Below are 42,074 nucleotides of genomic sequence, written 5' to 3'. Positions count from 1 at the left end.
GTTTGTTGAATTCGGGCGATCGTTTGTTGAATTCGGGCGATCGTTTGTTGAATTCAGGCGGTCGTTTGTTGAATTCGGGCGGTCGTTTGTTGAATTCGGACATCTATCAATAAAATCACGTAAAAATTATAATAAATTTTGTATTAAATAGTTTAAATAATACTGAAATTACAGGTATTAATTACCCCGATTTTGTTTATCCTAATGGTGTAAAGACAAGGATATAAGTCAGTTTTTATCCTAGTGCATGATTAAAAAAAGGAAGGTTATTTATGTCACGTCCAAAACGTGGATCTAAAGTACTTGATAGGGCACAGCGTCGGATTGCAGGTTTGAAATCGATTAGTCCTACCTTAGATTTAGGTAATGGAGTCACTATTGACACCTTTGCCGCCGCCATCAAAAAAACACAGGACAAGTTGGAAGCTCATAACTCCACCCTCTCGACGGTGGATCTAACTCAGGGAGCCTTTGAATTAGCCGAAAAATCGCTGATGGAACTAACAGAACATGTGTTAGTCAGCGTAGCTGCAAAGTATGGCAAGAATAGCGATGAATACAAAATGGCAGGGGGCGTTCGTCGCAGCGAACGCAAGCGTCCAGCGCGGAAGCCTAAGCAAGAGGTTGTTATTTAATAAAGACAATACATTTGGGTTTTTTGACACTCTCCCGAATTCAATTCGGGAGATTTTTGGTTATATGGTGAACCAATAGAAAAAAGATAACAGAGAGAAGCGTCACTTTTATTGTTTACGAAACTCAAAGAATCTATATTAAATATGTCCTGACTCACGCTAAATATGATAAGGATAAATGGAAAAATGACCCGTACTTTTAATCCAGAATCTTATGGTAAATTGCTAGCCGAGTATCAGCCAAAAATCATTACCACGGATGCAGAAAACGAACAAGCGATCGCACTCGCATTAACTTTAGAACATCGTCCCAATCGTACACCAGAAGAAGAAATGCTGTTGCAACTGTTGGTGACTTTAATTGAGCAGTTTGAAGAAACCCATTACCCAATTCCCCAAGGTACGCCCAATTCGATGTTAGTGCATCTGATGGACGCACGCGATACTACAACAGAAGCATTAGCTGAGGTAATTGGTTCATTGGAAATTGCCTTGCAAATTGTTAATGGCGATCACACCATTAGTAAAATTCAAGCAGAAGCGTTGGCAGACTATTTTAATGTAGATATCAGTTTATTTACCTAGCTTATCTTCTATAACAACACTCTTAAAATCAGTGCTTAGTATTGAGCCGGAAATTTAATATTTGGGTATGAGGTTAAAGGTGCATAGACCGTAGCAGCTTGTCCTTAGACATCGCTTTTCTACTCGATACAACAGCTACAAAATCTTTTGCCAGTTAGCTTCTAAAGCTTGAGTAAGCTATGTACCTGTATTCAAAATCTTATGTCCTAGCCATCCCAAACCCAAGCCTAGACTAGAAATGCTAGCTAAAATTAGAAAAGTATGAATCTTGCTAAAAGATTTTCGTAAATTCTCTCCAGCCATACCCGCAGCCACAACCACAGCCATAGACACACTCCCAGCCACAGTCCCGGCGACAACCAGAGTCACAACTACAGTCCCAACCACGGTCACACCCACAGCCTCAGCCACAGTCAAAGACCAAGACCAAGCTCCAGTCCAAGCCATAGCCTCAGCCCAAACCACAGCTACAGCCCAAACTATGTACGAAGCGTTAGACGCAGCTAATAAGTACCCTATCAATAAGGTACTTATTAATACAGCAATTAACCAGCTCCAGGGAATAGTTCTAAGTGATTTAGTACTTGATGTACCTGGAATTGCCTTTAAGTTTAGCTTGGCTTCAGGACGAACAACTTCTTTTTTATAATCTCGATCAACAGGTGGTGGAGGCGTTGCTTTTGGTGCTTCTAGCATTGTCAACCATGCCTGCATTGACTGGGGACGGTCGTTTGCCTCCAGTGCTATACCCTTGAGAATTGCTTGATTTAATTCATCGCTGATGCTTGGATTAATTTGTTTAGGTGGAGTCAGGGAAGTATTGTCTAGCTTGCGAGCCAAAGAATTTGTAGGGAATTGACCTGTCACCGCATAATAGAGTGTGGCAGCTAGAGAATAAATATCAACGGTTAGCTCCCGACTGCCTCTAACCTTCTGCTCATAGGGTGCGAAAGCCTTATGACCATCCTTGTTAATTGAGCTATCGGTTGAAGGAACTACTTGTTTGGCTATGCCAAAGTCAATCAAAACCGCTTTCCCATTACTCCGCAGCATTATGTTTTTAGGGTGAACATCTCGGTGTACTAGCCTTGCTTGATGCACCACCATTAAAGCTTCCCCAATTTGGCGGATACAGGGTACAATCTCTGCTTCTGGTAAAATCCCCCTACGCTTCACTGCCTCAAATAAATTTTCTCCCTCAACAAAGTCCATCACTAAACAGTGGGTAGCACCTTCCCGAAACAAATCAATCACTCCCACAATGTGAGGATGAGGGTCTTCTGATAAGCGTGCAAGTATCCGCCCTTCTTGGATAAATCTCTCTATGTACTTGTCATACTCTGGATCGTGGCTGAGATATTCATTAGGTGTCTTAATTACAACTGTCTGGTTTAGCTCAACATGCAAAGCCTTATAAGTAATCCCAAATCCTCCCTGTCCCAGGACTGTCTCAATTACATATTTGCCACCTTGCAATTGTTGTCCTGCTATCCAGGGCATGAATACCTCTAAGTAAAAAATTACTTTAATGCCAGCGTTTTAATGAGAGTTTAGCTAATTCTACGGTGTTTTGCTAGATGACGGACTAGGAGATACTGATGGTGGACTATTAGATGCAGGGGATTTTAATTTATCCATAACAGCACCCACCCCTGCAAGTAAGCCTCCTAAAGCTGCGATCGCTGCTATCACCACTCCCCAAAACTGGATGTTTCGCTCCCAATTTGAGTTAGTTTTAGATGGTACAATTATTGAGGGCTGCGAGTTTTCCCCAGTCAACCCTAAAGAATCGAGCCATTCTCGCATTGACTGCGATCGCTGTTTCGGGTCTAGCTTCATACCTGTTAAAATTGCTCGGTTTGTGCGATCGCTAATCTGAGGATTATGTTTTTTCGGTTCCACTAAAGGAGCATTGTCCGCTTTACGTTTGAGCGCACTGACTGGTGTTTTTCCAGTCAAAAGCACATAAAGAGTTGCCGCCAGAGAATAAATATCGCTATATGCTCCAGTTGGTTTAGTATGTTGAGCATAAAGCTCAGGCGGTGTAAATCCCTCAGAAGTTTCCTTTGTTCTACTTGTGGTTAAAATATGATCGAAATCGAGAGCTAAACCAAAATCAATTAGCACCGCTTCCGGCTGTCCTTCTCGCACTCGCAAAAAGATATTTCCTGGATGCACATCTCGATGAATCAACCGATTTTCATGTACTTTAATCAGTGCTTCTCCAATTTGTTGAATGTAGCGTAAAGCCTCTGATTCAGAAAGTATTTGTTGGCGACGGTCAGCCAAACTAACACCATCCACATACTCCATTACCAGACACCAGTGTTCTCCTTCTTTGAACGGTTCTGCAACCTGCACAATATGTTTGTGTTTACATTGAGTAAGTTTTACCGCCTCTTGCCAAAACATTGTTTCCAGTCGTCCGCGTTCCAACTGGTTCAGGGAATTTAGTAAATCGTCATTTAAGGTTTTAATGACTTGGCGATCGCTATTCTTATTTTTGACCAAATAGGTGATGCCAAAGCGTCCTCTTCCCAACTCTCTTTCAATGGTGTATTTTCCACCTTGCAAGCGATCGCCAGCTACCCAAGCCATCTTTGCAACTCCCAAAATGCTTAGATTAATTCTCACACAATAGAGCTTTAATAACTTGAGCCTAGTTTGGCACAACAGGTGCGATGTCTACGATGGTCACTGAGCTTGTCGAAGTGCGGGCTACGCCTACGCTTTTTTCTCCCTCTATTGCTAAACTAAAAACAACCTTTAGCTAGTGCAAAGGTAACTTATGACCTCTGCAATCAACCTCGATACCGATCTCACCCCATTTCCTGACCACACGCAGCTACCAGACTCTGACGGCACCTTTGTCAAAAATTGGCAAGAGCATCCCCAAAGTATCTTACTAACGGATTCAATTACACCCATTCTCCAGCAATTACATCCAGAAGGTCAATATTGTATAGGTCAGGACTTAGGTATTTACTGGCGGTTGACAGATCCTCTAGAGAAAGGAGCAGCAGCACCGGATTGGTTTTATGTAGGAAATGTCCCGCCCTTACTAGATGGATTGACGCGCCGTTCTTATGTATTTTGGCGAGAACACATCGCTCCATTAATTGTCTTAGAATTCGTCTCTAGTGATGGGAGTGAAGAACGAGATACAACCCCTTGGAAGGGCAAATTTTGGATTTATGAGCAAGTAATTCGGACTCCGTTTTATGGCATTTATGAAGTGAATAAAGCCAGTATAGAAGTGTATGAATTGATTGGTGGACAATACCAGTTATTAGCAGCAAATGAACGAGGACATTATCCTATACCTCCTTTAGGAGTGGAGTTAGGCATAAGGCTTGGAGTTTATCAAAACGTGGAATTGCCCTGGTTACGTTGGTGGGATTTGCAAGGTAATTTATTGTTGACTGGCGATGAAAGAGCAGAACTTGAACGCCAGCGCGCACAACAAGAACGCCAACGCGCACAACAAGAACACCAACGCGCAGAACTTGAACACCAACGCGCAGAACTTGAACGCCAACGAAATGAGATTCTGATTGCTCAATTGCGATCGCTTGGTGTAGAACCAGAAGCTTAAATCTATTGCTAAACTAAAAAACAACCTTTACCAGTGCAAAGGTAAGTTTATGACCTCTGCCATCAACCCCACTGACCTTACCCCTTTCCCAGACCACACGCAGCTACCAGAGTCTGATGGCACCTTTGTGAAAAACTTCCAGGAACATCCCCAAAGCATTCTACTAACAGACTCGATTCAACCGATATTGCAAAAACTTCACCCTGACGGGCAATATTGTATTGGTCAAGATTGTGGCATCTATTGGCGCTTAACTGACCCGCCAGAAAAAGGCGCAGTCGCACCGGACTGGTTTTATGTCGCCAATGTCCCGCCCTTATTCGACGGGCAAATACGCAGGTCTTATGTACTGTGGCGAGAATTTATTGCCCCATTAATTGCCTTAGAATTTGTCTCTGGAGATGGGAGTGAGGAACGAGATCAAACTCCTTGGAAAGGCAAATTTTGGATTTATGAGCAAGTAATTCGGACTCCCTTCTACGGCATTTATGAAGTGGATAAAGCCAGCACAGAAGTGTATCACTTAATTGAGGGCAAGTATCAGCCATTACCAACAAACGAACGGGGACATTATCTCATACATCCTTTAGGCGTTGAGCTAGGTATCTGGCATGGAGTTTACCAAAATATGGAATTGCCTTGGTTACGTTGGTGGGATTTGCAAGGTAATTTGTTGTTGACTGGCTCAGAAAGAGCTGAACAGGAAAGCCAGCGTGCTGAACAAGAACGCCAACGAAATGAGATTCTGATTGCTCAATTGCGATCGCTCGGCATTGAACCAGAAGCATAATATCGATCAAAAATCAACTACTTATTTACATCCATTCCGTTATGGATGGAAGAAACAAGTCAAATCCTCTTCCCTTCTGCCTCTTGCCTTGTTTCTTATATAGGACTCCTATTTGATTTTTGAAAAAACTCCGTACATCTGGAGAGTAGCGAAATCAAAGGTAGTGTGTCGGATAAACTTGTTCATTCATCCATTTTAAATGAGAAAATGTTGGAACCAAAGCACAAAAACGTCGAACCCATGTTTTAGCCTGCAACCAAATATCCTCAATGGGATTTTGTACTGGGCAATTGGGAGCAAAGCGAACGCAATGTACTTTCCATTGTTCAGATGACAACCCAAGATTTACCTTGTCCAAAAAACCTCGAACTTCTTTAGAACGGTGGTAACTAGCGCCATCCCAAAAAATTAGTAATTGCTGATCGGGAGAGTCAGCTAGCAGATATTGTAGGTAATCAATAGTATTTTTTGAATTTCCCGCGTCATAAGCTTTGAGAACTAATTTTCCTTGCAGATAGTCAATTGCCCCATAGTATGTCTGCTTATCTCGTTCGTTAACAACTGGGACTGCTATTTCTTGGTCACTTTTTCCCCATACGTAACCACTTAAATCTCCCCACATTAAATGGCATTCATCAATTAGCAGTACTCTCAACTTTCCTGTTTCGATTTCCTCTCGGTGATGTGCCAGCAATGTCTCAATCTCTTTTTTTTTGCTGCAACAGCATTCTCGTCAGCTTTGGGATTCAGCTTTGTGGTTTTCTTCCAACTGATGTCAGCGGCATCAAACAAGTCGTAGTAACTTTGTTTTGAATCATAAACTACGTCGTACTCAAAAGCTAATTTGTACTCCAGTTCACCCAGTTCCCAGCAGTTCTTGGTTTGCAGCCAACTCAACACTTCTTCTCGCTGTTCAGTACTCAGGTAGCTTTTTCTGCCTTTGTAGTTCAAGCACAGTCCATTAATTCCATCCTGCTCATAGGCTTGTTTCCAGCCTGTTATCGAGCCTAAAGATACATCTAGAATAGCTTGGATTTCTTCGTACAAGTAATCTTGGTAAATCAATTTAACTGCCAAAGCTTTTCTTGCTTCACGGGCATCACGACAAGCTGCTATGAAATCTTGTAACTCAGCGATCGCAGTTGCCACTCCTCCAGGTTGTATTGCCGATTGTAGATGCTGGTTTATCATTGTCTGCTCTTACACTTGTCAACTCATCCGTATTATCTCGTAATCTTTTTCAAAAATCAAATAGGATTCCTATAAGAGGGATTATTTGTGATTAATTACTTTCTATATGAAATTAAGAATATACGAAATAGCTGATACTGAAGAAATTATGAAATTGTTTTACGACACTATTCATGAAGTGAATATTCATGATTACACACAAGAACAAGTAGATGCTTGGGCACCAGCAAACATGGATATTGAAGTTTGGATTAAAAGTTTAGGAAGCAAGTTTACTTATGTAGCAGAAGAAGACAAAATTATTGGTTTTGGAGAATTAGAAGCTAATGGTCATATCGATCGTTTCTATTGTCATAAAGATTTTCAAAGGAAAGGTGTTGGTAAGAAAATCTTAGAACAGATTGAATTAAAAGCAAACTCTTTAGGATTGAAAAAGTTATATACAGAAGCCAGTATTACAGCTAAACCTTTTTTTGAAAGTCAAGGATTTATTGTTATCAAAAAGCAAGAAGTAGAGCGTAGAGGGCAAAAGCTGATAAATTTTGTCATGGAAAAATACTTAAAAAATTACTAAATTCAAAGGTTGTTCTAGCTTATGGTTTGTAAGCGACAGCTAGCATCACAGAAGCAGGAATTTCCACACCATTTTCTGTGACATACTTTGAGGCTCCCTCGATAATTACGTTTTCAATATTGCGCCGTTGTTCATCGGTTTGCATTGCTAACATCGACCCCAGACGCGCCGAACTTACAGTAATCTTTGGCATGACATCTTCAGGTGTAGAGAAAGTCCACTTGATGGGGAGTTCAGTGACAGACACCTGAGTGAATCCCTCGGCGCTTAAAACCATTTCGCATTCAGTGGGGTCGCCAAAGCGAAACAGGGGTGGCCCAGAAGGTAGGTTCACATCCATGCTGCCATAAGTCTGCACTGAACCCAGTATCAGAGCCATAAATGGATTGCGCGTTGGCGGTGTCCAGCAGGTGAAAGCATAGCGTCCTCCCGGTTTGAGTACGCGAAAGGATTCAGCGATCGCTTTTTCTGGGTTGGGGAAATGGAGGATACCCAAGTTACAAACCACCGCCTCAAACTGGCCCGACTCGAAAGTTAGGTTTTCAGCGTCCCCATGATGGAATGACCCTTGAGAACATCGCACTTTGGCAATGGCCACCATATTTTCTGCAAAGTCTAATCCTGTGACTATAGCCTGCCGCTTTAGTGCTGCGGCACTAAGCCATCCAGTTCCGCAAGCCACGTCTAGCAATCGAATACCAGACTTAGCTCCCACGGCATCCAATATGGCTTCATCTACTTGAGAAGTCACAACAGCGATCGCGCGATCGTATTCTTGAGCTATAAGAGAAAATTTGTCGCGCTCAAATTGCTTGAATGCCTCGTAAGTAATGATGGAATTATCCGTCATTTATTCACATCCAGCAACCGCGAAGTTTGTAACCGACTCATCCACTTTTCTAAATAAACTCGATTAACTTTTTGCTCATTTGGATCTTTAGTATCTAAAGGATGAGGCATCAGTCCCAAAATCGTTGCTGTCGTCACGCAAAACATCGATTTTTGGAAACTCATACAAATTTGAACTCGCAAATCATCTTCACCCCGAAGACTGCGACGATAAATTTCGTGCAAATATTCTGGAAGATAATGACGCATATCTTGCATCAATAAGGTAGGAGGAATACCCGCGCCACCGATGGGTAAAGGATCGGCATACAATGCACCATATTGAAATCGACTTTGATCGGGAGAGATTTGATAAGCTTGGGCGTTGTATGAAACAGTACCGTGGAAAGGAGTTCCCCGGAAAAATACTGCCTCTACATAAGGTATTGCTGTATCTGCTAAGAAAGTCAAACCAACGCTTTTGGGAATGATTTCATAGACCTTACCTCGAATTTTGACAGCGTAGGTAATTGGGTTTGATGCATTTGCCACTAATCCTGATTTAATGTGGTCTACAACTTGGGAAATCGATTTGATTTCGCCTCGGTCATAGCGGTCTGATAAGTTGAGGAACATATCAGCCATGACTCGCCAGAATTGACCTAAACCGGTGTAGTAAGCAGAGACGCGCAACTGTTCTGTTAAGAAATCTGGAAACAGTTGGTTAATACCCAGAATCAAGGGATTATTTTTAAATTTTGCGGCAATAACGGCTTGCGCTCTTTCTTGAAATTCTTGTGTATCTAAATACGTATCTAGTCCGCCGCCACCATGCCACATCATGCCTTTCATGCAATATTCGGCATATTCAAAATTGATTCGGTCATGCCACCAGTGACGGAGTAATTTCTGAAAAGAAACCTCTCCATTAAAGTATTTAAAAAATGGGAAAAATACTAAAAACTGATGCTCGGCAATATAGTTAAGATTTATTGAGTAAGCATCTAAAACTACCCCATAGCTTTTAAGAATACCAACAACTTCTAATACATTCTCTGGACTATCAGGGAGTAATGCATCTCCTTTTTGTAGGCGTTCAATATACTCAGCTAAGGGATTGTGAGGAGCTTTTTTTTTAATAGTTACCATTGGCATCTCTCCAAAAAGTTTAGGAATTGGGGTATTGGGCATTGGGCATTGGGCATTGGGCATTGGGCATTGGGCATTGGGCATTGGGCATTAGGAAAACTTTTCCCCATTCCCCAGTCCCCAGTCCCCAGTCCCCAGTCCCTAGTCCCCATTCCCCATTGCTTTATCCAAAGACACTGCTACTACGTTTTGGGTATTTATCATTGCTGTAATTGTTGGTTCAGTCCAACGCACTAACCAACTAGGTTGAATGCCAAAAATCACAATCAGCACAGCTAAAATTGCAGCTGGGATGCGATCGCTCCAATACACACGTGGTAAATTAACAACAGGTGAAGATAAACGTCCAAAAAAGGCGCGGTTAACAAGTAATAGGAAGTAAACTGCTGTTAAACCAGTACCAAGCATACATAACAAAGTTTGCACTGGAAAAACTGCAAAACTTCCCCGATAAACTACGAATTCGGAAATAAACCCTAGCATTCCCGGTATACCAGCGCTGGCCATGACTCCGACAATCATCAAACTACCAATTACTGGCATACCCCGTTCTGGGTTCAGTAATCCTTGGATGATTGCTAAATCACGGCTTCCGGCTTTTTTATACACAACCCCTACTAGCAAAAACAGCATTGCCGAAATCAAGCCGTGGCTAATCATTTGCATCACAGCACCCAATACACTTAAAGGTGTGCCCGCCGCCGCTGCTAAAAGCACGTAACCCATGTGTCCAATGGAGCTGTATGCTACCATTTTTTTCATATCGCTTTGGGCGATCGCACAGGATGAACCATAGAGTACACTCACTACTGCCCAAGTCGCCAACCAAGGAGCTACATAAGCCCAAGCTTCTGGTAACAAGTTCATCCCAAATCGCAGTAAGCCGTAAGTTCCCAACTTCAACAGCACCCCAGCCAATAGCACGGAAATCGGTGTGGAAGCTTCAACGTGAGCATCTGGCAACCAAGTATGGAAGGGAACCAAGGGAATTTTTATTCCAAAACCGATCAAAATTCCCGCTAGCAATAAAAGCTGTGTGGCTAGAGGTAGAGTTGTCGCGTTCAAGGTTGCTAGTGCAAAATTAGAGGAACCACTCAGCCAAACCATACCGAGGAAACTTGCTAAAAGCAGGATTCCCGAAACGGCTGTATAAATAAGAAATTTAGTCGCAGCATAACCCCGTTTGGCGCCACCCCAAATGGCGATCAATAAATACAGCGGAATTAGTTCCAATTCGTAAAACAGGAAAAATAATAGTAAATCCTGTGCTAGAAAGGCTCCTGTCACCCCAGCGCTTAATAATAGTACCAAAGAGTAATAAAATTTAGGACGCTGTAGCGATTCATCGCTGCTGTAGATGGCAATGGCAGTTAACAATCCATTTAAAACCAGCAACGGCAAAGATAAACCATCTATTCCAAGGTTATAGTTCAGCCCTATAGCATCTACCCAAGGGAGAGACTCAGCAAACTGTTGAGTAATTTCTCCTGGATGGAACTGACTTACTAATACGATTGTCCACAAGAAAGCGATAATGGCAAAGACTAAAGCCACCCCACGGGCAAATTTTCCACTGATGCTAGAGGGCGAGAAACCAATTAAAGCCGCGCCAATCAACGGTACTAGAATTAAAACACTAAGCATAGACTTCGGGTAAGGGGAGATGAGGCATGAATAACAGCCGCGATAAATCGCGTCTCTACGTTTTGTACAGACGCGATTTATCGCGTCTCTCTAAAAAGGCAATTTATCTAGTAAACCCAATGACCAACTGATGAAAAACCCCAAGACGCTGACAACTGCTAGGATGGTCAACATATAGCCCTGAGATTGCCCAGAAATGCTGTACTTTAAGGTTTGTCCGCCAAAAATGGTCGCAAACCCAACCAAGTTTACTAAACCGTCAACCAAGTAGCGATCGCTCCAAGCAGAAACTTTAGATAGCAGTCCTACTATACTTACCACGGTTACATAATAAACTCGGTCAATATAAAAATCATAACCTAACAGGTCTTGCAGAAATCTCCACGCCAGGATTCTGGATCTTGACCAAGCTTTGTGCAGGTAAACTGTACACCCTACACCTACCCCCACTACGGTAGAACTAAACAAGGCTAACACCACATACCAATTAATACTTTCCCAATCTGGTAGTAAGTACCATTGCTGTAACATTAGAGGTAGAAGTAGAGTCAGCACTGTTAGAAACACCATTGGGAAGGCCATCTGCCAACCAACTTCTGGGGTGCGACGGGTTTTTTGTTGCGGTTTACCCCAAAAGACTAATCTAAATACTCTTGTCAAATTCAATGCTGTCAAACCATTGACTAATATTAAAACCCCAATTACCCAAGGGCTAATATTCACGAAACCGTCAGCCCATGATAGCATTGCCCAGAAGCTTCCCAAGGGTAGCAGTGTCACCATCCCGGCTGAACCAACTACAAAGGCTGTGGTGGTGGCTGGCATCCGCGACCACAAACCGCCCATTTCTGTTAAGTCTTGGCTTTGGGTAGTTAAGATGACTGAACCAGAACTCATAAATAATAATGCTTTGGCGATCGCATGAGCTAACAGCAACATCAAGGCTACACCTCCTTGCTGCAACCCCACTGCCAAAAACACTAACCCCATGTATGCACTGGTGGAATGAGATAGCGATCGCTTAATGTCAATTTGAGCTATGGATACTAATGTCGCTCCAATCGCCGTTACTGTACCCATGATTACCAAGGCATTCAAGGCAACTGGCGACAGGGCTAATAATGGTTGAAGTTTATACAGTAAATAAGCACCACCAGCTACGACTAGAGAGTTCCGCATTACCGACGCAGGATTGGGCCCTTCCATTGCCTCATCTAACCACAGATGCAGTGGAAATTGGGCACATTTACCAGCAGGCCCAGCAATTAACGCCAACCCTAGCAACGTCGATGTCATTGGACTTAAATTAGCTGTTTGCGCCCACTCATATAAATCCGAAATGTTCAAACTCCCAGCTAAGGTAGAAAGTGTCACTACAGCCATCAGCAACAACAAGTCTCCTACCCGTTTAGTCCAAAATGCATCCCGCGCCGCCGTCACTACTAGTGGTTGAGCATACCAGAACCCCACCAGCAAGTAAGTTGAAAGCGTCAAAACTTCCAAAAGCGCATAGCTGAGAAACAAAGAATCACTGATTGCTAGACCACATAGCGCTGCTTCAAAAAATCCCAGGAGCCCAAAAAAACGCGCCAACGACCAGTCCTTTTCCATATAACCCAGAGCGTAAACTTGTGCCAGTAAGCTTAACCCTGTAATTAAAACTGTTGCCCCAATACTGACTGGGGATAGTTCCAAGGAAAAAGATAAGTCTAAATCTGCTGCTTTGAACCAATTGATTAGTAAGGTTTCTGGCTCTCTATCCCAGACATTTTTAAATACAAACAGGCTATGAACAAAAGCTAAAACGGTCGTCAACAAGTTGAAGTATGCCGCAGGTCTGGGCCCTGTTCGCCGAATTATTCCTATTCCCCACGGCAATGTCAAAATTGCGCCCGATAAGCTATACAAAGGCACAAACCAACTTGTTGAAAATAGAAATTGCTCCATTTAAATTTCCCTTGATGACTCAGCCTTGATTTTAAAAAAATTTCAACCAATTATGTTATTTAATAAAATTAATTTACCAAAATTACCAATGTTTTTTTACTATTATTTTAACTGAACTTCCAGAAGTACTTTTACTTAACGCTACCCTATTAAATATAAGTAAAATATAACTTTACATAAGCAAAAGCATTTACTTGCCTTAATATCGCTGACCTTTTTACATTTGTATTTCTACTTTAACCAAAGTAATTTATACAATATATTTAAAAAACTTATATATATTTCACTTAGTCCTTGTGCACTTAGAAATATTTGATAAAAGATAGATACAGCAAAACATACAGCCGCTGCTTACCTTTTCTCAGATAGGATTAGCCCTGGTTATGAATGTCGTTTTGTAAATGTGATAAAGAAATTATAAAGCATAAGTGCCTGCTCAAGGAATCTGTAAACTTTAATTGCTCAGAAGCCTAGATAACTTTTTGTTAAGTTTTTTAAAACTTTCTTATCATAAACTATTATAGTAATTTATATTGCCAGGAACGCCAAGCTTTCCTATGCTTAATTTGGAAGTGTTTTCTTAGCTATAAGATCAGGCTCTCCCCGTCAAAAAATTCAAACGACAGTACAGATTGCATTAATTTTGTAGGAGTTCTGCGATGCCAATTGCAGTTGGAATGATTGAAACGAAGGGCTTTCCAGCAGTGGTGGAAGCTGCTGATGCGATGGTGAAAGCCGCCCGTGTCACCTTAGTAGGGTATGAAAAAATTGGTAGCGCTCGCGTCACCGTGATAGTTCGGGGAGATGTATCGGAAGTGCAAGCTTCTGTAGCTGCTGGGGTTGAAGCGGCAAAAAGAGTCTTTGGTGGTGAAGTGTTATCCACTCATATCATTGCTCGTCCTCACGAAAACCTGGAATACGTCTTGCCGATACGTTACACAGAAGCGGTGGAACAATTCCGTACTTAAAAGCTGTTTAAACAAAGTAATTAACGCTTTTTGCCTGAAAAGAGTATCACTTTTGTCCAAGACTAAAAACTTTGAAATAGGGATTAAAACTAATGTCAATTGCAGTGGGAATGGTTGAAACGCTGGGCTTTCCAGCAGTAGTGGAAGCTGCTGATGCAATGGTGAAAGCTGCCCGCGTCACTTTAGTAGGTTATGAAAAAATCGGTAGTGGTCGGGTGACGGTAATTGTTCGGGGTGACGTTTCGGAAGTGCAAGCTTCCGTAGCTGCTGGGGTTGAATCTGTAAAGCGGGTCAACGGCGGACAAGTGTTGTCTACTCATATCATTGCTCGTCCTCACGAAAACTTGGAATACGTCCTCCCAATTCGTTATACCGAAGATGTAGAGCAGTTCCGGGAAAATGTGAATGCAATTCGTCCTTTCGGTAGAAGACCGTAATTTGTAATGCAAATTGCCAAAGTTCGCGGCACAGTAGTTAGCACCCAAAAAGAGCCAACTCTTAGAGGTGTGAAACTACTGTTGTTACAATTAGTAGATGAAAACGGCAATATCTTACCAGAGTATGAAGTAGCAGCAGATATTGTGGGAGCAGGAGTAGATGAGTGGGTACTCATCACTCGTGGTAGTGCCGCTCGTCAAGTTGTTGGCAATGAACAGCGTCCATTGGATGCAGCAGTGGTGGCGATCATAGATACTATTTACGTTGAAGATCGCCTCATTTACAGCAAAAAAGATCAATATTGATAGTCATTGGTCATTAGTCATTAGTCATTAGCTGTCGACAAATGACAACTGACAAATGACAACTGACAAATGATAATAGAGGAGGAATCTCGCGATGGCAGTCCGCAGCACGGCGGCACCCCCAACCCCGTGGTCAAGGAATTTAGCTGAACCCAAAATCCATGAAACTGCTTTTGTACATTCATTCTCCAATCTGATTGGGGATGTACGAATAGGTGCAAATGTAATCGTTGCTCCGGGGACTACGATTAGAGCGGATGAAGGCACACCTTTTTATCTGGGTGAAAACACCAATATTCAAGATGGTGTTGTCATTCATGGGTTGGAGCAAGGCCGAGTAATTGGCGATGACCAAAATAAATACTCAGTATGGATTGGTAAAAACGCTTGCATTACCCACATGGCTCTAATTCACGGGCCAGCTTATGTAGGTGATAATTCCTTCATTGGCTTTCGCTCTACGATATTTAATGCCAGGGTGGGTGCAGGTTGCATCGTAATGATGCACGCTTTGATTCAAGACGTAGAGATTCCCTCTGGGAAGTATGTACCTTCGGGAGCGATAATTACCAGCCAGCAGCAAGCCGATCGCTTGCCAGATGTGCAAGATCAAGATAAAGAATTTGCTCATCATGTGGTTGGAATTAATCAGGCATTACGAGCTGGTTATCTCTGTGCTGCGGATACTAAATGTATAGCACCCATTCGGGATGAGAACGCTAAATCTTATACAGGTAATGGTATTACTGTTTTAGAGTTGGAAAGGAGTAGTGAAGTGTCGAGCAATAGCTTGGGTGGAGAAACAATAGATCAGTTGCGGTATCTATTGGGGCAAGGGTATAAAATTGGTACGGAACATGTAGACCAAAGACGTTTCCGCACGGGTTCTTGGACTAGTTGCCAACCAATCGAACCGAGATCCCTCGGTGAAGCGATCGCAGCATTAGAAGGCTGTCTACAAGAGCATAGCGGCGAGTATGTCCGACTGTTTGGCATTGACAAAGATAGACGACGCGTGCTAGAAGCCATCATCCAACGTCCTGATGATGATGCAAAACCAGCTAGCAGCTTTAAAGCTCCAGCTAGTCATGGTAATAGCAGTTACAGAAGCTACAGCAACAGCTATGATAATGGTAATAGTAACGGTTCTAGCAGTGGCAAAGTCAGTAGCGAAACTCTAGAGCAAATCCGCCAACTCTTGGCAGGTGGTTACAAAATTGGTATGGAACACGTAGATGAGCGTCGTTTCCGTACTGGTTCCTGGACTAGTTGCACGCCAATTGATGCAACTTCCACAAATCAAGTCATCTCCGCTTTGGAAGAATGTATAGCAAGCCATCAAGGTGAGTATGTACGTTTAATCGGTATTGACACCAAAGCAAAACGGCGGGTGTTAGAAGCCATTATCCAACGTCCAAATGGTCAAGCAGTTTCCTCTGGTAGTCACAAATCATTTACTAGTACTAGCAGTAGTGCAGCATCCTATGATAGGGGAACAGCTAGCAGTAACCGTTTAAGTTCTGAAGTAGTAGACCAACTCCGGCAATTATTGGCTAGCGGCTCAAAAATTAGCATTGAACACGTAGATCAACGGCGATTCCGTACAGGTTCCTGGACTAGTACCGGTCAAATTCAAGCCTCCTCAGAAAGAGAAGCGATCGCCGCCATAGAAGGACAACTCGGCGAATACGAAGGGGAATATGTACGCTTAATTGGTGTTGACCCCAAAGCCAAACGGCGGGTATTAGAAACCATTATCCAACGTCCAAATGGTCAAGTAGCCTCCTCTGACGGTCAGAAATCATTTACTAGCAGTGCGCCCTCTGCAACAGCAACAGCAACAGCAACAGCTACCCGCTTGAGTAGTGAAGTAGTAGACCAACTCCGGCAATTATTGGCTAGCGGCTCAAAAATTAGCATTGAACACGTAGATCAACGACGGTTCCGTACAGGTTCCTGGACTAGTACTGGTCAAATTCAAGCCTCCTCAGAAAGAGAAGCGATCGCCGCCGTAGAAAGACAACTCGGCGAATACCAAGGGGAATATGTACGCTTAATTGGTGTTGACCCCAAAGCCAAGCGTCGCGTATTAGAAACGATTATTCAACGACCTTAAGGAGTTAGGAGTAGAGACGCGATTAATCGCGTCTGTACAAGAGTTGGGAGTTAGAAGTTAGGAGTTAAAAAAGATTGTTAATTGATAACTCTAAACTTCAAATTTATAACTCCCCCACTTTTAACTAACTCCTAACTCCTCACTTTTAACTCCTATCTTCTTAGGGCTTCCGAGGTTAAAATTTCCATGTCTGTGCCGCTACTGCGCCTCAGCAATAACTTTGATACTTACATTAGTGGTGAGGTGACTATTCATCCAAGCGCGGTACTTGCACCTGGGGTGATCCTCCAAGCGGCTGTAAACAGCAAGATCGTCATTGGGCCAGGGGTCTGTATTGGTATGGGAGCAATTCTCCAAGTCCATGAAGGCACTCTAGAAGTAGAAGCAGGTGCAAACCTGGGAGCCGGCTTTTTGATGATTGGCAAAGGCAAAATTGGCGCAAATGCTTGTATTGGTTCAGCAACTACAGTTTTTAACTATTCGGTTGAACCCGAACAAGTAGTACCGCCTGGTTCAATTTTAGGAGACACCAGTCGGCAGATTGAGCCAACAAAACAGCTAGAAGCATCTACAAATAACCCAACTTCTACTACAAATACACCACCGAAAGAAGAAAATAGCTCAGGTGGAGGTCAGGAAAAGGTAATTTCCTCAACTAACTTCTCAGCTTCGGCTTTTGTAGATTTCAAACAAAACAAGTCAATTTCTTATTTTAAATCTCCCGCCACTCCCGAAAGTCAGTCTCCTCCTGTGGAAGAACCGACCAATGATACTGACTCCACCTTGGGGGAATCCCAAGAGTCAACAGAACATCATTCAGATCCCAGTCAGCCTGCTGTAGAATCCCCTAATGGTTTTGGGACTCAAATTTATGGACAAGGGAGCATAAGCAGACTGTTGACTACATTGTTTCCTCACAGACAATCCTTGAACGACCCAAACCCTGACGATTAGTCAGAGTAAGTGTTAATTGTAAGTTGTCGGCTTTTTCCGTATTTTGGAGAATTCATCATGGAAACATATAATCAACGGTCGATTCGTACTATCCAGGGAGCGAGTAGTCAAGAAACCTTTCAGGATACTGCTTTGGGTTTAGTTTCTTGCCGTAGCTTTCCGGCAATCGTTGGGACGGCCGATATGATGCTGAAATCAGCGGGAGTTCACCTGGTTGGGTATGAAAAAATTGGTGGCGGTTATTGTACTGCGATCGTCCGTGGTGGAATTGCTGACGTGCGTCTGGCGGTAGAATCTGGCGTGCAAACGGCTGAACAGTTTGGTCAGTTAGTTTCTAGTTTGGTGATTCCCCGACCTTATCCCAACCTAGATATAGTACTTCCCATCACAACCCGTTTCACTAAATTGATGGAAGAGGGCAATTCCAGCCGTCTGAGTAACCAAGCAATTGGTTTGGTAGAAACGCGAGGATTTCCCGCGATGGTAGGAGCGTGTGATGCGATGCTCAAAGCTGCTGATGTTCATTTAGCAGCTTATGAAAAAATTGGTGGGGGTTTGTGTACGGCAATTATTCGTGGTTCTGTAGCAAATGTGGCGGTAGCAGTGGAAGCAGGAATGTTTGAAGCAGAACGCATTGGAGAATTGAATGCAGTGATGGTAATTCCCCGACCGCTGGACGAAATGGAGTTAACCTTGCCATTGGCAAGCTGCTGGATAGAAGAACGCGAACCGTTAAACTTACCAGTGAATATTAAAGAACAAGTTGCAGAAATCGAGGTACTAAGATTACCAGACTTAACCAAGCTACCGACAAAAGTTCAAGAAGAATTATGGAATGATGAATGATGATAGATGAATTTTGTCAAATCATCATTCAGCATTCATCGTTTAGATAGAAGGCATCTTACGCTTTAGCTATTCTGAATAATAGCTTTTTCAATCCATAAATAAATACTTTTGTTTTAATATAAGTAATAGAGTTTTGTCTATGATAAAACTCGTAACTTTCTGTGAGCATCACTATATCATTTGCCAGTGTTCAGCAATACTAGTTTTATATCTATTAATCGCTATATATAGGAGAATCACTCTTGAACCAAGCGACGCTGCACCAGTTAAAGGTGTTCGAGGCGGCGGCACGGCACAGTAGCTTTACTCGTGCTGCTGAGGAATTGTTTCTCACCCAACCTACCGTTTCTATGCAGATCAAGCAACTCACAAAATCAGTAGGTTTGCCATTATTTGAGCAAGTGGGGAAGCGATTGTATCTGACAGAGGCAGGACGGGAATTGTTTGCTACTTGTCGGCAGATTTTTCACAATATAGCCCAGTATGAAATGAAGGTAGCAGATTTAAAAGGGCTAAAACAGGGACAATTACGTTTGGCAGTGATTACAACAGCAAAATATTTTATCCCACGTTTGTTAGGGCCATTTTGCGAACTTTATCCAGGGATTGATATCTCGCTGCAAGTAACAAATCACGAACAAATTTTAGAACGGATGAGTCAAAATTTGGATGACTTATATATTATGAGTCAAATTCCAGACAATATAGATGTGACTTGTGAACCATTTCTGGAAAATCCTTTGATAGTCTTTGCACCGACTAATCATCCTTTATCTAAAGAAAAAAATATTCCTATACAACGCCTGTCTAACGAACCTTTTATTATGCGAGAACCAGGTTCAGGAACTCGTCGCGCCGTTCAAAAGCTCTTTGAAGAACAAGGGATAGTAGTAAAAGTCAAGCTAGAATTGGGAAGTAACGAAGCTATTAAACAAGCGATCGCAGGTGGTTTAGGAATTTCTGTTTTATCCCGTCATACCTTACTATCAGACGCTTCAGAGTTCAGCATTTTAGATGTGCAACACTTCCCCATTCAGCGGCATTGGTACATGGTTTATCCATCTGGCAAGCAGCTATCTATCGTCGCTCGTGCCTATTATGAGTATCTCCTAGCGGCGGCAAAGAATTTTGTTGAGCAAAAAGCTGATACCGCTCATAGCACGTTTGAACCAATTCATGGATAAGAGAATTCGTAATTCGTAGTTCGTAATTATGAATTACGAATTTTCTAAAGGGCTTGACTGTTAGACCGGTAAACATTGACAATTAACCAGCAGAATCATTAAAAATGGGGGAAAACTGGCAGTGGTTAACCCGGAAATACCATCTTGGCGCAAAACAGTACAAAGCGAGATTGTAGCTGTTACCGTGTATTCTGACAGAGCATTGGTTACACGGCGAGGTGTAGTTGATTTAACAGGAATTGAACAGGAATTAGTAATTACCCCAGTGCCAATGACTCTAGAAAGTGAGTCCGTTCGGGTTAGCGGTACAGGTACGGTAGGGGTGCGCTTGATGGGAGTTAGTAGCGATCGCCTCTACACTACTGAACCTATAGCGGAACGAGTAGCACATTTGACAAGGCAAATTCAGCAATTAGAAGCAGAAAAACGCCACCTACAAGCCCAAGTAGACGCTTTAGCATTGCAATCTAGTTTTATCGCTGGCTTACGTGAAAAAACAGAAGAACCCTTTGCACAAAGTTTGTCTCGGAAAAATCTCAGCCTCAGCGAAACTTTGGATTTTCTCAACTTTCTTGGCAGCCAGTATAGTGAATATGCGATCGCATCTGGAGAGTGCAAAACCCAACAGCAGGAATTAGACAAACAACTGCAAGCACTCCACACCTCATTGCAAATAATCCAAACACCCCATCCCAAAGAAAGTTTTAGCTTAGTTGTAGCCGTTGAAGTCGCGGGTGAAGGCGAATTTGAATTAGAGATATCCTACATTGTAAATCGCGCTAGTTGGAATCCGCTTTATGACTTACGCTTTAGCACTACTAGCGATATTGTACATTTGAGTTACCTTGCAGAAATCACTCAAAGCACTGGCGAAGATTGGATTGGTGCAAATCTCACTCTTTCTACGGCTAAACCAGGATTAGGTACGCTTCCACCCAAACTTGAACCCTGGTATATTGATGCGCCACTTCCTCAAAGAATGCGACGATCTCGGCTAGCTGCCCAGCCACCACTACTGCCTAGCATACCAGAGCCACCTGCTGCTGCCAGAGTGGATTGGCAAGAAGAACAAGACGAAGTTGCAGAGGATAGTCTGATTCCAGCAGAAACCATTACAGCAGAAGTGTCCAAAGAAGGGAGTGTAGTCACCTTTAAATTGAATGGCGGTGGTAATATTCCCAGCGATGGCGCACCTCATAAGACTACGATTTTCAACGATGATTATCCTTGTAGCTTCGATTATGTAGCAATGCCGCGCTTGGTAAGTTTTGCTTATCTGCAAGCGAATGTGAAAAATAGTCCCAATGGTGCGACTTTGTTACCAGGCAAAGCGAATATTTTCCGCAACAACGTTTTTATTGGGACAACTCAGTTAGAAAATATTGCACCAGGGCAAGAATTCAAACTGAACTTAGGAATTGACGAAGGTTTAAAAATTGAGCGCGATTTAGTTGAGCGCCTGGTAGATAAAAGATTAATTAGCAACCAGCGCCGGATTACTTATAGTTATCGGTTGATTGTTACTAACTTACTAGAGAAAAAAGTAAATCTAAAATTAACTGAACAATTGCCAGTTAGCCGCAACGAGCAAATTAAAGTACGCCTCAGTCGCAGCAATCCACAAATTCAACTTGGTGAAATGGGGATTTTAGAATGCCTGTTAACTCTTCCAGCCCAAGAGCGACGAGAGATATATTACCAGTTTAATATTGAACATCCGCCCGACTTAATGGTAGTTGGGTTAGATATTTAGATTATATAGCATTTCCTAGTCTGTTAAGGTACAAATCTCTGTGTACCTCTGCGCTTTACTTTGCGTCCCTCTGCGTTTCAAAATATTATCTGTACCTCACTTAACAGGGAATCGCTATAAATACGTTAAAGGAATTCCAAATAAAAAAATAATCAATTACTTTGGTGAGCAGAGGGAGCAGGGAAAGAAGAACTTTGATGGTCGTATTGGATGCAGGAATTGAGTAATTTAATTTTTGGAAATCCCAAATATAAAGCCTTTTTGCTGGATTTAATTCTTAACCGCTTCAGCCTGCCGATTTTGATTCTTTTTATCTGGAAGTAACCGTTCCAATCCACGGGCGATTAAGGGTAGAAATCCAATAATTAATGCCACGCCTAGCAAGTTGAATATTAACTGTGCATTGGCGATTTGGCGAGCAACATCATCCCCTGCTCCCATTAACTGAGAAATCCATTGCGCGAATCCTGCCAATTGAGTGACAAATATAATTCCTACCGCAGCAGTAGTCAGATTGAAAAGTAAATGAAAGATACCTGTCCGCACTGCTGGACGTTCGCGTCCAAAGGTAGCTACTAATGTGTCAGCACAAGTGCCAACTTCAGCACCCAGCATTAACGCCACGCCTGCCGATAATGAAATTAATCCTTGACTAGCCAAAGTCACAATAATCGCAACTGTGGCAGAGGAAGATTGAACTAAGACTGTAAATAGTGCCCCAACTCCAGCACCTAAAAGCGCGTTGTTACCCAAGGTTTCCATCAATTTGAGAAATGGCTGGTAGTCCTTGAAAGGTTCCATTGCGGTTTCAATTGTGTCAAGTCCGAAAAACAATAAGCCTATGCCAAGAATAATTAAACCGATTTGCTTCCAACGTTCTTTTTTACCCAACAAAATTAACAGTAAGCCAACGAACATTGCTATGGGCGCATAATCACTAATGTTAAAAGCAACTATTTGAGCGCCGATGGTTGTACCAATATTGGAACCCAAAACCACGCCGAGAGATTCTACAAATGACAATAAACCAGCACTAACCATTGCAATCACAATGATGATTGTTACTGAGGACGAATCTAATATTGTTGTCGCTACCGTGCCAGTTGCTATTCCAGCGTAGCGATTGGTAGTGAACTTGCTAATTAGTTCTTTGGCACGATCGCCTGCGATCGCTTCCAGTCCCTCGGCCATTCGTGTCACACCATACAAAAATAGTACCAGTCCCGCCAGCGCACCCGTGACTATTTTAAAAATATCTAATTTTCCCTGTTCTTCTCCTTTAGACTCAGCACTTTTATCCTGACTATTTTTCTTTTTTTTCTTAGGATTCTGAGATAAATTGCTGTTTTTCTGTTGTGTTTCTTCTACTCCAGTAAGAGTCTGAGCATTAACGCTAATTTCTACACTTGGTGCATCAAACCAATAAAAATTATTTCCTAATATAGAAGGAGTAACTACCAAAACTGAAACTATAATAATCAATATTAAACTGTTCAATACTCTTTTTAGGCTTTTTGATAACAACATAATACAATACTCCCTCAAAAATTTTATTTTAAGTATTACTATTAATATAATTGCCAAAAGATTTTAAGTATTACTATTAATTTAATTCTCAGTATGTCCCAAAATAAACGCTGACTTCCTATTTAAACAAATTAAAAACTGATTGAAACTTGCTCAGTAGTAGTAAGTTTATTTAGATATTATTACTTATGTTTAATTATTAATAGTATAAGTTTCTAATAAATAACTATTATAAATTTAATCTGTTTCAAACATGAATTGCTTACATCTTAAGAAAGAGATTGATGATTGTATGTCACTATTTAATTGAAATTTAAACTCAACTTAAATAAACAATAACGCTTATTTTTAAGTAAGAAACATGTTGTAATAAAAATTACATTGATTTAGAATTTACGCATTGACAAGCAAGACAAAAAGTAATTAAAAAAACGCAAAAAAAATCAGCGAGCGCTAGTTACTAGAGGCGTGAATTTACGAGACATGTATTGCGGAAGTTTAACCGACAAGTACTGAGAGGCATCTGGCTTTGGCATACTCGAACCGCTTCGCCAGAATCCGCGATCGCAGATAAGTTAGCTTTATCTCTACCATCAGTCTTTTTTTGTCAAGTCTTATTGACGCTTTGTAACGAAATTGTTATATTTAGTTACATAAGATAACAAAACAAAGAAAAGAAAAAACCATGTATACCACTACTAACGAAGACGGCATTCTCAACAACTACGCAGCAGAACCCAAGATGTACTACTCTGAGTACCCAGCAATTTGGGAACAACGTAAATACGTTTTACAGGGTCTTTTTGCAACTTTAATCGTCACCGCTTTAGTTTTGGTTGGTTTTAGCGTTAGCTAAGATTTTTTGATTTCAGTATCGCTGTATCTCATCGTCATTCAGACTTCTCTCTATAACCCCGGCTAGTTTCGCCGGGGTTTTTTGTGTTTTACGTATCCCAAACGGTAGTGGTGTGCTGATAAGTCATTTTTATATTTACTATCATTCTTTTTTTGTCAAGTCATGTTGACTATTTGTAACGAAATTGTTATATTTATTTACATAAGATAACAAAAGAAAGAAAAGAAAAAACTATGTACACCACCACCAACGAAGACGGCATTCTCAACAACTACGCAGCAGAACCCAAGATGTACTACTCTGAGTACCCAGCAATTTGGGAACAACGTAAATACGTTTTACAGGGTCTTTTTGCAACTTTAATCGTCACCGCTTTAGTTTTGGTTGGTTTTAGCGTTAGCTAAGATTTTTTGATTTCGATATCGCTGTATCTCATCGTCAATCTCACTTCTCGACTTTACCTCGGCTAATTTAGTCGGGGTTTTTTGTGTCTTATCCATCCCATTTTGTCGCCCCATCAGCAACAAACCACTGGTCAGCCATAAAATAAAGACAAATCAATAATAAAGGGGTGTTTATGGCAACCCAACTCGGTGAAGCTAAATCTTCAACAGAACTGGTAATATCTTGGGAAGCATTGCCCGCAGATTTTCACTTAGAGGATGAACCAGTGGAGAATACAGGTCAGCCACTATTGGCTGGTGCTTTGCGCGAAAGCCTTGAGATAAGTGGTTTCATTCAACCGCAGATGTTAATAGCCTCAAATTTTGGACTTTGTGCGACGATAAACGGGCAATTTATAGCTAAAGCACCCGACTGGGTTTATGTGCCATCGGTAAATCAGGTTTTAGGAGAACGCAAAAGCTATACACCCAATTTAGATGGAGATATTCCAGCAATTGTGATGGAATTTCTATCTGACACAGAAGGTGGAGAATACTCTTTTAAACGAACCTATCCACCAGGAAAATGGTTTTTTTACGAGCAGATTCTTCAAGTCCCAATTTACATAATTTTTGACCCAAATGGTGGTTTATTAGAATTTTACCAACTCGAAAACAGGCGCTACGAGTTAAAGCAACCTGATGAAAATGGTCGTCATTGGATTGATTCAATGGGTTTATTTCTGGGAACCTGGCAAGGAACAAAAGAAGCTAGAACTGGTTACTGGTTGCGCTGGTGGGATGAGGCAGGTAATTTGTTACTTTGGGCAGTGGAACAAATTGAACAGGAACGCCAGCAAAAAGAACGGCTAATTGCCTATCTACAATCTCAAGGTATCGATCCAAATAATTTGCCTTAGCATATATAGCAAGGGACTGGGGACTGGGGACTGGGTGAAAAGCCTTTTTGTGTCTAAGTTTTATCGTCTGTTGATGTCCTAACCACCTTGACTGTTGCTATACAAATAAAATTTTCAAGTATTTGAGTGACTCAGTTTAAGCAAATAAGTGCTACAACCGTTACGTCTATTAAGGAGTGGGGCATCATACAGAAATTCAAGTACAGCTGAAAAAGCTAATCGCCGGAAAAAAGGCACAAGAGGAAAAAAATAGGTTTTTGCTGAATCAAAAGCCAGAATTATTCGTCACTTAAACTATCAATTCCCTATTTATTTCTACTGGAGGATGATTTATGTCATCACAAATGCTGCGGTTGATATCTTTGGGCAGTCTTGGCTTATCTTTGTGTCTGGGCAATTCGGCAGCAATGGCGCAATATGATTCTAATGGCGATGGTGTAGTAGTACCAACAGTACCATCAGGTGGCACATCAGCACCAGTCCCAATAGACACATCGACAGGTGTACCACCTTCACCCTCTGCTGATGGTACAACTCGGTTTACCTGTCAGACTTATAATGGACAGTACACTGTCATGTACCAGCCACAAAGTCAACCAGGACAATTCTTTGCTTGGGCAGCACCTGCGGCTTTAGGTGGTGGTTGGGACGCACAAAGGCGTTGTACAGCAATTGCCAGTCGCTTGGAACTTTATCGCCCAGATGGTTTACAAGAACTTCAGACATCCGTAGAGAATAACGAAAATACTGTCTGCGTCACAACTGAAGCTAATCCAACCTGTAGAATTGTGCTGACAGTCCCCCGTGGAAAAGATCCTGTTGTTATCCGCAATAGCATTTTCCAAAACTTGACTACTGCTGACAGCGGACAACAAACGATCGCCGTTAACACTTATGGCGATCGCACTAGTGGAGGCAACGAATTATATAATTTAGGACGCACACTTCTAGGCGGTGGCAATAATCGGGTTAGTTCATCTAGAAGTGCGATTAATCTGAAACCTTTCCTCGATCGTCAAGATGGTGGTACTGGAAACAATTTGCGGAGTGGAGTAGCAATTCGTCGTCAGTCTCAACCTAACGGTGTTCGTTTAAGCCCTGGTAAATTCCGGTAAGCAAGAGTGGCTTTTAATACAAAATGACTTTCAAATAAAAAATATCCAACTACTTATTGTGGGGCGGACAAGATGTCCGCCTTTTTTTATGGGCATAAAATTGCTGTCTCCTGGACTTCTTCGAGATGTCGAGGATCTAAATCCAGCTGTATATTATTTATTCTTTTAACCTTTTGCTAGCAGTTTCTTAACGTTGCTGAGATAACTTGAGGTTGCTGAATATGAATTAATACTAGTAAAGCCTGTAGCTTTTTTGACTGCAAAATAATTTTTTTAAATAGTGATATTGCGATTGTCAATGTGACTTGATTATGGTGGCGAATTATTACTGAACATCAGCTTTTCAGGTAATTTTCAAACAATACAAAATAAATTGAAGGAGACGTTATTAATGGCTTTGACACAAGGCGATATTGCTTTTATCTCTTTCAATGCTGATAACGATATTGCAACCAACAATAACCCCAGTATTTTGCAGAAAATTGGCAGCTTCACCAGTACTAATGGAGCCGAAATATCCGCCTTTGATTCTGGAAGCGATCGCTTATTTGTGGTTGCTGGCAGCATAGTTGAAATTTATCATGTCAGCAATACAGGCACGCTAACCTCGACTGGTTCTTTGGTAACAGGATTTACGCCTCCCGTCGGGACACAAGCCATTCCCAACAGTGTTGCGGTGAAAAATGGTATTGTCGCAGTCGCTTACGCCATTCAAAACACCAGCACAAACGCCCAGCAGACAGGACAGGTGAGTTTTTACAATGCCGCCAATGGCAACTTTTTGAACTCGGTGGCGGTGGGTGCATTACCCGATATGCTCACCTTTACGCCCGATGGCACGAAGGTATTAGTAGCAAATGAGGGAGAACCCAACAGCTACGGGCAACCAAATTCGGTAGATCCTGAAGGTTCAGTCAGTATTATTAACATTGTTGATGGCGTGGCGAATGCAACCGTTACCCAAGCCTCGTTTACAAGCTTCAATAGCCAGATCGCCACACTCAAAGCCGCAGGTGTACGGATTACTGGCCCCGGTTCGACGGTGGCACAAGACTTAGAACCAGAGTATATTGCTGTATCTCCAGACAATCAAACTGCACGAATTACCTTGCAAGAAAATAATGCGATCGCCATTCTGGATATTGCCAGCGCCACCATCACCAACATTTTGCCTCTGGGTGCGAAAAATTACAATCTTCCAGGTAATGGATTAGATGCTAGCGATCGCGATGGTAAAATCAATATTCAGAATTGGCCGGTGGTTGGGTTATATCAACCCGATGCGATCGCTAGTTTCAGTGCCAACGGACAGACTTACTACATCACCGCCAATGAAGGAGATTCCCGCGACTACACTGGTTTTAGTGAGGAAATCCGCGTTGGTGCAAATGGATATGTTTTAGATCCAACAGTTTTTCCCAATGCGGCTACCCTAAAGCAAAATACCAACCTGGGACGGTTAACTGTTACAAATGCCACAGGAGACACTGACGGAGACGGAGATTTTGACCGCATCGAAGCATTTGGGGGACGTTCCTTTTCAATTTGGAATGCCAGCGGCAATCAGATATTCGACAGTGGCGACCAATTTGAACAAATTACTGCAACCAAAGTACCAACTCTGTTTAACTCAGATGGTGCGGCTGATACTTTTGACACCCGCAGCGATAACAAAGGGCCTGAACCCGAAGGCGTGGCGATCGGAGTCATCAACAACCGCACTTATGCTTTTATTGGTTTAGAACGCACTGGCGATGTCATAGTTTACGAAGTGACAAATCCCAACAAGCCAACCTTCGTTCAATATATCAACACTCCTGAAGATACTGCGATCGAAGGGCTAACCTTTGTCTCGGCGGCTGACAGTCCCACAGGCAAACCTTTGTTAGTTACTACAGCCGAAGTCAGCAAGACGGTTGCGGTATTTGAAGTAACTCCATCCGTTCGGATTAGCGACATTCAGGGAACGGGACATATCTCATCCTTTAGAAATCAGACTGTCAGCAATGTAGCGGGAATTGTCACGGTTAAAGCAAGTAACGGTTTTTACTTGCAAGACCCCACTCCAGACAGCGACAATCGCACTTCTGAAGGTATTTTCGTCTTCACCTCATCAGCACCAACCGTATCTGTCGGCGATTCGGTATTAGTCAGTGGAACAGTTACAGAGTTTCGTCCCGGCAACGATGCTAATAATTTAACCAAAACACAAATAACCGCTCCCACTATTGTTACCGTTTCTAGTGGCAACGATCTACCCACTGCTACAATCCTTGGTAATGGTGGCAGAACTATCCCGACAACGGTAATCGATAACGACACGATCGCTAATATCGAAACTGGAACAACCACCTTCGATCCTGCCCAGGATGGCATCGACTTCTATGAAAGCTTAGAAGGAATGCTGGTACAGGTGAATAACCCAATTACTACTTCACCCACTGCAAACTTTGGCACATCAGAGGAAATTTGGGTATTAGCAGACAATGGCGCAAATGCCACAGGTAGAACGGTTCGCGGTGGTAGCCTGATTAGTGCTTCAGACTTCAATTCTGAACGGATTCAGATCGACGATCTCAATAATGCCTTAGTGCTACCTGAAGTTAATGTTGGTACGCAACTTAGCAATATTGTCGGTGTAGTTGACTACAGCTTTAACAACTATGAAGTTTTAGTATCGGCTGCTCCCACAGTAGTACAGAACAGTAACATTCAAAAAGAAATCACTAGCCTAACTTCTACCACCAACCAACTGACGATCGCTACATACAACGTCGAAAACCTCGATCCAGGCGACGATCCAACCAAATTTAACAACCTGGCTAATCGCATTGTTAATAATCTCAAATCACCAGATATCATTAGTCTCGAAGAAATTCAGGACAATAACGGTGCAACAAATGATAGCGTCGTTGATGCCAGCACTACCTTCCAAAAGTTAATTGATACAATTACTGCTGCTGGTGGCCCCACGTATCAATATCGCCAATTTAACCCAGTAGACGATACGAATGGCGGTGAACCTGGTGGAAATATCCGGGTAGGTTTCTTATTTAATCCCAATCGTGTCAACTTTGTAGATCGCCCTGGTGGTAGTTCCACCACCAGCACCACAGTTACCAATGTTTCTGGTGTTCCTACAGTTTCTAATAGTCCTGGTTTAATCGACCCCACCAACTCCGCCTTTACTAGCAGTCGTAAGCCGTTAGTTGGTGAATTTACTTTCAACGGTGAAACTGTTTATGTAATTGGCAACCACTTTAATTCTAAAGGTGGCGACCAGCCATTATTTGGGCCGAATCAACCACCAACTCTCAGTAGTGAAATCCAACGCCAGCAACAAGCTACTTTGGTGAAGAACTTTGTCAGCAATATTTTAGCGATCGCCCCCAATGCCAATGTAGTAGTGGCGGGTGACTTAAATGACTTTGAATTTTCCAACCCCGTCAACACCCTAGAAAGCGCTGGACTGACTTCCTTAATTGAAACTCTGCCGCAAAATGAGCGTTACACCTACAACTTTGAAGGTAACGCCCAAACCCTTGACCACGTTTTAGTTAGTAACAACTTGCTCAACAACCTGGATGGATATGATGTTGTTCACATCAACTCAGAGTTTGCCGACCAGAATAGCGATCATGACCCTAGTGTGGCTCGGTTTAATCTCCCTAAAAACAATGCTCCCACAGTAGTACAACCGATTGACGACCAAATCATTTCTACTAATAAAGCTTTTTCTTTCAATATCAGTAACAAATTTGCTGATGTAGATCCAGGTGACACCCTGACTTACAGTGCAACAGGTTTACCCACTGGTTCTAGTATCGTTGCCAACACAGGTGTAATATCCGGCACTATCTCCCAAATCGGCATTTTCGCAGTTACAGTTACTGCTGCTGATGGTAAAGGCGGTAATGTTAGCGATACCTTTGACTTGACTGTTGCCAATAACAAGGCGACATCTGGCAACGACATCATCTTTGTCAGCGAACTTACTGGTTTGAACAAATACATAGTCAATGCTCTGGCTGGGAGCGATCGCGTCATCGGCACTAATACCAGTGAATTAATCGACGGTGGAGCAGGCAATGATTACCTGGATGGCAAGGGAGGCATAGATGTACTCCTTGGTGGCGATGGCAATGACACCATCTTAGGTGGACTTGGCAGCGACGGACTTTCTGGGGGTAATGGCAATGACCGCCTAATTGGTTGGGGCGGTGGCACAAACGAAATTGACCTCCTCAACGGCGAACAAGGTGCAGATACTTACCTTTTAGGTGATGCCACTTCAGCTTTCTATACCAGTTCTCGCAACAATGATTATGCCGATATTCTCAACTTTCAAGCAAGCGATCGAATTCAGCTTCAAGGAGTTGCTAACAATTACTCGTTAGGGTCAGTGAGATCGGCTGTAGGCATTTTCACCAACAATGGAACGGAATTAATTGCTGTTGTGGAAAACGGGTTAAACCGCAATACCAATTTGGCAACAGATACTCGTTTCATCTTTATTTAACGCAGATTTAATCGAACTCCGGTTTTTCTGTGTACTCTGCGCCTCTGCGGTTCCCTATTCCTAATTTTCAAAACAGTCTCATGTCTAGAATCTATCTGAGAATTAAACATGGTAACTACTAATACAATTCGCTTTTCTCAATTCAACGCTTCTTTGAATCGTAATGCCAAAGGTCAGTTAGTCAGCGATTTGTCTACCCCTGACAACGCTCAAGCAAAGGCAGTTGCAGAAATCATCCAGTGTAATAACCCGGATGTGTTGCTAATTAACGAGTTTGACTACTCCCCGGAGGCAGTTCAACTATTCCGGCAAAATTACCTAGCCGTCAGCCAGAATGGTACAACACCCGTTGACTACCCTTACTTCTACATCGCTCCTTCTAATACAGGTATTGCCTCTGGTTTTGACTTGAACAACAATGGCACAGCAGTTACAACCCTAGGCGAATCAGGATATGGCGATGATGCTTTCGGATTTGGGAATTTCCCTGGTCAATACGGGATATTGCTGCTATCCAAATATCCCATCGACACTGCCAACATCCGCACCTTTCAAAATTTTCTGTGGAAGGATATGCCCAATGCTTTGCTTCCTGACGATCCAACAACACCACAGCCAAATGATTGGTATTCTCAGGAGGAATTGGCAGTTCTACGCCTTTCTTCTAAAAGTCACTGGGATATACCCATCCAGGTAAACGGTGAGACAATTCACATCCTCGCCAGCCACCCCACACCGCCAACTTTTGATGGTGCGGAAGACCGCAACGGTAAGCGCAACCACGACGAGATCCGCTTTTGGGCAGACTATATTACCCCTGGTAATGGTAATTACATTTACGATGATGAGGGTAAAACTGGCGGTATTGCTGCTGGATCGAGCTTTGTGATTGTAGGCGATCAAAATGCAGATCCGTTGGATGGTGATAGTTTTGACAACGCTATTCGCCAACTATTGCAAAATCCCAGTATCAATACTAATGTTATTCCCACCAGCCTGGGTGGTCGCCAACAAGCAGGCTTACAAGCTGGTGCAAACATTAGCCAAAATGGTAATCCTAGCTTTGACACCGCAGACTTTGCTGATACGACTCCCGGAAACCTGCGGACTGACTATGTGTTACCTTCCGCTAATTTGACAATTGCCAATTCAGGAGTATTTTGGCCGCTGAATACCGATCCAACATTTTCCCCAGTTGGTACTTTCCCGTTCCCCAGTTCTGACCATCGCTTAGTATTCGCAGATGTGCAAGCTGGGCCAACTGAAGCAGGTAAAACCATTCCTAATGTAGGATTATTGGGACAAACTACCTTTGTCACTGGCTTTATTCCTACTGGTGCGGCGGGAACTGTGAATGGGGTACAAACTCCAGTGGGTGGATTATCTGGTGTCACTTATGATGCTGCGAATAACCGCTACTACGCAATCTCAGACGATCGCTCCCAAGTTGCCCCTGCCCGCTTTTATACCTTTACTGCCGCTGATTCCGGGGTGAATTTTACCAATGTCACCACCCTGAAAGATAAAAATGGCAACTTTTTTGCAACCAACAGCCTCGACACAGAAGGTATCGCTTTAACTAACAATGGTACAGTCTTTATCTCTTCCGAGGGCGAAGTTAATCCTGGTGCTGGTCGCGTTAGCAATCCCTTTATTAAAGAGTTTTCGCTAACTACAGGGCAAGAAACAGGCTCGCTATTTGTCCCCAGGAAATTCCTACCAGTAGTTGAAGATACCAACAGTAACAGTATTATCGATGCAAATGATACGCAGACATCAGGTGTTTACAATAACTTAGCCTTTGAAAGCCTCACCATTACACCCGACCAGAAAACCTTATTCACCGCCACTGAAAACGCGCTGTCCCAAGATGGATTAAAAGCTTCACTCACCAGTGGCAGCCGTTCCCGAATTCTGCAATACAATCTGGTTACTGGACAGCCAGAAAAAGAATACCTCTATATTACTGATGCAATTCCCGAACCACCCAATCCCAGCACAGGTTCTGCTGACAATGGTTTAGCGGATTTATTAGCAATAGATAATCGTGGTACATTACTAGCGTTAGAACGTTCCTTTGCCCAAGGTGTAGGTAACACGATCAAAATCTACGAAGTTTCTTTGCAAGGTGCAACTGACATTAGCTTCTACGATTCTCTCAACAATCTGAGTACTGAACAACTAGCAGCTATCCAACCCGCCCAAAAACGACTGCTGTTGAATTTAACTGACCTGAATCTGCCTACTGATGCAAACCACCCGATTACAGGAGTGGATAATATAGAAGGTCTTGCCTTCGGCCCCAAACTAGCAGATGGTCGTCAGTCCATTGTGCTGGTAAGTGATAACAACTTTAACCAAAGCCAATTTACCCAGATCCTCACTTTGAATGCAGACTTAGTTCCCACTGCTGCACCCAGATTAGAAACTCGTCCCGATTTATTTGATGATGAAGATCCAGCACTGCCTGCTGTAGATCAAAATGCTGATGCTGATGACCCTGCCATCTATGTTAATGCCACAAATGCTTCCGAAAGCCTAGTATTAACCTCAGTCAAAAATGCTGGACTGCGGGTTTATGACTTGTCTGGTAATTTATTGCAAACAGTTAATCCCGGTGGCATTCGCTACAATAACATTGACCTGCAATACGGTTTTCAATTAGGCAATCAATCTGTTGATATTGCCGTAGCTAGCGATCGCAACAATGATAAACTAGCAATCTTCAAAATCAACTCCAACCCCACCACCCCCGGAGAATACTTGGAAGATATCACCGATAGCAATATTGGTACTATCTTCCAAGCATCACCTTTTGAACCTCCCTATTCTGCATCAACTCGCAGTTCTTACGGAGTTACCTTATACCGTAGCCCCATAACTAATGATTACTATGTCTTTACCAGTCGGCGAGAAACTGGAGATATAGCTCAGTTCAAATTGATTGACAAAGGGAATGGCAAAATTGGCGCTGAACTGGTGCGGGAGTTTACCATCCCCTCGCCGATTGCAGAAGGGCGTTCTCCCCAAACAGAGGGGATGGTGGTTGACCAAGAAACCGGCTTTCTCTACATAGCCCAAGAAGATGTGGGCATCTGGAAATTCCAGGCAGAACCGGACGGTGGCACAACAGGCAAGCCGATCGATCGCGTCCGTTTTGAGGGTGGTTCTCACCTTACCGATGATGCCGAAGGGTTGACTATTTATTATGGCAAAAACGGCACAGGCTACTTGTTAGCATCCAGCCAAGGCGATAGCACCTTTGTTGCTTACACACGTGAAGGTAACAACGAATACGTGGGTAACTTTGCCATTGGTAACAATGGGTCAATTGACAGCGTGCAAGAGTCAGATGGCGCTGATGTAATTAATCTGCCACTGGGGCCTAACTTTCCATTTGGTTTATTTGTCACCCAAGACGGCTCTAATGAACCTGCCAAGACAATCGATGGCGAAAACGTCAGTTCTAACTTTAAACTGGTGCCTTGGGAAAATATTGCCAATGCCTTCCCCAATTCTCTAAATATCGATACCACTAGTTACAATCCTCGCAATCCTGTTGCCCAACCCAAGCTGACTATCTATGAATTTGAAAACCTACCGAAGTTAGGCACGACATCTAAAAATCAAGATATTTTCTTGGGTGGTTTTTCTGGGTTGTATTTCCAAGGGTTTGCAGCAAATGGCAACCTGAAATTTGTTACCAACACAGATCGTGGCCCCAATGGAGAACCCGATGGTGTCAAAAGACCATTTTTATTACCCGACTTCCAACCAGAAATAGTCAGCTTTGAACTCAACCGCACCACAGGTGAAATCAGCATTACCAACAGAACAGAACTATTTCGCCAAGATGGAACGACCCCATTAACGGGACTACCTAACTTGCAAGCTGTAGGAAACGGTTTAGCTTACACAGATGAAATTGCCGTTGACTTAAACAACAATGTTCTAGCTAACGATCCTTTGGGTGCTGATTTAGAGGGTATTGTCGTTGCCCAAAATGGAGATTACTGGCTGGTAGATGAATACCGTCCGGCAATTTACCACTTTGACACTAATGGTAAACTGATTGATCGCTTTATCCCTCAAGGAACTGCCACAGCACCCAACCCAGATCGATCGGCGGGAACTTTTGGCACTGAGGTATTGCCAGCAGTTTATGCTCAACGTCGCAATAATCGAGGATTTGAAGCAGTCGCACTAGAAGGTAATAAATTATATGCTTTTATTCAGAGTGCGATCGATAATCCAGATGTCGCCAATGATGCGACTTCCAAAGGTTCTCTCAACCTGCGAATTCTAGAGTTTGATATTGTCAGCAAGCAGGTAACAGGAGAGTATTTATATCGCCTAGAAGGTCTACCGGGAACCGATAAGATTGGCGATGCAGTTTCTTTGGGTAACGGCAAATTTGCAGTAGTTGAACGAGATGATAATGGTACATCTGCTGGCAATAAACTAATTTACCAAATTGATTTAGCTGGGGCAACTAACATCAACAACCCTGCTAACTTTAGCTTACCAGTTGGTAAAACTATTGAACAACTGACCTCTGCGGAGTTAGCTACTGCCAATATTATCCCTGTCAGCAAGAGTTTGATTGCTAATGCTGCTCAGTTAGGCTACACCGGAGTGGAAAAATTAGAAGGTCTAGCATTGGTAGCACCCAATACTCTAGCCTTGATTAACGATAACGACTTTAACATTACAGGTAATACGGCTGCTGAAAAACTTGGTATTCTCGAATTACCCAATAATCTGACAACTGTACAACCTACTTTTCCCAACGGTTTTGGTTCTAGCAACAGCGATACTGTCAATCTTGAGCCAGGACAATTCTTTAGTGCAGGTGACGGAGCAGACTTTATAGAAGGTGCTGAAGGTAACACAATTCTGGCTGGAAACGGTGATGACACAGTGCTTGCAGGGAATAACTCTTCAGTTTCCGGGGAAGATGGTAGCGATCGCATATTTATTGGTCAAAATGGCCCGGCTCAGAATACCAGTGCTGATGGTGGTGCTGGTGATGATGAAATTACGGTGGTGGAAGCCAGTGGTAGCAATAATTTGTTTGGGGCGGCAGGTGATGATAATCTCACAGTAATTGAAGGTTCTCGTCAATCATTATTCGGTGGCTCAGGTAACGACACCCTCACGAGTAACGGTAGCAATAACCGTCTCTACGGTGGTTCTGGAGATGACAAACTCTTCTCTAATGTCAATGACTCCCTGTTTGGTGGCGATGGTGATGATGTGCTATTTGCTGGTCAAGGGGGTAGTAATAGCATCACTGGTGGTACTGGTGCTGACCAATTCTGGATGACTAACGCCAGTCTGCCAACGAGCAAGAACATTGTCACTGATTTTACAGTTGGCATTGATAAAATCGGGCTAGGCGGTATTGGTGTTACTCAATTTAGTGGGCTAACACTATTGCAACACGGTAATGATACCATCGTGAAAATTGGAAATACTGAGTTAGCTTCATTGCTAGAAATTACATCAACTAAGCTCACAGCAAATGACTTTGTTTTCTCTGTCAGTGTTGTAGCTTAATTTGTTCGCCTCTTGTGATTGTTACAGCTTCATTAGACAGCAAAAGTTAATGAAGCTGTACTCAATCATTATTGCAAAAGCAATTAAAGAGAAGGGTTATAAAGCAATACAGTTGAGATAAGACCAAAACACTTGTAGAGACGGCGATTTATCGCGTCTCAAAACCCACGATTTTGTACAAGTAGCCCGAACCGTATTGGATTATAAAGAACTTATTATCTGACGAAAGTTACAAAAGAGATATCATTTCAATGTATAAAAAATAATTTTTAACATCACCAAAAATATGCAAAAAATTGTTAATTGCATATTAGGTACAAGATTGCAATACAAGGTTTCTTAACCAGTTCACAATTTATTCACAACTTTTGCTATGTATCTTAATTAATATGCAATTTACATTGTTAATTAAGATACTAAAAGCTTCTAGGGAAATGACAATTGTAGTAGTGGTTGACATTTAATAGTTCAGACTCAAAAAGCTGACAAGTTAATTACATCTTTGAAGCCTAAAACTATTAGTTTTTCTTCACCATATTACTTTTTTGATTCCACTAGAGCCAAGACCATCTCAACAATTAAGCACAGGGAGATTCTCTTTCATGGCTAAGAACGTCATCATTATGATTGGGGATGGTATGGGCTGGCAAATGGCTCGTGCTGCGTCCATCTACAAAGAGATTCAAAATGGTAAGACAGGCGCTAATCTGAGTGATTTTTATACACAAGGTAAGGGGCAAGGACTCAACTTTCAAACACTCCAAGGCTACGGTTTGGCAACCACCTATGGGACAACGATCGCTGATAGTGATGGAGTTTTTAGTACTGGTAATTCAGCCCTTGACGGGACTAATCCGATCACAGGAGAGAGCCAGGTTCGCCCTGGTTTCACCTTCGATCCAACTTTTAACCCAGGTAATACCCCAACAGGTGGTGCAAAAGTCAGTGATGGTGCTGTTGGAAACCTAGTAGGTTATGACCCTACCAAAGGTGGTGTTAATCCTTGGACTCCTGGTAACGATCCTGAATATATTAAGTACAGCTATCCTGACTCTGCAAACACCGCTACAACTCTGTACACTGGCGTTAAAAGTTACAACAACGCTGTTGGCGTTGATATTTTCGAGAATCCTCTAGAAACAATTCTCAAAACTGCAAACGAAGTTGGTAAATCTACTGGTTTGGTAACTTCAGTTCCCATTGACCACGCCACACCTGCTGCTGCTGCTGCCAACGTTAACCGTCGCAGCAAGTATGATGCTGACTATCCAGCATTAGACAACATCCTGCAACAGCAACTCCGTGTCTATCAACCGACGGTATTACTTGGTGGTGGACACCCACTCTCTGCTCCTGGAGATTTACTACCAAACGGGGTTGAGCCGAATACGAGCAATGAATTCATTCGTCAATCAACCTACACAGAACTTAGCACTAAACCAACTAATAACATTTACGATTACACCTTTTTAGAGCGGGGTGAAAATGCTGCCCAGAAACTGGCTGAAACTGCGGCGACAATCGATCCAGAAAAAGGCGATCGCCTCTTCGGTTTATACGGGGCGCGTGGTCAAAATGGTAACTTACCTGTAAGCTCTGCCAACGGCGACTACAGCACCACTGGTTTAGATATGTTCAGCGTTTTCACTAACCAAGGTGATAACACCAAAGTGGACACCACACGTCCACTGCTTCCCGGAGAGACGGATGCATCTTTCATCGCCAAAGAGGTTAACGAAAACCCAACTCTCAAAGACTTGACAAGTGCTGCATTAGATGTATTGGGTAAAGATCCTGATGGTTTCTGGTTAATGGTTGAAGGTGGCGATATCGATTGGTCTGCCCATGATAACAATATAGACAACTTGATCGGCACCACCTTGGACTTCGATAAAGCAGTTGGATCTACGATTGACTGGATTGATAACAATGGTGGTTGGGATGAAAACCTACTAATCGTTACTGCTGACCACGATCACTACCTGACTCTCGACGGTAATTTTCCGACTTTAGTAAAAAATCAAGGTGCTGAAGCATTAACCAATTTGGATACTCCAGCAGAAGTTGGACATTACTGGGGGTCAGATCCCAATGTCAAGTATGGTTGGGGAACTCACACCAACCGTCCCGTACCTGTTTACTACCAAGGTGCTGGTTCTGAAGTGTTAAATAGCTTGGTAGGTAAAGGTTATAACGCCTACGGTTCTGATATTCCAGGAATTGCGGGTTTAAACGATCAAACCCACATCTACCAAACAATGTTTGCTTCAATAGTGCCAAAAGTTGAGTTAGTAGGCTTTGCCTCTTTGCCTGCTGATACCTTTAGTGATGGGCCAACTTCTGGTGCAGACATTTCAGCCAATGGCAGAACGGGGCCTTTCCCAGGACAGCCAATTCAAGGCTTTAGCAGTGTTCAATTTGCTAACACCAACTCTTTCTACTTCCTGTCAGACAATGGTTACGGTAGCAAAGACAATAGTGCAGATTTCCTACTGCGGATCAATCGTTTAGACCCGAATTTTAAGGGAACAGAAAATGGAGATGGCAGCGTTAAAGTTTTAGACTACATTCAATTGTCTGACCCTAACAATAAAGTTCCTTTTGAAATTGTGAATGAAGGAACTACTCAAAGATTACTAACTGGCTCAGACTTTGATGTAGAGTCATTCGTCTTTGATAAAGACGGGACAATCTGGGTGGGAGACGAGTTTGGCCCTTACCTATTACATTTTGATGCCACTGGTAAGTTATTAGAAGCTCCCATCGCTACACCCGATCAATTCAAAACTTTAAATGGAGAAGCACCTAAAGTTATTGGTCACAGAGGTGCAAGCGGCTATCGTCCAGAACATACCTTAGAGTCTTATAAGCAAGCAATTGAGCGAGGCGCTGACTTTATTGAGCCTGACTTAGTAGTTACAAAAGATGGTGTGTTAATTGCTCGCCATGAGCCAGCTTTAGCAGTTTTAAACGCTGATGGTACTGTCAATTTTAACAATACAACCACAGATGTTTACAAACATCCAGAGTTTGCCGATCGCAAGAAAACGGTAAGTTTAGATGGAAACACACTTACAGGTTGGTTTGCTGAAGACTTCACCTTAGCTGAAATCAAGACTTTACGCGCAGAAGAACGTCTACCTTTCCGCGATCATTCCTTTGACGATCAATTTGAAATTCCTACCTTCACGGAAATCATCAATTTAGTTAAGGATGTAGAAGCGACAACAGGTAAAAAGATTGGCATCTACCCAGAAACTAAGCATCCAACTTATTTGGCCAATGAAGCCACTTATGTAGGCACTACAGAAAAAGTTAACAGAAACATCAGTCAGTTACTAATTGATGCGCTCAAAGCAAATAACTTCACTGACCCCAGTCGCATCTTCATCCAGTCCTTTGAAGTGGGCAACCTCAAAGAACTACATGATACCATCATGCCTGCGGCTGGAGTGGATATTCCACTAGTTCAATTGCTAGATGCAAGTGACATTGATATCAACGGCAAAATCATCGAAAGTCAGCCTTATGACCTGAAGGTAAGTGGTGACACTCGCACTTATGGCGACTTGCGAACTCCAGAAGGCTTGGCTGAAGTTGCCACCTACGCTGATGGCATTGGCCCTTGGAAGCGGATGATTGTTAGCGTCAAAGGTATTGATGCTAATGGTGATGGCAAAGCCGATGATGTGAATGGGGATGGAGCAATCAATGATGCTGATAAGACAACATTACCTCTTTCTACCTTAATTCAAGATGCTCACAACGCCGGGTTGCAGGTTCATCCTTACACCTTCCGGGCGGAAGATCAATACTTAGCGGCAGATTACAAGGGCCAGCTAGCACTAGAAATTCAGCAGTTCTATCAATTAGGTGTAGACGCGCTATTTAGTGATTTCCCAGATATCGCGGATGAAGTACGCGATCGCCTCAGAGACGATCCTCAGTACAATGTAGTGCGATCGCCACAAAACCCTGATGTGCTTTCAGGTGATGCCTTTGCTAACTTGGCTGGTTCTAAGGGTTTTGAAGGTGGAGCAATTAACGCCAGCAAAACCAAGCTTTACTTCCTCTTAGAAGGTACAGTTCAGGGCGATACCCCTGGTGCTTTGCGGATTAACGAATTTGACCTTGCTAGCCACAAGTACACTGATAAAAAGCTGTACTACAGATTGGATAATCCGTCAAATTCCATTGGAGATTTAGCAGTTATCAATGATAATGAATACCTAGTCATCGAACGGGATAACAATCAAGGGGCTGCGGCTAAATTTAAGAGGATCTACAAAATAGACTTGTCTAAAACAGATTCTAATGGCTATGTAGCGAAAGAAGAAGTTGCAGACTTGTTAAATATCCAAGACCCCAACGACCTGAATGGGGATGGTAAGACCACCTTCGACTTCCCATTCCAAACCATTGAAAATGTTCTAGTTGTTGACAAAAATACCATTTTGGTAGCTAATGACAACAATTATCCCTTCTCTACAGGTCGTCCTGGAAACGATCCTCAAAATCCAGTTATAGACAACAATGAGATTCTACAACTGAAACTGGAGAAGCCCCTTAATCTTGCTCCTGGCTTAGGTCAACCTCAAGCTGAAGAAATTAATTTTGGCTCCACTACCAGCGATGATATTACCGTTCAGCCAAATCAAACCTTATTCACAGGTGACGGAGCAGACTTTGTAGAGGGTACTAAAGGTAACACAATTCAGACTGGAAACGGTGAAGACACGGTGTTAGTCGGCAGTGACTCTTCAGTGTCCACAGGAGAGGGTAACGATCGGATATTTATTGGTCAAAACGGCCCGGTTCAAAATATTACTGCTGATGGTGGCAATGGTAATGATCTTATTACCGTAGTGGAAGCTAGTGGTAGCAATAATTTACTTGGGGCGGCAGGTGATGATACTCTCTCTGTAGTTGAAGGTTCTCGTCAATCATTATTTGGTGGCTCAGGTAACGATACCCTTAGCAGTAGCGGTAGCAATAACCGTCTCAACGGTGGTTCTGGAGATGACAAACTCTTCTCCAATTCCAATGATTCCCTGTCTGGTGGCGCTGGCGATGATGTGTTATTTGCTGGTCAACAGGGCGGTAATCGCCTCAGTGGTGGTGCTGGTGTCGATCAGTTCTGGATTGCTAACGCCAGTCTGCCAACTAGCAAAAATATTGTGACTGATTTTGCGATCGCCATTGATAAAATCGGGCTTGGCGGTGTTGGGATCGCACAATTTAGTGCTTTAACACTGTTGCAACAGGGTAGTGACACTATCGTGAAAACCGGAAATACAGAGTTGGTTTCATTGCTGGGAATTGCAGCAACTAGCCTTACAGCAAATGATTTCGTTTTTTCTGCTAGTGTGGTTTAGCCGAAAGATAATTACAGTTTAGATTCAACATTCTGTCATTTGTTCAGATCCCCGACTTCTTGAAGAAGTCGGGGATCTTTTTGTGCAAAACCTTAACTTGTTTATAACTTTCCTTAAACATTGAACAACTATCTTTTGAAACAGTAAGTAACCAAAGTTAAGTTCATTTAATTGTCTGCACTAATTTGTGTAGACACCTAGCATTTTGTAGCCAAATACTACTTAGGTTTTTGTAGCCAAGAATTTTTGCTTGAGTTGAGTGTAATTCATCACTCAATCTATAGAGACACAATTGTTGCGATTAATTAATAGTAG

30 protein-coding genes and 1 pseudogene are annotated in these 42,074 nt (G+C 42.6%); 22 read left to right on the top strand and 9 right to left on the bottom strand.

Translation table 11 applies throughout. The annotated features are described in order from the left end of the window. Nucleotides 1-272 precede the first annotated feature (272 nt). The 3 genes from RM049_RS20080 to RM049_RS20070 all read left to right on the top strand — a co-directional run bounded on the left by RM049_RS20080 (nt 273) and on the right by RM049_RS20070 (nt 1,220). Nucleotides 273-635, top strand: a complete 363-nt coding sequence (locus RM049_RS20080; RefSeq protein ID WP_322705398.1) for a hypothetical protein — start codon at nt 273-275, stop codon at nt 633-635. Nucleotides 636-721: 86 nt separating this feature from the next. Next, on the top strand, nt 722-838 hold the full coding sequence (locus RM049_RS20075; protein ID WP_322705399.1) for a type II toxin-antitoxin system HigB family toxin: 117 nt from the start codon (nt 722-724) through the stop codon (nt 836-838). Next, entirely contained in the window at nt 822-1,220 is a 399-nt protein-coding gene (locus tag RM049_RS20070; protein WP_322705397.1) for a transcriptional regulator, read from the top strand. The genes RM049_RS20075 and RM049_RS20070 overlap by 17 nt, the downstream gene beginning before the upstream one ends. A 177-nt stretch (nt 1,221-1,397) precedes the next feature. Here the strand turns inward: RM049_RS20070 and RM049_RS20065 are convergent, their stop codons facing one another. Next, on the bottom strand, nt 1,398-2,720 hold the full coding sequence (locus RM049_RS20065; RefSeq protein WP_322705396.1) for a serine/threonine-protein kinase: 1,323 nt from the start codon (nt 2,718-2,720) through the stop codon (nt 1,398-1,400). Between the two features lie 60 nt (nt 2,721-2,780). Next, nucleotides 2,781-3,818: a serine/threonine-protein kinase gene (locus RM049_RS20060; protein WP_322705395.1), complete on the bottom strand. Its 1,038-nt coding sequence runs from the start codon at nt 3,816-3,818 to the stop codon at nt 2,781-2,783. 190 nt (nt 3,819-4,008) lie between these two features. On the opposite strand from RM049_RS20060, the gene RM049_RS20055 reads away from it, so the two are divergent. Together RM049_RS20055 and RM049_RS20050 are read left to right on the top strand one after the other, a co-directional pair. Continuing rightward, entirely contained in the window at nt 4,009-4,815 is an 807-nt protein-coding gene (locus RM049_RS20055; protein ID WP_322705394.1) for a Uma2 family endonuclease, read from the top strand. A 49-nt stretch (nt 4,816-4,864) separates the two neighbouring features. Beyond that, entirely contained in the window at nt 4,865-5,605 is a 741-nt protein-coding gene (locus RM049_RS20050) for a Uma2 family endonuclease (RefSeq protein WP_322705393.1), read from the top strand. Between the two features lie 154 nt (nt 5,606-5,759). On the opposite strand, the gene RM049_RS20045 is transcribed toward RM049_RS20050, so the two are convergent. Both RM049_RS20045 and RM049_RS20040 read right to left on the bottom strand, forming a co-directional pair. After that, entirely contained in the window at nt 5,760-6,260 is a 501-nt protein-coding gene (locus tag RM049_RS20045) for an IS630 family transposase (protein WP_322705392.1), read from the bottom strand. After that, nucleotides 6,257-6,796, bottom strand: coding sequence for a transposase (locus RM049_RS20040; RefSeq protein ID WP_322705391.1), 540 nt, complete (start codon nt 6,794-6,796; stop codon nt 6,257-6,259). Before RM049_RS20040 ends, RM049_RS20045 begins: the two co-directional genes overlap by 4 nt. A gap of 106 nt (nt 6,797-6,902) precedes the next feature. Here RM049_RS20040 and RM049_RS20035 point away from each other — a divergent pair, with 106 nt between their 5' ends. Beyond that, nucleotides 6,903-7,370: a GNAT family N-acetyltransferase gene (locus RM049_RS20035; protein ID WP_322699390.1), complete on the top strand. Its 468-nt coding sequence runs from the start codon at nt 6,903-6,905 to the stop codon at nt 7,368-7,370. Nucleotides 7,371-7,389: 19 nt separating this feature from the next. Here RM049_RS20035 and RM049_RS20030 read toward each other — a convergent pair whose 3' ends face one another. From RM049_RS20030 to RM049_RS20015, 4 genes are all read right to left on the bottom strand, one after another. Next, complete coding sequence (locus RM049_RS20030) at nt 7,390-8,220, bottom strand: class I SAM-dependent methyltransferase (protein ID WP_322705390.1); 831 nt, start codon at nt 8,218-8,220, stop codon at nt 7,390-7,392. Continuing rightward, complete coding sequence (locus tag RM049_RS20025) at nt 8,217-9,347, bottom strand: CO2 hydration protein (RefSeq protein WP_322672843.1); 1,131 nt, start codon at nt 9,345-9,347, stop codon at nt 8,217-8,219. The genes RM049_RS20030 and RM049_RS20025 overlap by 4 nt, the downstream gene beginning before the upstream one ends. Before the next feature lie 141 nt (nt 9,348-9,488). Next, a complete protein-coding gene (locus RM049_RS20020; protein WP_322705389.1) occupies nt 9,489-10,991 on the bottom strand; it encodes an NADH-quinone oxidoreductase subunit M in 1,503 nt (500 codons plus the stop codon). Between the two features lie 90 nt (nt 10,992-11,081). After that, nucleotides 11,082-12,938 (bottom strand): NAD(P)H-quinone oxidoreductase subunit F, encoded by a 1,857-nt coding sequence (locus RM049_RS20015; RefSeq protein ID WP_322705388.1) that lies wholly within the window; start codon nt 12,936-12,938, stop codon nt 11,082-11,084. A 659-nt stretch (nt 12,939-13,597) separates the two neighbouring features. Here RM049_RS20015 and RM049_RS20010 point away from each other — a divergent pair. The 9 genes and pseudogenes from RM049_RS20010 (at nt 13,598) to RM049_RS19975 (ending at nt 21,505) form a co-directional block, all read left to right on the top strand. After that, the gene (locus RM049_RS20010; protein WP_012410633.1) at nt 13,598-13,906 is read left to right on the top strand and encodes a carbon dioxide-concentrating mechanism protein CcmK; all 309 of its coding nucleotides are present in this window, start codon (nt 13,598-13,600) and stop codon (nt 13,904-13,906) included. A gap of 92 nt (nt 13,907-13,998) precedes the next feature. Further along, the gene (locus RM049_RS20005; RefSeq protein WP_010995041.1) at nt 13,999-14,343 is read left to right on the top strand and encodes a carbon dioxide-concentrating mechanism protein CcmK; all 345 of its coding nucleotides are present in this window, start codon (nt 13,999-14,001) and stop codon (nt 14,341-14,343) included. A 6-nt stretch (nt 14,344-14,349) separates the two neighbouring features. Next, entirely contained in the window at nt 14,350-14,649 is a 300-nt protein-coding gene (locus RM049_RS20000; RefSeq protein ID WP_322673550.1) for a EutN/CcmL family microcompartment protein, read from the top strand. Nucleotides 14,650-14,743: 94 nt separating this feature from the next. Beyond that, nucleotides 14,744-16,417, top strand: a pseudogene (locus RM049_RS19995) (ribulose bisphosphate carboxylase small subunit); the annotation flags it as partial. A 90-nt stretch (nt 16,418-16,507) separates the two neighbouring features. Beyond that, nucleotides 16,508-16,765: a ribulose bisphosphate carboxylase small subunit gene (locus tag RM049_RS39340; RefSeq protein WP_409882125.1), complete on the top strand. Its 258-nt coding sequence runs from the start codon at nt 16,508-16,510 to the stop codon at nt 16,763-16,765. Between the two features lie 186 nt (nt 16,766-16,951). Continuing rightward, the gene (locus RM049_RS19990) at nt 16,952-17,719 is read left to right on the top strand and encodes a transferase (protein ID WP_322686963.1); all 768 of its coding nucleotides are present in this window, start codon (nt 16,952-16,954) and stop codon (nt 17,717-17,719) included. A gap of 57 nt (nt 17,720-17,776) precedes the next feature. Next, on the top strand, nt 17,777-18,565 hold the full coding sequence (locus RM049_RS19985) for a BMC domain-containing protein (RefSeq protein ID WP_322673547.1): 789 nt from the start codon (nt 17,777-17,779) through the stop codon (nt 18,563-18,565). 245 nt (nt 18,566-18,810) lie between these two features. Beyond that, nucleotides 18,811-19,752 carry a LysR family transcriptional regulator gene (locus RM049_RS19980; protein WP_322686964.1) on the top strand — a complete coding sequence of 314 codons (942 nt, stop codon included), beginning with the start codon at nt 18,811-18,813 and terminating at the stop codon, nt 19,750-19,752. A gap of 121 nt (nt 19,753-19,873) precedes the next feature. Then, nucleotides 19,874-21,505: a mucoidy inhibitor MuiA family protein gene (locus RM049_RS19975; RefSeq protein WP_322705386.1), complete on the top strand. Its 1,632-nt coding sequence runs from the start codon at nt 19,874-19,876 to the stop codon at nt 21,503-21,505. A gap of 270 nt (nt 21,506-21,775) precedes the next feature. Here RM049_RS19975 and RM049_RS19970 read toward each other — a convergent pair whose 3' ends face one another. After that, nucleotides 21,776-23,032 (bottom strand): Na/Pi symporter, encoded by a 1,257-nt coding sequence (locus RM049_RS19970; RefSeq protein WP_322705385.1) that lies wholly within the window; start codon nt 23,030-23,032, stop codon nt 21,776-21,778. 685 nt (nt 23,033-23,717) lie between these two features. Here RM049_RS19970 and psb34 (RM049_RS19965) point away from each other — a divergent pair. From psb34 (RM049_RS19965) to RM049_RS19935, 7 genes are all read left to right on the top strand, one after another. Next, on the top strand, nt 23,718-23,888 hold the full coding sequence (gene psb34, locus RM049_RS19965; protein WP_322673543.1) for a photosystem II assembly protein Psb34: 171 nt from the start codon (nt 23,718-23,720) through the stop codon (nt 23,886-23,888). A 233-nt stretch (nt 23,889-24,121) separates the two neighbouring features. Beyond that, entirely contained in the window at nt 24,122-24,292 is a 171-nt protein-coding gene (gene psb34 / locus RM049_RS19960; protein ID WP_322673543.1) for a photosystem II assembly protein Psb34, read from the top strand. A gap of 173 nt (nt 24,293-24,465) precedes the next feature. Next, nucleotides 24,466-25,191, top strand: a complete 726-nt coding sequence (locus RM049_RS19955; RefSeq protein WP_322705384.1) for a Uma2 family endonuclease — start codon at nt 24,466-24,468, stop codon at nt 25,189-25,191. Nucleotides 25,192-25,523: 332 nt separating this feature from the next. Further along, the gene (locus RM049_RS19950) at nt 25,524-26,306 is read left to right on the top strand and encodes a COP23 domain-containing protein (RefSeq protein WP_322705383.1); all 783 of its coding nucleotides are present in this window, start codon (nt 25,524-25,526) and stop codon (nt 26,304-26,306) included. Between the two features lie 391 nt (nt 26,307-26,697). After that, entirely contained in the window at nt 26,698-30,825 is a 4,128-nt protein-coding gene (locus RM049_RS19945; RefSeq protein WP_322705382.1) for a choice-of-anchor I family protein, read from the top strand. 108 nt (nt 30,826-30,933) lie between these two features. Continuing rightward, nucleotides 30,934-36,384: a phytase gene (locus RM049_RS19940; RefSeq protein ID WP_322705381.1), complete on the top strand. Its 5,451-nt coding sequence runs from the start codon at nt 30,934-30,936 to the stop codon at nt 36,382-36,384. Nucleotides 36,385-36,986: 602 nt separating this feature from the next. Next, nucleotides 36,987-41,759 (top strand): esterase-like activity of phytase family protein, encoded by a 4,773-nt coding sequence (locus RM049_RS19935; RefSeq protein ID WP_322705380.1) that lies wholly within the window; start codon nt 36,987-36,989, stop codon nt 41,757-41,759. The last annotated feature ends 315 nt before the right edge of the window (nt 41,760-42,074 follow it).

The sequence above is a fragment of the Nostoc sp. DedQUE04 genome (genome assembly GCF_034530995.1).
GTDB lineage: Bacteria > Cyanobacteriota > Cyanobacteriia > Cyanobacteriales > Nostocaceae > Nostoc.
Note: the sequence above shows the minus strand (reverse complement) of the source record. Positions and strands in the feature narration are given on the sequence as shown.

What these genes read in the sequence shown, in the direction of transcription:
- RM049_RS20070 (WP_322705397.1), top strand. Translation starts at nt 822, where the DNA reads ATGACCCGTACTTTTAATCCAGAATCTTATGGTAAATTGCTAGCCGAG.
- RM049_RS19955 (WP_322705384.1), top strand. Translation starts at nt 24,466, where the DNA reads ATGGCAACCCAACTCGGTGAAGCTAAATCTTCAACAGAACTGGTAATA.
- RM049_RS19940 (WP_322705381.1), top strand. Translation starts at nt 30,934, where the DNA reads ATGGTAACTACTAATACAATTCGCTTTTCTCAATTCAACGCTTCTTTG.
- RM049_RS20040 (WP_322705391.1), bottom strand. Translation starts at nt 6,796, where the DNA reads ATGATAAACCAGCATCTACAATCGGCAATACAACCTGGAGGAGTGGCA.
- RM049_RS20035 (WP_322699390.1), top strand. Translation starts at nt 6,903, where the DNA reads ATGAAATTAAGAATATACGAAATAGCTGATACTGAAGAAATTATGAAA.
- RM049_RS20000 (WP_322673550.1), top strand. Translation starts at nt 14,350, where the DNA reads ATGCAAATTGCCAAAGTTCGCGGCACAGTAGTTAGCACCCAAAAAGAG.
- RM049_RS20050 (WP_322705393.1), top strand. Translation starts at nt 4,865, where the DNA reads ATGACCTCTGCCATCAACCCCACTGACCTTACCCCTTTCCCAGACCAC.
- RM049_RS20025 (WP_322672843.1), bottom strand. Translation starts at nt 9,347, where the DNA reads ATGGTAACTATTAAAAAAAAAGCTCCTCACAATCCCTTAGCTGAGTAT.
- RM049_RS20080 (WP_322705398.1), top strand. Translation starts at nt 273, where the DNA reads ATGTCACGTCCAAAACGTGGATCTAAAGTACTTGATAGGGCACAGCGT.
- RM049_RS19945 (WP_322705382.1), top strand. Translation starts at nt 26,698, where the DNA reads ATGGCTTTGACACAAGGCGATATTGCTTTTATCTCTTTCAATGCTGAT.
- RM049_RS19950 (WP_322705383.1), top strand. Translation starts at nt 25,524, where the DNA reads ATGTCATCACAAATGCTGCGGTTGATATCTTTGGGCAGTCTTGGCTTA.
- RM049_RS20015 (WP_322705388.1), bottom strand. Translation starts at nt 12,938, where the DNA reads ATGGAGCAATTTCTATTTTCAACAAGTTGGTTTGTGCCTTTGTATAGC.
- RM049_RS20030 (WP_322705390.1), bottom strand. Translation starts at nt 8,220, where the DNA reads ATGACGGATAATTCCATCATTACTTACGAGGCATTCAAGCAATTTGAG.
- psb34 (WP_322673543.1), top strand. Translation starts at nt 23,718, where the DNA reads ATGTATACCACTACTAACGAAGACGGCATTCTCAACAACTACGCAGCA.
- RM049_RS20060 (WP_322705395.1), bottom strand. Translation starts at nt 3,818, where the DNA reads ATGGCTTGGGTAGCTGGCGATCGCTTGCAAGGTGGAAAATACACCATT.
- RM049_RS19935 (WP_322705380.1), top strand. Translation starts at nt 36,987, where the DNA reads ATGGCTAAGAACGTCATCATTATGATTGGGGATGGTATGGGCTGGCAA.
- RM049_RS19970 (WP_322705385.1), bottom strand. Translation starts at nt 23,032, where the DNA reads ATGTTGTTATCAAAAAGCCTAAAAAGAGTATTGAACAGTTTAATATTG.
- RM049_RS20055 (WP_322705394.1), top strand. Translation starts at nt 4,009, where the DNA reads ATGACCTCTGCAATCAACCTCGATACCGATCTCACCCCATTTCCTGAC.
- RM049_RS19990 (WP_322686963.1), top strand. Translation starts at nt 16,952, where the DNA reads ATGTCTGTGCCGCTACTGCGCCTCAGCAATAACTTTGATACTTACATT.
- RM049_RS20010 (WP_012410633.1), top strand. Translation starts at nt 13,598, where the DNA reads ATGCCAATTGCAGTTGGAATGATTGAAACGAAGGGCTTTCCAGCAGTG.
- RM049_RS19985 (WP_322673547.1), top strand. Translation starts at nt 17,777, where the DNA reads ATGGAAACATATAATCAACGGTCGATTCGTACTATCCAGGGAGCGAGT.
- RM049_RS20020 (WP_322705389.1), bottom strand. Translation starts at nt 10,991, where the DNA reads ATGCTTAGTGTTTTAATTCTAGTACCGTTGATTGGCGCGGCTTTAATT.
- RM049_RS20005 (WP_010995041.1), top strand. Translation starts at nt 13,999, where the DNA reads ATGTCAATTGCAGTGGGAATGGTTGAAACGCTGGGCTTTCCAGCAGTA.
- psb34 (WP_322673543.1), top strand. Translation starts at nt 24,122, where the DNA reads ATGTACACCACCACCAACGAAGACGGCATTCTCAACAACTACGCAGCA.
- RM049_RS20065 (WP_322705396.1), bottom strand. Translation starts at nt 2,720, where the DNA reads ATGCCCTGGATAGCAGGACAACAATTGCAAGGTGGCAAATATGTAATT.